Origin of the sequence: Nocardioides sp. Kera G14 (assembly GCF_020715565.1) — a bacterium.
Lineage (GTDB): Bacteria > Actinomycetota > Actinomycetes > Propionibacteriales > Nocardioidaceae > Nocardioides.
This window is the reverse complement of the sequence record NZ_CP085839.1, coordinates 2,548,079-2,604,187: the sequence shown is the minus strand read 5'-3', so window position 1 is coordinate 2,604,187 and position 56,109 is coordinate 2,548,079. Positions and strand designations below refer to the sequence as shown.

Sequence of the window (56,109 nt, the reverse complement as noted above, 5' to 3'; positions counted from 1 at the left end):
GAATCGCGGTCAGCTTCTGCGCGATGCCCTGCGGCACCTTCGCCTTGAACGCGGGGTCACCGATCTTGGCGGCAAGATCATCGCGGTACGGAGTCCGTAGCGACAGGACGTCGTAGAGGTAGCCGACCAGCTCCTCCACGACGCGACGGCTGTAGAAGCATGCGGAGCGCGGATCCGACGACAGATACGACTCAGCCCGGGCGCAGTCGTCATGGAGTGACGGCAGCGTCTGGCGGACGAAGTCGAAGTTCCCCATCGCAGTTGTCTACTCGCCCTCGTCGACGTTGAAATGGTCGGCCAGTCGGCCGAGGGTGAACTCCTGGCGCAGCTTGCAGGCGCTGTGCTGGCTCGCGAACATGCCCTTCTCCCAGAAGCCAGCGTCGAGAGGACGGGCGTCGATCCACTCGACGGGCACGACCCACTCGGCGTTGTCGTCTGGAGTCGCCGGATCGTCAGGGTAGGTGCCTTGCAACGCTTGGGCGCTTAGCGGCCCCCAGTTGCCGCCGATGCGGACCTGGGCGTCCTCGAAACGTGCCGCCGGCGCCAGGACTCGTCCGACCGCCACGTAACGCATCGGCGGCACGTTGACCCAGACGCGAGCGGCCTTCGGGAGGGCCCGCATGTCCTGCGACCACATCTTTCCGCCGCCACCAGAGATGAAGCCATGCTGGCGGGCGTCCTCCCACACGCGGTCGCCGCCACCGAAGGAGATGTACCAGTCCTTCCCGTTCCACGCTGCGCGCTTGCTCTTCTTGCTTCCCGTGGTTGCCTGCGGGGTCTCGTCGTCCGATGCCGTGAGCCAGGAGCGGGCAAGGTACCGACGCCCGTCGTCCTCGAGATAGGAGAAGAAGACCGCGTTGACCGGGACCCCGAAATCACGCAAGTAGTTGACGATGCGCTCCGAGCTGGCATCGAGCTCGGCAGCCACGATGGTGAGGCTGAGATGTCCGTTGAGCTCGTCGGGCGGAGCGCTGCCGAAGACATCCTCGAACGCGGCTTCGAACGGCTGGTCGAGGTGCTTCGTTGCGATGTCGATGATGTCGTCCCGGGACAAGGTCGAGGCCCACGAACCGTAGTCGAGCACTTGGGCAACGACCTCTCGCGGAGTCTTGTCGCGCTTGAGCTCCAGCAGATTGAGATTGCCCTCGGCATCGATCGCGAGCAGGTCGAGCCGTGGTCCGTACGGCGTGATCACCTCGCTGCCGATAACCAACAGGCGGTCGCCGAGCAGGGAGGGGTCGCGCTTGAGGAACTCGTGCAGGTCCTTCTCGGCAGGGAGCACTGACGTCGCCAGCGGCTTCGGCTCGTCGCCGTCGATCCGCCACATCCTCATCTCAACGGGCATCGGTCACAGCTCCCCTCGGAAGGCGTGGGACTCGAGAGAGGCAAAGAGTTCGTCGTCGGACTCGGCTGCGCGACGGACCGCGCGGACTTGTTCGCCAACACGAGCGACTCGCGTCGCGAAAGCATCTTGAAGATCCAGCGGCGGCACAGGGACCATTACGCCAGCGAGGGTCTTCTGGTTCACCTTGTAGGTGCCATTCGTGGTTCGAGCAACTGCCTCGATCTGCGCGCGAACCTCGCGGCGCTTCCATGCGGCTTCGAGAAACGGCAGTCTCACCATCGCCGTGTCGACGGTCCCCGCGATCACGGTGTCAGGAAAGACCAGGTCGGGACGGTTCTCCTTGGAGTAGGTGCCAACCCCAACAAGCGCCTTATTACCGTTGCCACGGCACATGAGGAAGTCGCGGTCAGTGATCCGCTTGTCGGCGGGCGGCTCAACGGCAAATACTCCAGCCTTCACGGACGACGGATCGAAGGGCCCCTGCGTGACGGCAGACAAGGTCAGAACCTGAGCCTGGTGTGTTCCAGCGGTCGCCGGTGATAAGCCGTTGCGCATGTCTGGCATGAGCGCTCCCGCGCGTTCCAACGGAAACGCACCTTCCGAGAACATCTCTGCGAAGACCGACTGCGTCAGCGAGTCGAGGTGGGCGAGGACTTGGCGGCGCTTGGCGCGGAGGGCGTCAGCGTGGTCGAGGATCGCGGCGATGCGGCGCTGCTCGGGGAGGGGTGGGAGCCTCAGGGTGAGGCTGCCGATCATCTCCCTCGTGATCACGCCCTGGGCTGCGCCTTGGCTGCCTCCTCGGAGGCGGGCCACCGTTGTCGATAGGAACCGGTAGAGGAACTCGGGGTCGATGCTGTCCTTGCGCGGGCGGACTGCTGCGACCGAGCGGCCGATCGCGCAGTCGGCGCCTTGGTTGACTTTGCCTGCGGTGGCGCCAACGACACACACGAGTGTGTCGTCGTGCTGCGCCATCCTGAGCGGCTTGGTCGTCCACTCGCGAATGACGGGACGTCGATCTTGAAACTCGCCGGCCTTCACGAACGGTGTGCCAACTCCATCCCTCTTGCACGCGTTCCCTGGCGGCGCCTGTCCCATGACGATTTCGACGACGTCGGCCAGGGCGGTGGCCGTCATCAGAGCATTGCCTTCAACTCGGCGAGATCCTTGGCGATCTCGTCCTCAAGCACCTCGATGTCGGCGATGATGTCGAGCGGCGCGCGGTGCTCGATCTCGTCGTGGACGATCTCCTTGTAGCGGTTCAGCGACAGGTCGTAGCCCTGGGCGACGATGTCGGCCTTGGGGACGAGGAAGGACTGCTCGGTGCGGGCACGGTCGTTCTCGGCTTCGAGTGACTTCCAGCGGGCAAGCACGTCCGGCAGGTCGTTGGTCTCGACCGGGTTTCGCTTGTCATCCAGGGAGAACCCATCGGCACGGACGTCGTAGAACCAGACGTTGTCGGTGCCGCCGGAGTTGGTCTTGGTGAAGAACAGGATCGCAGTGGAGACGCCGGCATACGGCCGGAAGACGCCGGACGGCAGCTTCACCACGGCGTCGAGCTTCTGGTGCTCGACGAAAGTCTTGCGCAGAGCCTTGTGCGCCGTGCTGGATCCGAACAGGACACCATCGGGGACGATGACGGCGGCGCGGCCACCGGGCTTGAGTAGCTTCAGGAAGAGCGCGAGGAAGAGCAGCTCGGTCTTCTTGGTCTTGACGGTCCGCTGCAGGTCTTTGGCGGTCGACTCGTAGTCGAGCGATCCGGCAAAGGGCGGGTTGGCGAGGATGAGCGTGTACTTGTCGGCGTCGCCGGCGGCTCCCTCCGAGAGGGAGTCGCGGTAGCGGATGTCGGGTGACTCGATGCCGTGCAGCAACATGTTCATGCTGCCGATGCGGAGCATCGTGGAGTCGAAGTCATAGCCGTGGAACATCGAGGCGTGGAAGTGCTTGCGCTGCGCCGAGTCGAGCAGCGCTTCGGCGTGGTTGTCGCGGACGTACTCGCTGGCGGCGACGAGGAAGCCGGCGGTGCCGCACGCCGGGTCGCAGATCTCATCGGAGGGCTGTGGCGCGGTCATCTTGACCATTAGCTCGATGATGTGGCGCGGAGTGCGGAACTGGCCGTTGACCCCAGCGGAGGCGATCTTGGAGAGCAGGTACTCGTACAGGTCACCGTTGGTGTCTCGGTCGGCCATCGGGATGTCGTCGAGCATGTCGACGACCTTCGACAGCAGCGCCGGGGTTGGGATCGTGAATCGAGCGTCCCTCATGTGCTCGCTATAGGTCGTGCCGTCACCCATGCTCCGCAGGAACGGGAAGACCTCGTCCGCGATGGTGTTGTGCATGACCTCCGGGGAGGCGTTCTTGAACTGGCTCCAGCGCAGATGTGCCTGGCCCGGCAGGAACACGGGGTTCTCGACGTCGGCCTTGGTGATGCGCGCCTTCTTCTCGGCCAGCGTCTGGATGTCGTCGAGGCGGCGGATGAAGAGCAGGTAGGTGATCTGCTCGATGACCTCGAGAGGGTTGCTGATGCCGCCCGACCAGAAGGCGTCCCAGACGCGGTCGATCTTGCTCTTCAGCTCACCCGTGATCACTGACGGAACTTTACTGACGGAGTCGGCCGCTGACCGGGACATTGCTGGACTTCCTTCCGCTGTCCCGGCGCCTCCGGAACAGCGGGGCAGATTCGCAGACGCCGCCGACACTTCACCGTTGGGCCAGCTTGTTCACCGAGTCCCGCAGGGGTCTTCGCCGGCGCGGACATAGTGGTTCAAGACAGTGGTGAGCTTGTCGCCGAGGTACTGGGCGACGACCTCCCAGGGCTCGCCGAGCTCCTCGTGGAACCACTTGGTCGCGGCGTGCTGGCGGAGGTTGCGGTAAACGATCGTCCTTGGCCAGGCGTTGTCGGGATCGTGCTCGTCTACCCAGCGGCGGACGCGGTGCCAGCGCTCGTTGTGCATCTCCGGCTTCACGGGCAGGCCGGTCACGGTGTCGACGAAGAGCCACTGCTCGTCCTCGGGCGCGCCGGCATAGATCCACCAGGTCAGGTTCGAATCGCCGGAGCGCTGGGCCAGCCGCGCCCGCCGCCGGCGTTCCTACTCCTGGGCGTTGAGCACCTGCTGCATCGACGCCGTCGGCGGCAGGGCGAGAGCTCCTTCACCCGCGGCAGCAGTTCGTCGTGCATCAGGGAGCGGGGGAGGGGAACTCGTGGATGACGTGGTTCTTCACGGGGCCGCGGAAACCGGGGGCATGCCTCGGCGTGGTCCACGAGCCGTTGACGTGCACGTACCCGCGGTCGAAGAAGACGTCGATCGCGCGGAGGCCGTTCTGTTCGCTGAGTCGGAGGCCACCGAAGCCGGCGACGCGGATCTTCGTGCCGAAGAGCGGGAGGCGGGTCATCAGCGGGTCGGTGCCGTCCGGCCCGCAGAGCGAATCGGCGCCGGCCGCCATCGCCCGGACCTGACGGGTCTCCGGGCGCAGGCGCGGGTCGACGTAGTGCGCTGTCGCGCCATGCAGCACGGTCGAGCGACCGATCTCCAGACCGTCGAGCGGATCGATCGACCGGTCGAGCCAGTCCAGGCGCCAGGCGAGCTTGCGCATTGCGGCCATCGCCCCGCGCTGGTCCTCCTTGCCACGAGCCGAATGGAGCGTCTTCGACGCCTTCTCCATCACCTTGCGGCTGTGCTCGATCCGCCACTTCGCGACCTGGACGTCGCCGATGGTCGGGATGATGTGGGCGTTGAGCCGCGACTCACGACCCTGGATGGTCCGGACCGCCTTGCCGCGCTTTCGGCCGTGCTCGAGGTAGGCACCGCCGGGTGCGCCCCCGGCCCCAGATGCGCAGGCCTCAGGTCTGAGGGGGTCTGGCCCGGCGTGCCATGGTGGGAGGGTGCCGCCCAACCGCTTAGCGTCAGCCACCTCGCCGTACCTCCTCCAGCACGCCGACAACCCGGTCGACTGGTGGGAGTGGTCACCCGAGGCGTTCGAGGAGGCACGCCGACGGGACGTGCCGGTCCTGCTGAGCGTCGGGTACGCCGCCTGTCACTGGTGCCAAGACGGCTCAAGCTCGACGGTTGTTAGCGGTCGTCGACGTTTCCACAGGTCAGCCCGCATTTTCTCGGCCGTTGCTTGTTAGCAAGGTTCGCCGTTTGACGCCGATTTCGGGGCAATATGCATCAGAGTTTGCATCGGTGGGCGCGCTCTGTGGCGGTCGATCCGGGATCGGATCCCGTGCGCCGGCGGTCGCGTGCAGCGCCGACCGGGAGGTCTTCAGCCTACCGCTTGGAACCTGATCTGGACCGACCGAGATCGAGGTCAGGGCCCCCGCTGGCCCTTGGTGCGCTGATAGGTGTTGAGCAGCCAGATGCGGACCGAATTGATCTACTCAACTCGTCCCTTCGGCGCGATGGCTTACATCGCTCCCAGGCGTGCAGAGTGCTCGCGCGTCCATCCCGTCGACCTTCAGCCCGGCCCCGCCTGGTCACCCCACCGCTGAGAGCAGGTCTTGTGCGAGGAAGCTGACCGACGCCGAAACGGTGGCAGGCTGGCCGACGCCTTCCTCGGCGCGCCCGGCCATCGTCGCGCCGAGCGCATTCGCGCTGGCGAAGAGTTCGGCCAGATAGATCAGCGCCTGGGCCGTGACATCGTGGGCGATCTCGTCTTCGCGCAGGCGCTGCAGGGCCTCTGCTAGGTCGCTGGTCTCGGTGGCAACCAGCAGCCGATAAATGTCGTGCGCGTCCTTGTCGTTGAGCCGATCGGGAGTGCCGACCCGTTCGCCAAGCTTGTGGAGCTTGGCCACCAGGAGCGCGGCGGGTCCCGCGACATTGATGACGGCACTTCGGCCGTCGCCGTCGAGCGACTCCACGGTCATCGAGGAGTGATCGATGACGGCCGCTTCGAGGCCCGCTGCGCGTCGGGCCGCGTGCTTGGAGTGGGGTGGAATGCGAACCCCGCGCCGGCTCCCGGCGCCCGCGAGATGTTCGGGCACCATCAGGTCCACGGGTATCCCGTTGGGCGACATCCAGGCACCTGGCTGCTTGCTGACGGGGTTCAGAATGAAGCCCGCTTCGGTCATGGCTTGCTCAAGGCGCGGATCCTCGCCGAGTGTCCGCGGGTCGATGGCGAGGTCAGAGTCCTTGGTGGCCTCGGCCAGCGCGAACGAACCCTTGCCCGTGCGAAGGTAGATGGCCTGAGCGCCGATGAGGATCACCGAGTCCAGGTGAGCGTCGAGCGCTGCGACCGCGTCGAGCAGGGCGGATCGCGCCTCAACGATCAGGTTGTCGCCGCCAGACATCCTCGTTCTCCTTCATCCAGTCCAACAGGTAGTCGCCCTCCGCCGGGTTCCGGCCCGGGCTCCCGAGGAGGTCGGCAGCGGCTTGGCTGGGGGCGACGATGTCGACGCCTCGCCAGGTCGAGGTGCGTTCGAAGACCACGGGGGATCGCGGCGTCGCGAGCAGGATATTGGCGCCGGTCTCCACTGGCCGCAGCCCCAGTTCCGACGCGAGTGTGACAGGGTCCTCCGTGTAGATGAGCGCCAAGCGAGCTTCGGCATACGGCGCATATGGCCGGGTGGCCAGCGAGCCGCTCACCGCGTAGCGCGTGGGGCCGCGGTTGCCGAGCTTCTCGACGAGGCTGTCCAGCCCGCGGGGCTCCAGAAATCCGCGCGTCATGCTGGTGTCGAGGTAGCGAGCTTCTTGGCTCCACCGACGAAGCAACTCGGCCCAGTCGACTTCCGTGATTGGCCCGCGCTCGGTGCGGGCGAGTAGCCCCTCGTCGGCGAGGTAGTCGACGAGCCGGTACGCCGCGCCGAGCGATGCTCCGGCCAGTTCAGCGAGCTCGGCGACGGAGTACGGCGGAGTGAAGTCGGCAAGTGCGCGTACAAGCTTGGCGGCGGGTAGGCCCTTGAGGCTCGTCGTTGGCCGTCCGGGTCCTCGCCACGGGTCGGCGGTGGCACCTCGATCCGACACCAAGATGAGCGGGTCCTCGGAGGTCAGGTACAGGTTGCCGGTTGCGTCGGCGTAGGTGATCCCGCGTTCTCGCAGCCTGCGCTGCTGCTGCGAGCTGACGTAGCGTGCGATCAGCATCGGACGCGGGGACGGCCTGCTGGGCGACTGCCTCCTCTGTAGGTCGAGGAGTTGATTCATGGCGCGCTGCAGGCTGCTCGACGCCAAGGCGCGCTTGACCTCGACGACGTAGGTCGCCACCGCCTTCCCTTCGCGCATGAGCATGAGACGTGAGTCGGGGCCGCGATAGCTGTTGGTCGAGTCGTCGAGCCCGCCGAGTTCAGTCTTCGTCCGAACGGTCCAACTCGCAGGGAGAGCTGCCTGGATCCGAGCGGAGGCCGTCAGGAGCACGTCCATCTCGCTCTTGGGCTCGTCGCCGTACCCTGTGGTGGGTAAGGCAAGAGTGCGTTGGGCGCCGGGCATTTCTCGATAATATCCGGGTTCCGCGTGTTGCGGAAGAACAGGATTATCGAGATGTGCGGCCCCCCGTAGATCGGTCCAGTTCTTGTGAGGCTTGCTCTACAAGTGAGAGGACCGGTGTCAGTACTCGATGGCTGCAGCGAAGAGGTTGAGTCCGGAGCAGATCGTCGCGCGGTTGCGTGATGCGGAGAAGCTCCAGGCCCAGGGCGCGACGATCCCGCAGGTGTGCAAGAAGCTCGGGGTCAGCGAGCAGACGTTCTACCGGTGGCGTCAGAAGTACGGCGCGATGAAGGAGGACGAGGCGATCCGGCTGAAGACGCTGGAGCAGGAGAATGCCCGTCTGAAGCGGATCGTGGCCGAGCAGGCGTTGGACATCTCGATGTTGAAGGATCTGTCGAAGGGAAACTTCTGAGCCCGGCCCGGCGGCGGGACGCGGTGGCGATGCTGATCAAGAAGTACAAGGTCAGCGAGCGCCGTGCCTGCCGGCTGGTCGGGCAGCACAGGTCGAGCAATCGCTACGAGCCGAGGCCCACCGATCTGGAGGCCAAGCTGGTGGAGCGGATGCACGCGTTGAGCCTGGAGCATCCGAAGTGGGGCTATCGGATGATCCACGGGCTGCTGGTCGCTGAGGGCTGGCCGGTGAACAAGAAGCGCATCGAGCGGTTGTGGCGCCGCGAGGGGCTGCAAGTGCCCCCGCGCAAGGTGAAAGCCTCAGGTCAGAAGGCGGTGGGTGAGGACGCGAACTCCACGCGTCGGCTGCCGGCGCGATACCGCAATCACGTCTGGTCCTATGACTTCATCAAGCGCAGGACCAGTGACGGGCGCCCGTTGCGGGTGCTCAACGTCATCGACGAGTTCACGCGGGTCGGGCTCGGGTCCCACGTCGCCCGAGGTATCGGCGCCAAGGGCGTGCGCGAGCATCTGGAGAAGCTGTTCGAGATTCACGGGAAGCCGACTCTGATCCGCGCCGACAACGGGCGGGAGTTCATCGCCGACAGCCTGCTGGACTGGCTCGGGGAGCAGCAGGTCCGCGGGGTGTTCATCGCCAAGGCCAGCCCGTGGCAGAACGGCATCAACGAGCGGTTCAACGGCACGATGGAGCGCGAACTCTTCGGCCACGAGGTCTACCACTCGATCCTCGAGGTCCAGTTCGTCGTCGACGCCTGGACCGAGAAGTACAACACGATGCGAGTTCATCGGAGTTTGAAGGGACAGACCCCGGCGGCGTACGCCAAGATGCTCCAAGAAGCGACTCCGTACAACCTAGGTGGTGGTAGCCGATGAGAGGCCCTACCGCCACTGCGCGTGGACCAGTCGCAACAACCCGACCCCGGTGTCCCAACCGGGTCGGACCAACCAGCAGCTCACACGGATGCTGGACCAGATCTTCGGGGCCGGACAGGGTCATCACGATGCGCGTCGAAGATCGCGTTCGCCAGATACGCCTCGGCCAGCTCGCTGTGGGTCACGGGCTGCTCGAGCCACCGGTAGTACGGCTGCCGTGCGATGTTCAGGACCCGGCACGTCACCGTGACGGGGACACCGTCGCCGGCCAACTCGCGGACGAGCGGGTAGATCATTTTCCCGGCAGATTCGCCTGCGCGAAGTACGCCGCTGCGCGGCGCAGGATCTCGTTCTCCTGCTCCAGGAGCCGGACCCGCTTCTTCAACTCACGCGTCTCAACCGACTCCCGCGGAGCCTGCCGACCCGCATCCGGACTGACTCCGCGGGCCTTGTCATCGATCTGGATCCACCGCTGCAGGCACGACTCGGAGATCCCGAAGTCCTTCGCGACCTGAGCCATCGACGCGTCCGACTCCCGGAACACCCGGATCACGTCCTCACGGAACTCCTTGGGGTACGCCTTGGGCATGGTGCACATCCTTCCAGCGCCGACCCTCGTCACCGCAGCTTCAGATGTCACCTATCCGTGCAGCAGTCCCAGCGCAGAGCGTGGTGGCTGGGAATGGTTGTTCCACAGTTGATCGCCACAGCCTCAATCGCTTGGTTGCCGACCGAAGCAATCAGGACCAATGACGGTTCTTTCTTCACGGGCTACGTGTTGGCCGACTCGCGCGACGAAGTCAGCGTCCTCCGTATTGGAGATGTCAGGCAGGTTCAGAGCTATCCGGCAAGCGCCGTCGTAGCAAGAGACCTATGCCGTTCTGGGAGCGACTTTTGGGGCGCTTCGGTGATAGGACTGCTTCATCGCCCGCGCTACAACAAGTGCCCGACCTAGTCCTTGACCGGCCGAGGGTTTGAAAGACTCGGCCCGCAGTCCGCGCGAGTCAAACCTGCGTCACTTCGCCGCGGGCGACCGGCTTCGACACCAGCCATGAGCACGGCGGCTCCTCGCTGCCCGCAACCCCTAGTGGTTACGACGTCGTTAGTCATGCTTCCCGGTGGTCTCGCGAGTCACTCGCAGCGCGGCGCGCGACCTTGCCTCATCCATACGAGCCTTGACGTATGCCTGCTCGTCGCTTTCGGCCCATGCCAGCTCTCGAAGGAAATGTGTCGCGCCTTCGGCGCGAATACGTTCCGCGTTCTGAAGGAGGAGATTGCGCCGCTGCTCGGTCCAGCCGAGCTCTTGCATCGCCCTCTGCTGCCACCAGAGGTCGTCCTCTGCAACTGACTCCGCAAGAGCGATCTTGAACAGCTCAGCAATCAGGCTCGACTCCGAGAGTTCCTTCAAGTAGTACGCGGCGGTAAACACGTTGCCATCGTTCAGGCGCCGTTGGATTCCAGAGATGTACTCACTAACGGCCTCTGCAGTTCTACCAAGATCACGCAGCCTCCTCGCGCGGCTGGTCCAATCGGACGTATCAGTGAGAGCCTCTTCGATCTCGGCCGTAGTGACCAAATTCGCGCACCCGGCAATCCGCGTGCACAACAACACCTTGGTCTGGACTGACACGCCCGCCTCGATCGCTTTCGACGTGTACCTTGCGGCAAGGTCGTCATTCCCTATCGACCAGTAGTGAAGCGCGAGCCCGACCCAGTCTTCCTGGTCTCGATAGATCTCGGCGAGCGAAGTCGCGAGCTCCACCTCTACACCGACGGTCCGATCCTCGTCTCGAAGTGATCCTGAGGTAGCTCGGGCGTCAGCGACGACACGTAGCCAATCATCGCGGTACAGGGTCACTTGGGCGGCATCCAACTTACGATCGAAGCCCCCAGATATTTGCGTCTCCCGGTGGCATTCGAGACACAACACAGACAGGTTCTGGACGAGGTTGTTGCCCGGATCGTCGTCGATGTGGTGAATCTGGACCGGCCTATTACGGTCACGACAGACGCAGCACGTCCTGTCGGCCAGGAACAACACCTCAGCAGCGACGTGTGCGGGGATCGGGACGCGGTTCTTCTTGGGACGAGGGGACACCAATCAATCGTGGCGCATCGCGCGCTCAGACCGGGCCGGAACCGTGGCCCAGGTCGAGGTGAGATCCCGTGCCTGGCTCCGGAGCGCGAGAGGCGGCCCCCACGGCGATGCGTCATTCCGCTGCGATCGACGCCCGAGCCCGTTCATGGCGTGATCAGTTCCAGGTCGTCAACTGGCCGGCCGCCGCCGCCCTAAGCGGATCGCCGTCGCCGCTTGGGCCGGGGGAGGAGGTCGGTCACGGTCAGCTCTTGCCGCTCGGGGGCGGCGATGGCGTCCAGCGCCGCCTCGGCGAGCTTGATCCGCCTCTCCTCCCAAGTCAGCAACTGATCGAGCCGCCAGCGGTCGGGGTGAGTCATCGCGGGCGGCGGCACGAGCGTGCGGTCCTTGAGGTTCTGGTAGCCCTTCGTCTTTCCCCAGCCGTAGCGCTGGATGACATCGGTAGCGTCGAGGAAGGTGTGCCGCGGGTCGAGCCTCGCCAAGTCGCGCGTCGGGTGCATCGTCACACCGCCTTCGGCCGATCGATGACGGGCTGAGCGGCAAGGCGCTGCTCGCGGATGAAGCGGCGCAGCTCGCCGATAGTCGTGTAGAGCCGCCGGCCGATCTTGAAGAACTCCGGGCCGGCGCCGGTCTGGCGCCACCACCTGACGGTGTTGACCGGGGTCATCAGGATCTCGGCGACGTCGTCGAGCGTCAGGAGCTCGTCGTCGTGGCGGGCGTGGAAGGGGATGTCGCTGTTGCTGTGCATGGTTCCTCCTGGTTGGTGCGAATCCGTGTGATCCGCTGCTGACAGGGAGGTGCGGGAGCCGCGCCACTCAGAGGGTCAAATACGTTCGATCGGAGTTATGGTCAACAGATGGATCGGAATCACCTGATCGAACAAGCGCGCCGCTCGTGCGGCTTGACGCAGGTCGAGCTGGCCGCACGAGCAGGGACGTCGCAGGCAACGCTGTCGGCGTACGAGCGTGGTCTGAAGTCGCCCTCGCTGAAGGTGGCGGGCCGAATCCTCGCCGCTACGGGTCACGAGCTCACGCTGCGCACGTTCGTCGACTGGACCGAGCACCGGGCTCCGGGGATCAATGACTTTTCCGTGCCCGACCGGCTGTGGCCGGTGGCCCCGCCGATGTGCTTCGCGACGATCACGATGATGCCTGACCTCATCGGCCACAGCGGCAAGAGCGAATGGAACCTGCTCGATCGCGGCGAGCGCATCGGAGCGTACGAGCAGCTGATCCGCTTCGGCCTGTCGCATCAGATGATCCGCTGGATCGACGGCGGCCTGTTGATCGACGTGTGGGGCGAGCTCGAGCTGCCCGATCCCGTGCGTGCAGCCTGGGAGCCCGCGATCCGTACCGCGACGGAGGCGCCGCGAGACGACGCGCTGCGGTTCATGAGTGGAACGGCTTGGGTCGCGGCCTCGGCGCGGATCGGCAGGACCAAGCGGTTGTCACCTCCGCCACCTCCAGCGCCTTCGCCGCCTCCGCCGCGGCCGCGGCGCTCTCGGTTCGATCCGCGTCCACCGCCCTGAAGTGCCGGTGTCCGTAGCGTCAGAGTTCCGTGAGGCGCGCCTGCTGCCGCGAGAGGACCCAGATGGCTGCTCCGCCTGTGCCTGCCTTCTCCCAGACCACGTCTCGGTGTCGGATGAAGACCCCTGCCATCTCAGCGGAGCGCAGGCTGCCGGACGCGAGACAGAATGCGGTCACGCCCGCTGCGATGAGGGCTTCACCCTCCGCCGCGCGGTAGCGAAGCTTCTCGTACTTCATGAGCACCGGCCAGCCGCGCTCGCCGCACAGAGCGAGCCAGTCCACGTCGGCGATCGACTCGTCGGCCGGCTTGCCGTAGTGCTCGACAAGCGTCGTTAGCGTCCAGCCCGCGCGCCGAAGTAGCTCTGGGACCTGCACCGCTCCGAGACTTCGGCCAACGAAGAAGAGGCGACTCCACGCATGGCTCCGGTCAGCTCTTCTTGGCGGTTGCGGATGGCATCCTCGACCTCGAGCACTGTGAGGCCGAACTCCATGGCGACCGTCGCGATTGCTTCTCCGGCATCGAACAGGCCGAGCACGTCCTCGAGGCGCGCGCCGCCGTGGGCGAACGTTGGTTGTCCGAAACCGCGCCGCACGTCGGCGATGAGATCGGCTTGCTCGAAGCCCGGGAGTGGAATGGCCAGGGCGTAGCCGTCGGCGCCGAAGGTGATCCTCTTGAGATTGCTCTCGACCACCTCGGCGAACACGCGCTGGTTCTGGCGGACGACCACCAGGTCGCTGACGGCCTCTGCTTGCTCGCCGTCATTGCGCTGCGCGTAGTCGTAGAGCACCTCGGCGCCGTCGGTGTAGAGACGCTGGGAAGCGAGCGCATGACCGATGCCCATCTCCCTGTTGAGCTGCTCCAGTGCAGGCCGGACCCGCTGAAGGGGAACACCCGCCCGTCGGATCGCGGCGAGGGCGTAGCCCTCGGCGAGTCCCACGAAGGGGATGGAGGCGGCACGTTGGCCCGGGGTGCCGAGGGAGGTGATGACTGGGTTGCCAACGACGCGGCGTCCATTGACGCGGACGTCGTATCGCCGTGCCCAGGAGCGGAACGTCGACTCCGACAAACCGAGGAAACGAGACGCTTCGGCGAGAGAGTAAAGCGGGTCGGCGAATCGATCGACGGCCGACTTCTCCGGTGCGAGAGCGGTCACGACAGTCTCTCTCGGCAGGGGAAGCGGACGCCTCAATCATGCCGCAGGGTTCCGACAGGTGCCGGATTCTGGCTCGGCGCGGCCGTCGCGGCTCAGAGCCCGATTCCAGGGGACGACGACGGTGGTCGGGGGTAGGTAGGGTCGGGTGGCGGGGCGGCCGGACGCGGCCACGCCCGGCGCGGTGCTGGTCGACGCGCGGGAATATAGGGGGTCCGCATCGGGCCGTAGCGGTCAACGGCCTCGGTGGCCATGCCAGCAGCGTAGGTGGGTCCGAGGTCGGCGCGTTCGCGGGCGAACACGGCGACCCACTGCCGGCGGGCGTCGTCGACGTCCGCGGCGACGAGGTGGGCGGTGTTGTGTTCGCGGCCGCGGGTCATCCCGACGTACGCCGACGCGGCGCCGGTGTGCTCCCCGACCACGACGTGGGAGGTGTCCACCGTCGAGCCTTGGGCGCCGTAGGCGGTGGTGGCGTAAGCGAGTTCGACATGCTCGCGGACGTAGTCGGGTGGGAGGAGGCGTTGCCCGTTCTCGCCCTTGACGTGCAGACCGGCGGAGGATGAGTCGACGATCGTCCACAGCTCGCGATTGGCGACTCCGAGCCCGGCGTCGTTGTGGCGGGTGGCGATGGTGTCTCCGATCCCGAGCTGCTCGCCGTTGGCAGTGACGAGTTCATCGCGCGCCTCTCCGGTGATCACGCGGACCCGGTGCGCGGTGTGGTTGAGACGGGCGACCTGCTCACGCGTGTCCGCCACGACGAGCTCGCCACGTGAGGCCTTGGCGGCGAGGGCATCGTCGCGCTCGACCTCGCTGGGATGGATGGCGATCTCGCCGCGGGCCAGGAGTTGGTCGAACAACTCCCCGGGTTGAGCACCGGTGCGCATCTTGAGGGAGAGACCGGCATAGGCGGGATCGGTGAAGCGGCGTACGCCGTCCATGTCGATGTGTCGGTCGGGGGCGAACCGGGCTGCGAGATCCAGTACGCCGCCGCGGCCGACGGCGGGGAGCTGGTGCCGGTCGCCGACCAGCGCGACCTGGGCTCCGCTCGCGTCCGCCAATGCGAGGAGGGCGCGGGCACTGTCCTGGTCGAGCATCCCGGCCTCGTCGACCACGAGGAGGGTGCGAGCATCGAGCGGCGGAGCGGTCGGCGACGGTGTGGTCTGGTCCCAGTGTCCTTCGTCGTCCCATCGGTAGCCGTGGTCGTGCAGCAGCTTCGCCACGGGGCTGGTCTTGGTGCCGATCTCGTCGGCAGCTACCTGGGCTGCTTTGCGGGTGGGGGTGACCACGATCATCCGGCCACCGCGGGCTTCGACCTGTTCCCGGGTGGCGGCCAGCCGGCGAGTCTTGCCGGCGCCGGCGGCGCCTTCGACGACGGTGATCCTCTCGCGCGCGTTGGCGCGGATGATCTGGTCGACCAGGTCGTATTCGACGGCGAGCACGTCCGGCGACGACAGCGCCCGTACGTGCTCGGGCATGTCCGGCTGGTTGACCAGTGGGACACAGGTCGCGATGGCGCGAGCGGTGAGGTCCTCGGCGAGCTCACGCCGCACCGACCCCTTGGTGACGACGTCGGAGACGGCGATGAGCTTCTCGACCTCGCCGCGGAGGTCGGCGGCGTTCCAGGCCGAGTGCTTCGCCCCGATCCGGTCCACAGCTCGCTGGGCGAGGGCGTCGCGGTCCAGGGCCCCGATGGGCGTGGACCGGACGGGGGAGGGGCGACGGGTGGGGTCGCGGTAGCGGAACCCGAGTTCGATCAGCTCCTCGATCCACCGGGCCCGCAGGTCCACCCCGGACACGGGCGCGACCTTGTCTGGGCGGGCTTCGGCCCAGGCGTGACGGTCCCACGAGCGCCGGATCGCAGGGCCTGGCTCCTGGTCGGGGTGGTCGCGTCGCCAGTCGGCTTCGTAACGGTCGATGTTGCCCTCGATCTGTCGCGACCGCGCGGAGAACACCGGGGCGTAGCCGGCGAGTTGGGTGACCTCGCCGGTCTCGGGGTCGAGTGTGTAGCCGTGCGCGGCGAGCGCGGCCCGGAAGTCGGGGTTGGTCATCACGGCTGCGTGCCCGATCCCGTTGATCGCCTCGAGGCTGTCGCGTACGCCGACGGTGTGAAGCCCACGCCACCCTCCGCCGTTGGTTGAGCCTGTCGAAGCCCAGACGCGGGCATTGATCTGAAGGTGCAGGTGCCGGTGCGGATCACCAGCCCGTGACGTGAAGTGGCGGACGACCGCGGCCTCGATCTCCTCGACCGGCACCTGCACCTGCCGACCACGTGGACCGATACGTGTAGTTGAGTGGGAGGCGACCCAGGCGATGATCTCCTCGGCCGCGGCCATCTGTGCGGTGTCGTACGCCGCGGCGATGTCGTCATGCAGAGCGGCCGCGAGGGACCAGGTCTTCGGCCCGTTGACGGTGACCTCGACGAACCGCACCGCCTGGTCGTCCTTGCGCAGCCGCCCCTTCGCCCGGCCGTTCTCCAGGTCGATGCCGGCGACCCAGGCCTCGTACGCCTCACCGTCCATGTCGGGCCGACGTTCGATGTCGACGCCCGCGGCCTCAGCGTCGCGGCGGGCGACGAACCGCATCGCGAGCCCACTGCCCTCGGCCAGGTAGTAGTCGTCAGCTCGGGAGCAGTCGGCCTCGACGTAGTGGCGCGCAGCCGCTGCGGCGCCGCGGTAGACCTTCATCCCGCCGTGCATCGAAACCGCCTCCGTCAACAACCGTCGACAACCACATGTCCGCAGGTCAGCGCCCACTTTCGAGGCGCTGGGTTACCTACTTTCGTAGCATGCGTGCCGCTGGTTGGGGAGTTGTGAGGAGCCGGATGCAGGAAGGGATCGGGGAGCCATGAATGGTTGGTGATGGCGAGCTAGGTGATGGGCGCGAGTGAGGGATGAGCAATGGATCGAGGGCGCTTCCGGTCCTCGAAGTCGGCGGTCCTTGGGTGACGCCGGCTCGAGTAACGGCGACCCAATGTGGCAACGCCTCCTCTAACCTGGCACCTGCAGCCGGATCAGGCCCTCTCGCCGCCTACTCGTTAGGAGCGTCCGATAGCCGCATCGTTTGATCGCTGACGTGCCCCGTGACTGCGGACCTGCGGAGCTCAGACCTTGCTGACAAACCGACCCCATGAGCGCGGCCGTGCCGCTAGCGTGCCGTCGTGACACGCGTCGAGAGTTGGGAGCGCCGCAGCGAGGTCCCGCTTCTGCTACTTGCCCTCGCCTTCCTGGTGGCTTACGCCTGGCCCGTCCTCAATCCGCACCTCGACCACGAGCTGGAGACCTCGCTCAGCATCGTGTCGTGGACCGTTTGGGTCGCCTTCTTGGCCGACTTCGTCATCCGCATCGGGCTCGCCGAAGAGCGTCTTCGGTACGTCCTCCGCCATTGGTACGACGTCGCCCTGATCGCGCTGCCCATGCTGCGTCCGCTCCGACTCCTGCGGGCCCTAGCGTTTGCACGTCTCCTGAGCCGAAGCGCCACCCGGACCTTCACCGGCCGGGCAACGCTCTACGTCATCGGCACGGCGATCTCCTCCGTCTTCCTCGGCGCGCTGACCATGCTCGACGCCGAGCGCGGCGTACCGAACGCGAATATCAACTCCTTCGGCGACGCCCTTTGGTGGGCGTGCGAGACGGTGACAACGGTCGGGTACGGCGACCGATTCCCGGTCACCACAACCGGCCGCTCCATCGCGGTCGCCCTGATGGTGATCGGCATCGCACTAGTGGGATCTGTGACCGCTGCTGTCGCCACCTGGTTCATCTCGCACGTGCAGGCCGAGCGTGAGGACGACCTCGATCGCGATAAGGGCGAGCGCCAGTGACAGAGGACTAGGCGTGAACTTGTAGGCGTGCCGCCGCCTGTCACTGCGAGCGTGCGTTTCAGCCGCCGAGGAACTGTGGCGCGTGACCACAGGCGGCGGTAAGACCTACCTAGCCAGCGCGCGGATCGCGGCATGAGCAGACTCTATTGCTCGAAGGGCCATCGACAACCGTCGGCGAAGTCCGGATGGTCTCCTAGACCCCGACGAGCGCATAGGTCTGGAACGTGAAGTCCATACGGCAACTCTGTGCACTTCGCAGGGCTAGTTCCGTTCGGACCGCCAAGGACGCCTACCAGCAACTCGTGAACTGTGTAGGGGAGCCGATCTCTGGCACGCCCATAGGCGGCACACTCCTGTCCGTCGCTGAGCCTAAATCGACGCCGATACGGTCTGCGGTAAGCCCCTTGACCAGTACCCGAAACTTGATGGCATGACCGCGGCGACACAACCTGGGGCACCCATGGGGCAGCACACGGTGTCGCGCTTCCTCATCAAGGGATTCGCCGACAAGCACGGACAGGTCGCCTTCTACGACCGCGCCGCATCTCGGCACCGGCGCGTGCCCTTCGGGTCTCGCATCTTCGAGACTGTCTTCGATGCGCATGCCCCGGACGAGACCGAGATGATGTGGGGTCGCGTCGAAACGCGCGCCGGACATGTCCTTGCTCGGCTCAAGGAGAAGCCGACGCTGCAGCCAGGCGACGAAGAACCCTTGCGGGATCTGATCGCCGTTCATTGGGCACGTAGCCGCGGCATGATGACCGCACGGATGAACCTCACAGGCCAGGTCGTCGAGCAGAGCATCACCAGTGTCCTCGGCCAGCACCTGCCGATGATCGCCACCGCCTACCGCAACACGTTTGGTGAAGAAGCCACCAGCGCCGAGGAGCTCGTCGACTTCACCATCCAGCTGCACGAACGCGCCATAAGCGAAGGCTCGGATGAGTGGCACTGCGACAGGAATCCGATCAACCTGGAGGGTGCTCGCGCCATCTTGGGGAAGTGGAAGGTGCAACTCGGGCTCGCCCCGGAAGGCTCCGAGTTCGTCATCGGCGACAGTCCCGTTATCGTTATGAAGCCCGGCCACGTCGGCGTTGGCCCACACCAAGGTGTTGCCCTCGGCGACGCCAACCAGATCGCCATGCCTATCAGCCCGCGCATCTTGCTCGGCCTCGGACCGACGAGCGAGACCACCACAGTCACGTCCGACGTCGCGCGTTGGTACAACGAACGCCAATGGCAAGGCGCTCAGCACTGGGTCATCGCGCGCCCCGGCGGCATCGAAGAAGACTTCATGCGGATCGGACAGGCCTACCAAGAACTGAATCGAGAAGGGCAGCTCCCTTAGAAGGAGTCACCGACGAGTCCGCCGTAACGTCGGCCCTCCGCGGTACGGCTCTTGTTACGGCCTAGCCTCACGCGTTCCCCGAGGGTCTCAACGCTCTGACTCTGGCCTGTCCAACGCTGAACGCGGATCGCACCTGTCCCTCAATTTCTGCCGGGAACGCCGGAAGTCGGCGTTCGTAGCTGGCGTGTGGCCTCGCGTTGCTCAAGCCGTATCGAGGGTCGCCTGGTCCACCCACCGCGCCAGAAGACTGAACGCGGCCAACTGCTCTAGTGCCAACTGCTCCTCGCCGCCGTCGCTCTGTTGCGGCTTGTGCATGCCGGGATTACGAATTGCGGTGTAGAGCCCGTCCGCGAACGCCCGGGCGCCACGGTGGAGATTCTGATAGGTCTTGCCGCCGTCATCCTTAGTAAGCCGAAGCCGAGGCGCTCCGTCCTTCGGAGCGTCGAGCGAGAAAGCTTCGTTGAACAGTGCGACCTCCGACACGTCCATCCGGCCCAACTTCGCCTGTGTCTCCGCGTTGATCCGGATAGCGGCCTGCATGACGGCCTGGTGGTAGTGCCCCGTGTTCCAGTAGGACTTCCCGTTTTCCCACGCCCACGGGTGGAGGTTCGAGGCATCCATGTCGGGCGCGTTGTCCCCCAACTTCTCAGCCAACTCGGCCTGTCGCTGCAACGCGGCCTTGGCCCGAGAAGCCTGGTCTCGGAGCCACGAGAACTCGCTGTCCTTCTTCGGGCGGTCCTTCTCCCAGCCGGGGAGCGCCCGATCGAGAATCTGCTCCACCACGTGGGCACGTTGCGAGGCTTCGGTCTCGGGGCCGCGCATGACCGTTCCGAAGTACGCGATACCAGGTCCCATGTCGGGCACTACCTGTGTCGTGACATTCAGGAACGCGTTGATCTCTTCGATCGCCCACTCAGGGTCCAACTTCGCCATGCCGACATCATGCCGGGGAGCACCGACAGTAATGATCGGAACACTCCACCGGGGTCGTGGCTCGATGTGTCCGACTGACGTCCTGCTGGGCTGTCTTGATTCTGTAATGCCCGGCTCTGGTGGAGGCCGTTGAACGGCGCCAGCCGGGCGGACATGACTTCATAAGAGCCTGGCAAGCGCCTCATTACTGTCCTGTCTGCCCACCCGGCTGGGGCCCACCCTCACGAGTGGAAGGCAGTTCCAGCATGACAGTCGAAGCACAGTCCGGGCAGGTCTACGGCGGCGTGGACACCCACGAGGAATCGATCCATGTCGCCGTCATCAGCGCCTTGGGCCACGACCTGGGCGACAAGGAGTTCCCCACCAGCCCCGAGGGCTACCAACGCACCTTGGCGTTCATCACCAGCCACGGCGATGTGGCCGCGGTCGGGATCGAGGGCACCTCCTCCTACGGAGTCGGCATCGCCACCGCGGCCCGCGCCGCCAACATCGAGGTCGTCGAGGTGATGCGGCCCGAACGCGCCGAACGTCGTCGCCTGGGCAAGTCTGACCCGATCGATGCCTACCAGGCGGCGCGCGCGGCGCTGGGCTCCCATCGCACGGCTCCCGCCAAGGACCCCGCGGTCATTGAAGGCATCCGGGCCCTGCACAACGCCCGCCGCTCGGCACGCAAGGCGAGGACTGCAGCGATGATCCAGATCCACCACCAGCTCATCACCGCGCCCACGGCGATCCGCGAGCGCTACCGCTCGATGGGACGCGAGGAGCGCATCAAGGTCCTCGCCCGCATCCAGATCCGACCAGACCGTGAGTCCCTCGAGCGGGCCATCATGCTGGCCCTGAAGACCCTGTCCCAGCGCTGCATCGAACTGCAGCGTGAGCACGACAAGCTCGGCATCGAGCTCGACCAGCTCGTCACCGCCGCCAACCCCGGGCTGCGGGCCGCCTACGGCGTCGGCCCCGACACCGGTGCCCAACTGCTGCTCACCGCCGGCGGCAACCCCGAGCGCCTACGGTCCGAGGCAGCCTTCGCAGCACTCTGCGGCACCAGCCCGATCCAGGCATCCTCGGGCAAGATCACCCGGCACCGGTTGTCCCGTGGCGGGGACCGTGCCGCTAACAGCGCACTGCACAGCATCGCACTGGTACGCATGGCCAAGGACCCCCGCACCAAGGACTACGTCACCAAGCAACGCCAGGCCGGCCTCAGCTCGATGGAGATCATCCGCAAACTCAAGCGCGCGATCGCCCGGGAGGTCTTCCGTTACCTGACGACCCCCGTCACCGTCCCGGCCGTCGACGACCTGCGTCCGCTGCGCCAGGCCAAGAACATCACCCTGACCACCGCAGCCAACGAGCTCGGCGTCTGGCCCATCACCATCAGCGAGCTCGAACGCGGAATCCGCCGCAACGACAACCTCGCCCAGACCTACCGAAACTGGCTCCACGTCGCTTGACGGACGATAGGAGCATCAGAAAGGACGACTCTCTCCGAACCACTACCGTCGCGAGCCGACTATAAGGACGCTACCTCCTCCCTAACAGGATTCTTGATCGAGGCGTCGTCGGTCTCGGTCTCGCGGGCTCGGACGGATGCGCAATGCGGAGGTGCGTCTATGTGGGCGCAGTGACGCGGCGTGCCGCGTTAGGCACCGCCGATCGACGGTTCGGCATAGGTCCGGGCAGAAGCCGTGCTATCGCCTGGCAAGTTTGGCGACGGAATCCCGGAGCGCGTCCTCGCCGGCGCGGACGTAGTGGTTGAGCACAGTGGTGAGCTTGTCGCCGAGGTACTGGGCGACGACCTCCCAGGGCTCGCCAAGCTCGTCGTGGAACCACTTGGTCGCGGCGTGGTGGCGGAGGTTGCGGTAGACGATCGTCTTCGGCCAGGCGTTGTCCGGGTCGTGCTCGTCGACCCAGAGACGGACGCGGTGCCAGCGCTCGTTGTGCATCTCCGGTTTCACCGGCAGGCCGGTGACCGTGTCGACGAAGAGCCACTGCTCGTCCTCGGGCGGGACGGGATAGTTCCACCAGGTCAGGTTCGAGTCGCCGGAACGCTGGGCCAGTCGGGCCCGGCGTTCGCGCTCCTCCTCCTGGGCGTTGAGCACCTGCTGGAGCGAGGCCCTCGCTGGCAGCCCAAGCAGATACTTCACGCGCGGCAGCAGTTCGTCGTGCATCAGCGAGCGGGGGAGGGGGACCTCGTGGATCACGTGGTTCTTCACCGGCCCGCGGAAGCCGGGAGAGTTCCGGGGCGTGGTCCATGAGCCGTTGACGTGCACGTAGCCGCGGTCGAAGAAAACGTCGATCGCGCGGAGCCCGTTCTGTTCGCTGAGCCGGAGGCCACCGAAGCCGGCGACGCGGATCTTGGTTCCGAAGAGCAAGAGCCGCGTCATCAGGGGATCGGTCCCGTCCGGCCCGCAGAGGGCGTCCGCACCCGCGGCCATCGCCCGCACCTGGCGAGTCTCCGGACGCAGTCGCGGGTCGACGTAGTGCGCTGTCGCGCCATGCAGCACCGTCGAGCGACCGATCTCCAGACCGTCCAGCGGATCGATCGACCGGTCGAGCCAGCCCAGTCGCCAGGCGAGCTTGCGCATCGCGGCCATCGCCCCGCGCAGGTCCTCCTTGCCACGAGCCGAATGGAGCGTCCTCGATGCCTTCTCCATCACCTTGCGGCTGTGCTCGATCCGCCACTTCGCGACCTGGACGTCACCGATCGTCGGGATGATGTGGGCGTTGAGCCGCGACTCACGACCCTGGATGGTCCGGACCGCCTTGCCGCGCTTTCGGCCGTCCTCGAGGTAGGCAGCGCCGAGTGCAGCGATCGTCTGTGTCGCCTTCACCCGCGCGCTGGTCGGCGTGGCCTGCTCGGTGTCGAGCGCGGCCTCGGCTTGGGCGAAGATCTTGCGAGCCTCGTCCTCCGTTGCGGCGCGTCTGAGGACTCGCTTCCACGGCTCGCCCTCGCCGGCCGGCGCCTTGAAAAGCACCTGGTAGCCGCTGTCGGTGGCGTACATCCGCACCCGCCAAGCCTTGCGCCCTTCGTCGAGCCGGCGCTCCTTGCCCTGCGCCAGCAGCAGCGACCGCTTGCGAGTCGTCAATTGCTGCTCCCTTCTACGCTGGGCTGAGCGAGCCCCGAGAGGGCTCATCCTACGCTCGTTTCGGATCGAATATGCATCACGAATATGCATCAGGAGGGCTGAGCGATGCATATTCGCACTGGCGGAAGGTGGCAGGCATGGCCGACAGATTGGCTAGCGCGACAAGCCCGTATTTGCTCCAACACGCGGAGAATCCAGTGGATTGGTGGGAGTGGGGGCCCGAAGCGTTCGCCGAGGCAAAGCGCCGTGATACACCAATTCTGTTGTCGGTCGGCTACGCCGCCTGTCACTGGTGCCACGTCATGGCTCATGAGTCGTTCGAGGACGAGTCGACGGCGGCGTACATGAACGAGCACTTCGTCTCGATCAAGGTCGACCGGGAGGAACGGCCCGACGTGGACGCGGTCTACATGGCCGCGACGACGGCGCTGACCGGGCAGGGCGGGTGGCCGATGACGGTCTTCCTCGATCACGAGGGCTCGCCGTTCTTCGCCGGCACGTACTTCCCGCCGCGACCGGCGCACGGTATCCCGGCCTTCACGCAGCTCCTGCAGGCGCTCTCCGACGGCTGGGTGAACCGGCGCGACCAGATCGACCAGGTGGCGGCGAACGTGCGGGAGCACCTCGCGCAGGGCAGTGGTCTCGATACGGCCGCTGGCGCGTCCTACTCGACGAGCGAAGCAGTCGAGGCGTTGGCGGAGCAGTTCGACCCAGCGGCCGGCGGATTTGGCGGAGCACCGAAGTTCCCGCCGTCGATGGTGCTCGAGTTCCTCCGCCGCAGCAGCGGCGACAAGGCCCGGATGATGCTGAACCGGACCGTGGCGGCGATGGCGGGCGGCGGGATATACGACCAGATCGGTGGCGGCTTCGCGCGCTACTCGGTCGATCGCGGCTGGGTGGTGCCGCACTTCGAGAAGATGCTCTACGACAACGGCCTGCTCCTCGGCCTCTACGCGCGCCTCGGCACCGATCTGGGCGACCGCATCGCCGGAGAGACGGCCGACTTCATGATCCGCGAGCTGCGCACACCCGAAGGCGGTTTCGCCAGCGCCCTGGACGCCGACTCCGAGGGGGAGGAGGGCCGCTTCTATGTCTGGACGCCGGCCCAGCTCACCGAGGCGCTCGGCGTCGAGCGCGGGCAATGGGCGGCCGAGGTCTTCGACGTCACCGAGGCCGGCACCTTCGAGCACGGTACGTCGACACTCCAGCTGAGACATGCGCCGACTGACCCGGACGAGCTGAGACGACTCAGCGAGGTGAAGGCTCGACTCCTCGACGTCCGTGCACAACGCGTCCGGCCGGCACGGGACGACAAGGTCGTCGCGGCTTGGAACGGGCTGGCGATCAGCGGGCTGGTCGACGCCGGACTCCGTCTTGGACGTGAGGACCTGATCGAGGTGGCGGTCAAGGCGGGCGAGGTTCTGGTGGCAATCCATTCGCAGGGTGAATGGAACTGGAACCCAGAGGAGCCGGAGTCATGCACCCTCCGGCTGCTTCGCGTCTCCCGCGACGGGGCGGCAGGCAAACACGCCGGCGTGCTGGAGGACTACGGCTGCGTGGCCCAAGCCTTCCTCGACCTCGCGCGAGCCACGGTCGACGCGGATTGGCTCGCGAGGGCCACAGCGCTCCTCGACTCGGCGCTCGCACGATTCGACGCAGGCGACGGCGGCTTCTTCGACACGGCCGCCGATGTGCCCGCCGCCGAGCGCCTGTTGATCCGGCCGCGGGACGCGTCCGACAACGCGAGCCCGTCGGGCACGAGCGCGATGATCCACGCACTGGTGACTGCGCATGCGCTGACGGGCGAGAGCCGGTTCAGGGAGGGGGCGGAGGCGGCCCTGACCACGACGAGCCAGCTCATGGAGAAGGCCCCACGATTCGCCGGTCACAGCCTCACCGCCGCCGCCCTCCTCGAGCATGGCCCCGAGGAGATCGCGGTCGTCGGCCCGCTCGGGCCGGCGCGTGACGAGCTCGTCCGTGCCGCCATGGCCCGACCCGGAGGGATCGTGGCCGTCGCTGGCGAAGCCACTCCGGAGATTCCGCTGCTCGCCGACCGCCATGCCAAGGACGGCAGCCCGACGGCGTACGTCTGCCGTGGTTTCGTCTGTCTCGCTCCGGTCACCACGGTGGAGGATCTGACGAAGATCGTGTGAGGGCCCTACGGTGGGTGCGGCGGCAGTACGACGAGGGGGTCTCGATGGAGGTGGCGGCAGCGATCGCCGTGGGCCTCGCGGCCGTCCTCGTCATCGTCTCCTTCGCGCGGACCCCGCAGGCCGCCGGCTGGCCCTGGATCGGCCTGATCAACGTCGCGGTCCTGGGGTGGTGCTGGTGCGCGTACCTCGACACCCGTGACGGGGGCACGTCGACGCAGGTCCACGGGGTCTGGTTCGCGTTCGTCTCCTTCACGACGATCGGCATGTACCTCTTCGCCCGCCGTGCCGTGGGCGTTCCCGGGCACCCGCGCGCGGCGCTGCTCGTCCTGCTGGCGCTCGAGCCGGTCCTCCTCGTGGCGCTGAGCTTCGCCGACGTCCCGTGGTGGGAGCGGCAGTTCACCCTCGACGCCGGCTTCGGCGGCGGCCGTGGCGTGGGCTATCTCGTCCACGGCGTCTTCAACATCGCGCTGATCGTCCTCGCCGCGGCCATGCTCGGCCGCCGTGCCGACTACAGCCGCGGCCTCCTGCGCTGGTCCCTGTACGGCATCATCGCGGCCGCCGTGCTCGGCGTCGCGCTGCAGGCCGTCGGCGCCGACCTGATGCAGTGGTCGGCGCTCGCCACCGGGCTGTCGGTGCACTTCGCCTATGCCGAGCTCTCCCGCGACCCCTACGCCGCCGTCGACCCGGTGGAGATCGACGCGCTCACCGGCGTGCTCAACCGCGCCGGCCTCGAACGGCTCCTCATCGGCGCGGTCGAGCGAGCGGAACGCTACGGCGAGGCGCTGGCGCTGATGCTCATCGACATCGACAAGTTCAAGTCCTTCAACGACACCCGCGGACACCTCGCCGGCGACACCGTGCTCACCACCACCGCCCGGCGGCTCGCGGGGCTGGTGGGCCGCGGTGGGAGTGTGGCGCGCTTCGGTGGCGACGAGTTCGTGATCTTCGTGACCGGGCTCGACGTCGCCCACGCCGTCTCCTTCGCCATGCAGACGGTCGCCGCCGCCTCGGAGCCCATCGACGCCCCCGGCGGTCCACTCCGGCCCACGGTCAGCGTCGGTGTGGCGACGTACCACGGGGGCACCGCTACCGACCTGATCGCCCGCGCCGACGAGGCGATGTACGACGCCAAGGCCCGCGGCGGCGACACCTTGGCCGTCCGCGCCTGACCCGTCGCGCTGACCCGTCGCGCTGATCCGTCGAGCGGACTCAGCGCACGGCGTACGTCGCCAGCGAGACTCCCGTGTAGTGGGCCGCGAACGCGAGGATCGTGAAGACGTGGAAGACCTCGTGGAAGCCGAACCACTGCGGCCACGGGTTGGGCCGCCGGAAGCCGTAGACGACGCCGCCCAGCGTGTAGAGCGCTCCGCCGACGCAGATCAGCGTGAAGACCGCGACGCCGATGCCGACCCCGAGCGCAGTGGCGCCGTGGAAGAAGGCCGGGATGAAGAAGATCGCCGCCCAGCCCATCGCGATGTAGATCGGCACGTAGAGCCAGCGCGGCGCATGTGTCCAGAAGATCCGGAAGAAGACCCCGGCCAGGGCGCCTCCCCACACGAGCGACAGCAGCGTCGTACGGGTGTGACCGTGGAGCAGCAGCAGGGTGAAGGGCGTGTAGGAGCCGGCGATCAGCACGAAGATGTTCGCGTGGTCCCAGCGCTTGAGGACAGCATGAGCGCGACCGCGCCAGGTGCCGCAGTTGTAGACCGCGGAGACGCTGAAGAGCAGGAGCGAGGAGACGCCGAAGACCGCCGCCCCGATGCGCGGCGCCCCTGAGGGTGCGAGCACGTAGAGCACGATGCTCGCGGCCAGGATGAGGGGCACGCTGCCGGCATGGGGCCAGCCGCGCAGCTTCGGCTTGATCTCCGCGAGACGCTGGCTCGCCGTCTCCACCGCGTCGTCGACGAAATCCGAGACGCGGTCGCGGAACTCCCCGGCTCGTGCGCTGTTCATGCGGAGACCGTACCCGCCACTCGATGACCCCATGCTTCGACGCGATTAGGCTGGCGGGGTGGCTGACTGGAAGGACGGCGTCCGCAGGACGCTCTACCCCGCCTACGAGGCGCGGATGCTCCGTCGGCTTCCTCCGGAGACGCTGCCCAAGCACGTCGGTGTGATGCTCGACGGCAACCGCCGCTGGGCCAAGGCCGTCGGCCGCGACACGGCCCACGGACACCGCGTCGGCGCCGCCAACATCGAGCCGCTCCTCACGTGGTGTGAGGAGGTCGGCATCGAGATCGTCACGCTCTGGCTGCTCTCGACCGACAACCTCAACCGCCCCGAGGCCGAGCTCGTCCCGCTGCTGGCGATCATCGAGGAGGCGGTCGACTCCCTGGCCGATCAGCGTCGCTGGCGGATCCATCCGGTCGGCGCGCTCGACCTGCTTCCCTCCCGCACGGCGGAGCGGCTCAAGGCCGCCGCCGAGGCGACCCGCGACGTCGACGGCCTGCTGGTCAACGTCGCCGTCGGGTACGGCGGTCGCCGTGAGATCGCCGACGCCGTCCGTTCCCTCCTCGCGGAGCACATCAGCCGCGGCACCTCGCTCGAGGAGCTCGCGCAGGACCTCACCCCCGAACACATCGCCGACTCCATCGAGGGCCACCTCTACACCGCAGGCCAGCCCGACCCTGACCTTGTCATCCGTACGTCGGGCGAGCAGCGTCTCGGTGGCTTCCTGCTCTGGCAGTCGGCCAAGTCGGAGTTCTACTTCTGCGAGGCGCTCTGGCCCGACTTCCGTCGTGTCGACTTCCTCCGCGCGCTCCGCGACTATGCCCGCCGCGAGCGCCGCCTCGGCCGCTGAGGCACTCGGCGCCGAAACAAACTGTTCACCGGTGAAATGCGGCGTGTTGCCGCGCAACGTTGGATGCCCGGCGTACGTTCGCTGCATCGGTGGGCGGGGAAGCCCATCGAAGCCAGGAGGCCCGTTCGTGAGCGTTCACGACCTGATCACACACCACGCCGAGGCGTGCTGTGGTGAGGGAGGCCGCCACCCCGGCCTTCGGGTTCCTTCCCGGTCCATCTGCATGAACTGAGGCCGGGCGAGGGGTGTGCGCGCGGTCGTGATGGGGTGAATCGCGTGGCCAAGTCGCCGCAGAAGCCGGCCGTCAAGACCTATGTCCTGGACACGAGCGTGCTGCTCGCGGATCCGGGCGCGCTCAAGCGTTTCGCTGAGCACGAGGTCGTCCTCCCAGTCGTCGTGGTGACGGAGTTGGAGGGCAAACGTCACCACCCCGAGCTGGGTTTCTTCGCGCGGACCGCGCTGCGCACCCTCGACGACCTCCGGATCTCGCACGGCCGTCTCGACGCCCCGGTCCCGATCGGCGACGAGGGCGGCACACTCCGGGTCGAGCTCAACCACACGTCGCCCGACGCCCTGCCGTCCGGCTTCCGCCTCGGCGACAACGACACCCGCATCCTCGCGGTGGCGAAGAACCTCGCCGACGAGGGTTGCGACGTCGTCCTGGTCTCCAAGGACCTGCCGCTGCGGATCAAGGCCTCCGCGGTCGGCCTCGAGGCCGAGGAGTACCGCGCCGAGACCATCTCCGACTCCGAGGTCGGCTGGTCCGGCATGGTCGAGCTCGAGCTCGCCTCCGCCGACCTCGACGAGTTGTACGACGACGGCGTGATCGACCTCGATGCGGGCCGTGAGCTCCCGGTCAACACCGGTCTCGTGCTGCTCTCCGACCGCGGCACGGCACTCGGTCGCGTCGGCGCCGACAAGATGGTCCACCTGGTGCGCGGCGACCGCGAGGCGTTCGGCGTCCACGGCCGTTCGGCCGAGCAGCGGATCGCGCTGGAGATGCTGCTCGACCCCGAGGTCGGGATCGTGTCTCTGGGTGGTCGTGCCGGCACCGGCAAGTCGGCCATGGCGATCGCGGCCGGTCTCGAGGCCGTCATGGAGCGTCGCCAGCACAAGAAGGTCGTCGTCTTCCGGCCGCTCTTCGCGGTGGGTGGTCAGGAGCTCGGTTACCTGCCGGGCTCCGAGGCCGAGAAGATGGGCCCCTGGGCGCAGGCGGTCTTCGACACGCTCGGTGCGATGACGTCGCAGGACGTGATCGACGAGATCGTCGACCGCGGGATGCTGGAGGTGCTGCCTCTCACACACATCCGTGGTCGCTCGCTGCACGACGCGTACGTGATCGTCGACGAGGCCCAGTCCCTCGAGCGCAACGTGCTCCTGACGGTGCTCTCCCGCATCGGTCAGGGCTCGAAGGTGGTCCTCACCCACGACGTCGCCCAGCGGGACAACCTGCGGGTCGGTCGCCACGACGGCGTGGTCGCCGTGGTCGACAAGCTCAAGGGGCACCCGCTGTTCGCCCACGTCACGCTGACCCGCTCGGAGCGCTCGCCGATCGCGGCCCTCGTGACCGAGATGCTGGAGAACTACGTGCTGTGACTCCTGTGCCTTCTGTGACTGCAGAGACCTAAGGGGCCCTGCGTGACAGAAATCTTCCACAGATAGTCGTGTTCGGTTTGCGGCCCCCACCGTGCTCAGGCATGGTGGGGGCCGACTTGCACGACGATGAAGGTTTGAGGGGACACAGAGTGGGGAAGCACGCCGCGCCGCGCCGCCGCGCCGAGCGCACCGTGTCGACCCCCTCTCGCACCGCAGTCCCCGCCTTCATCGAGATCTCCGAGGCGCCGGTCGTACCGGCTCCGCGCGTCACGCAGGGCGGCAAGCGCAAGGCGGTCAAGCCGCCCCGTCAGGCCTCGCACACCGTCGTACGCGCCACCGCGATCCTCGGCGGCGTGGCCGCTGCCGCGACCGGTGCCGTCGTGGTCGGCGGCGTAGCCGCTGGCGGGGAGGGCGTCGTCAACGCCGCCGCCACCATCAGCAGGCCGACGACCTCGGCGACCGTGACCCGCACGCCCGAGCTCTCCCGCTCGAGTGACCGCCGCGCGGCCGCCGACCCGGCCAAGGCGGCCTCGCTCGCGGCTGCTGCCGCCACCGACGTGCAGGCAGTGACCCAGACGGTCGACGCGGCCGACGGTGATCCGAAGGCGATCGCGTCGGCCCTCCTCGGCGACTTCGGCTGGAGCGGCGACCAGTTCGGCTGCCTCGACAGGCTCTGGACCCGAGAGTCCGGCTGGCGGGTCAACGCCGACAACCCGTCCTCCAGTGCGTACGGCATCCCGCAGGCCCTGCCCGGCTCCAAGATGGCCTCGGCCGGCCCCAACTGGCAGACGAACCCGATCACCCAGATCAAGTGGGGCCTCGGCTACATCCAGGGCCGCTACGGCTCGCCCTGCGGCGCATGGGGCCACAGCGAGAGCTACGGCTGGTACTAGGCCTCCCGCGGGCTCACTTCTTCTGGTCGTTGTCGCGCTCGTTCTCCTTGGGCGCGCCGCCCGGGTCGGAGCCTCCCTCCGGCACGGTGTCGCCGGCATCGGTCTCCTGGCCGTCGAAGCTCTGGACCTCGGAGACCTGGCCCTCGGACTGGTCCTGATCGGTGGCGGCGTTCTGGTCGGGCTGTTCAGTCATGCAGACGTCGTACCCACCCAGCGGCGGTTCTTGCGGCGCAGAGATGCGACACGCCGCACGGTACGGCGTGTCGCGCTCGTGGGCCGCACGAACGGACGCCTGTGGATGAGCGAGGACGACGCGGATGGAACTCGGGCACCATCCCGGCATGCACCCGGTCGAACTCGCGCAGGTCAATGGCGGACTGGTCGGTACAGCGGTCCTGATGCGCAACTGCGGCCGAAAGGCCGTCCGTCGGGCACTGCGCGAAGGCCTGCTGGTGCACGTGGGTCGAGATCGCTACGCCCTACCCACGACCGACGAGGCGCTGGAGATCGCACGGTCGAGCAACGGTTACCTGCTCTACGAGAGCGCGGCGCTCCACTGGGGCTGGGAGGTGCGGCTGCCACCGGTCCTGCCGAAGGTCGGCGTTCCTCGCGGCAGGCCGGCACCGGCGGGGACGGTGCGGGTCGACGTACGTCGGGAGGCGCTCGATGGATGGGCGACCGGCAGGCTCCAGACGGCCCTGATGTGTGCTGCGGACCTCCCCTTCGCCGACGGACTCGCGGTCGTCGACTCGGCTCTCCGCCATCAGGATCTGACCGAGCAGGACCTGCGGGACGGGGCCCTCGCCTTGCCCGGTGAGCGCGGGGTTCGGGCACGGCACGTCGTTCGATTGGCGAGCGGCCTGGCTGCGAATCCGTTCGAGTCGGCGCTGCGGGCCTGCGCGGTCGAGTCCGGGCTCGAGGTCGTACCTCAGTTCCGGATGCAGGTCGGTGACCTCGTCTTTCACCCCGACCTCGCCAATCCGCTCCTGGGCATCGCCATCGAAGCGGAGTCCTGGGAGTTCCACGGCAAGGTCCGGGCAGAGTTCAACCGGGACTGTGCGCGCTACTCCGCCATGACGTCGATCGGTTGGCGCGTCCTGCGGTTCACCTGGCGCGAAGTGATGCGTGAACCCGAGAAGGTGGTTTCCACGATCCGCGCCACGGCGGAACTCGCCAGGACGTGCACGTGCTGATGTCCGTTCTTGCAGCCGGATCTGACGACACGCCGGGAATGTCGGCGTGTCGCCACGGTGGGGCTCAGGAACCGTCAGGGGTGGGTCATGGACTCGACGTCGAGGAGCGTGTCGAGCTGGGCCTCGGTGACCTCGCCGCTGCTGACGTGCCCCTCGAGCACCACGGCCTCGCGGATCGTGATGCCCTCGGCCAGCGCGCGCTTGGCGATCTTCGCGGCGGCCTCGTAGCCGACGTACTTGTTGAGCGGCGTGACGATGGAGGGGGAGGACTCGGCGTAGGCGCGCATGCGCTCGACGTTGGGGACGATGCCGTCGATCGTGCGCTCGGCGAGGACGGTCATCGAGTTCGCGAGGAGGCGGATCGACTCGAGCACGCTGCGCGCCATGACCGGCATCGCGACGTTGAGCTCGAAGGAGCCGGACGCGCCGGCGGCGGTGACGGTCGCGTCGTTGCCGATCACCTGGAAGGCGACCATGAGCGTCGCCTCGGGCAGGACCGGGTTCACCTTGCCGGGCATGATCGAGGAGCCCGGCTGCAGGTCGGGCAGGTGGATCTCGGCGAGTCCGGTCGTCGGGCCGGACGACATCCAGCGCAGGTCGTTGTTGATCTTGATCAGCCCGACGGCGAGCGTCTTGAGCACGCCGGAGAGCTCGACGAGCGAGTCACGCGTGCCCTGGGCCTCGAAGTGGTTCCTTGCCTCCGTGAACGGCTCGTGCGTCGACTCGGAGAGCGACTCGATCACCCGCTGGGGGAAGCCGGCAGGGGTGTTGATGCCGGTGCCGACCGCGGTGCCACCGAGCGGCAGCTCCCGCACCCGGGGGAGTACGGCGTCGAGCCGCTCCTGCGCATAACGGATCGTCGCCGCATAGCCGCCGAACTCCTGCCCGAGCGTCACCGGCGTGGCGTCCATGAGGTGAGTGCGGCCGGACTTCACCGCACCGGAGAACTCGACCGCCTTGGCCTCCAGGCTCGCCGCGAGCCGGTCGATCGCGGGCCGCAGCTGTTCCCGGACGGCCAGGGCGGCCGCGACGTGGATGGCCGTGGGGAAGGTGTCGTTGGACGACTGCGACGCGTTGACGTGGTCGTTGGGATGGACCTCGATGCCCTCGCGAAGAGCGAGCGAGGCGATGACCTCGTTGGCGTTCATGTTCGACGAGGTGCCGGAGCCGGTCTGGAAGACGTCGATCGGGAACTGGTCGTCGTACTCGCCGGCGGCGATGATCGCGGCGGCGGCATCGATGGCGTCGGCCTGCTCGCGGGTGAGGACGCCGAGCTCGGCGTTGACCCGGGCGGCAGCTGCCTTGACGTGCGCGATCGCGTGGATCAGCTCGGGCTCCAGCGGCGTGCCGGAGATCGGGAAGTTCTCGACGGCGCGCTGGGTCTGTGCCCGCCACAGCGCGTCGACGGGGACCGTCACCTCTCCCATGGAGTCGTGTTCGATCCTGAATCCATCGTTTGAGGAAGTCACATCCCCATAGCACCACGAGGGTGGTTGTTATGCCCCGGACGGCTCGGGACGGAAGACGCTGACCCGGTTCCGGCCGGCCGCCTTCGCCTCGTAGAGCGCGGTGTCGGCGCGGCTCATCAGGGTGGTTGTCGTGACGTCCTCCACCCGCAGGTCGGCCATCATGACGACCCCGGCGGAGGCCGAGACGGCAGCGCTCGCCTCACCGAAGCGCAACGCCTCCTGCCGTACGGCGTCCACGATCCGTTCCGCCACCGCGACCGCCTCGACGGGCTCGGCGCGGTGGAGCAGCACGAGGAACTCGTCCCCGCCCTGTCGCGAGATGACGTCGGTGTCGCGGAGTGCCGCGCGCATCGCGTCGCTCACGGCGATCAGGAGCCGGTCACCGGCGTCGTGGCCGAGCGAGTCGTTGACCTCTTTGAAGTGGTCGAGGTCGACGTACAGCAGTGCACCCTCGGAGACGTTGCTGCGGCACAGCTCGAGGTGCTGGATGAAGGCCTTCTCGAAGCCTCGCCGATTGGCCAGGCCGGTGAGCGGGTCCTGCTCGGACATCAGCCGGTAGCGCTCCTGGGCTCGCGTCAGGGCCGCCTCGGTCTCCCGCTTCTGGGTCGCGTCACGGAGCGCCGCGACGGTGACCCGCCCGGCCGAGGTCTCGACCGGTCCGAGGCTGATCTCCACGGGGATGTCGTGGCCGTCCTTGTGGCGGGCGGCGAGGTGGAGGCCGCTGCCCATCGACCGGCGGGCCGGACGCGACTGGAATCCTTCGCGCAGCGCCGAGTGCCGTGGGCGCACCGAGTCGGGCACCAGCATGTCGACATGCCGGCCGACGAGCTCGTCGATCTGATAGCCGAGCAGCTCGACCATCCCGGCGTTGGCGTAGCGGATCAGCCCGTCCGCGCCGACGACGACCGTGGCGTCGGGCGCGGCGTCGAGGAACGCGCGGACATCCCGCGACGAGGGCGCGGTGGAGCGACCGAGCACACCGGACAACGCTCCGAGCAGCGTCGACAGGACAGGAATCCTGGCGACCCCCACCGCGACACACCTCCCGCGGATTACCGTAGACGCTCGCAAGCCGCCGTGTGGGGCATTCGAGACACCTGACCACTAGCCTCTGTCGACGTGGATGAGGTTGCCCGAAGCGTCTCTGATCGTGGCGAACTGGTGCTACGGATGCGGGAGGACGGATCCCTCGAACTGCGGGCCAACGGGGTCTTCGTGATGGACACCGTCGAGACGTCGACCGAGGTCGCGCTCGCGACCCGGGCGCTCGCGCTGCACCACGACCCGCGGGAGGTGCTGGTCGGCGGGCTGGGACTGGGCTTCACCCTCGAGGCGATCCTCGCCGACGAGCGGGTGTACCGCGTGACGGTGGTCGAACTCGAGGCCGCCCTCGTGACCTGGATGAGCGAGGGGACGATTCCGTTCGGTCCGTCGCTGCTCTCCGATCCACGCGTGGTGGTGGAGACCGCCGACGTCGCGCACTACCTCCGGGTCGCGCCGCCGTCCCACTACGACCTGGTGCTGCTCGACGTCGACAACGGCCCGGGCTACCTGGTGCATGAGGCCAACGGCGACCTCTACCGCGAGCCGCTGCTCGAGGAGTGCCGCCGCGTCACCCGCCCCGGAGGTTCGACGGTGATCTGGAGCGCCTCCGAGGCACCGGAGCTGCTGACGGCGATGGAGGCCGTCTTCGGGCGCTGGCGGGCCGAGGCCGTCGCCTTCCCGGTCGAGCTGCAGGGTCGCGAGGAGCAGTACTGGCTGTACGTCGGCCACGTCTGACCCGCGGCGACGGTGCTACTGCGCGGAGCGGACCCGGATCCCCGTCAGGGGGACGGTCACGGAGCCGGCGGGATCTGTGAAGAAGTCGTTGCCCTTGTCGTCGACGACGATGAAGGCCGGGAAGTCCTCAACCTCGATCTTCCAGATCGCCTCCATGCCGAGCTCCGCGTACTCCAGCACCTCGACGGACCGGATGCAGTCCTGCGCGAGCCGGGCGGCCGGGCCGCCGATGGAGCCGAGGTAGAACCCGCCGTGGGCATGGCAGGCCTCGGTCACCGCCTTGGAGCGGTTGCCCTTGGCCAGCATGACCATCGAGCCGCCGGCGGCCTGGAACTGGTCGACGTAGGAGTCCATCCGGCCGGCCGTGGTCGGGCCGAACGAGCCGCTCGCCATGCCCGAGGGCGTCTTGGCCGGGCCGGCGTAGTAGACCGGGTGGTCCTTCATGTACTGCGGCATCCCGTCGCCGGCATCGAGGCGCTCCTTGAGCTTCGCGTGGGCGATGTCGCGGGCCACGACCAGCGGGCCGGTGAGCGAGAGGCGCGTCTTCACCGGGTGCTTCGACAGCTCGGCCAGGATCTCCTCCATCGGCAGCGACAGGTCGATCGGGACGACCTCGCCGCCCTCGATGAGGTGCTGCTCGGTGGTGTCGGGGAGGTACTGCGCCGGGTCGGTCTCGAGCTGCTCGAGGAAGACGCCCTCGGCGGTGATCTTGCCCAGTGCCTGGCGGTCGGCCGAGCAGGAGACGGCGATCGCCACAGGCAGGGAGGCGCCGTGGCGGGGGAGGCGCACGACCCGCACGTCGTGGCAGAAGTACTTGCCGCCGAACTGCGCGCCGATCCCGAAGCCCTGGGTCAGCTTGAAGATCTCGTCCTCGAGCTTGGGGTCGCGGATGCCGTGGCCCGCCACCGTGCCGGTCGTCGGCAGGTGGTCGAGGTAGTGCGCCGAGGCGAGCTTGGCGGTCTTGAGCGCGTGCTCGGCGCTCGTGCCGCCGATCACCACGGCGAGGTGGTAGGGCGGGCACGCCGCCGTACCGAGGGACTTGAGCTTCTCGTCGAGGAACTGCAGGAGGCGCTCGGGGTTCAGGATCGCCTTCGTCTCCTGGTAGAGGAAGGACTTGTTGGCCGAGCCGCCACCCTTGGCCATGAAGAGGAAGTGGTACTCCGGCTTGTCCGTTCCCGGCGTGGAGTAGAGCTCGATCTGGGCCGGCAGGTTGTTGCCCGTCGGCTTCTCGTCGTACGTCGTGATCGGCGCCATCTGGGAGTACCGCAGGTTGAGCGAGGTGTAGGCGTCGAAGATGCCGCGCGCGACCGTCTCGGCGTCGTCGGTGCCGGTGAGGACGCCCTCGGACTTCTTGCCCATCACGATCGCGGTGCCGGTGTCCTGGCACATCGGCAGCACGCCGCCGGCGGAGATGTTGACGTTCTTCAGCAGGTCGAGTGCGACGAAGCGGTCGTTGCCCGACGCCTCCGGGTCGTCGATGATCTTGCGCAGCTGGGCGAGGTGCGCCGGGCGCAGATAGTGCTGGATGTCGTGGATCGCCTCGTAGGTGAGGCGGCGGATCGCCTCGGGATCGACCTTGAGGAAGGTACGGCCGTCGACCTCCATCGTGGAGACTCCCTCGGCGGTGACGAGCCGGTAGGGCGTGTCGTCGTGATGCGCGGGAAGCAGGTCGGAGTACTGGAACTCAGGTGCGGTCGCCACGGTCGGCAAGCCTAACCAAGCGCATACGTTCGCCGGGATTCGCCCCGTGTCCGTCGCCTCCCGGATGCGCTACGTTGCCGAGTGCTTCACCAGGTGCCGACAGTCTCCGCCCTCGGAATACCCGAGATCCCGAACCCCGATAGGGAGCAACAGTGAAGATCCGTACCTCGCTCGTCGCGATCGCAGCATTCGCGAGCGTCACCAGCCTTGCCGCGTGCGGCGCACCGGAGAAGAAGGCCGACGACTCGTCGGCCTCCGCGGCCACCGCCGCATCGGCCGACGACCTCGGCGGCCTCGGCAAGCTCCAGGCCGCAGCCGAGAAGGAGGGCGCGCTCACGACGATCGCGCTGCCCCACGACTGGGCGAACTACGGCAAGATCATCGACGGCTTCAAGGCGAAGTACCCCAAGATCAAGGTCACCGAGCTGAACCCCGGTGCGGGCTCGCAGGACGAGGTCGACGCGATCAAGGGCCTGCCGAACGACCCCGACGTGCTCGACGTCGGCCAGGCCGTGGCCTACGCCAACTTCGACAAGTTCGCGCCCTACAAGGTGGCCAACTTCGACACCATCCCGGACAACCTCAAGGACCCCGACGGCACAGTGGTCAACGACTACTCGGGTTACATGGCCATCGGCTACGACTCCTCGAAGGTCCCGGCAATCACCTCGCTGGACGACCTGCTGAAGCCGGCGTACAAGGGCAAGGTCGTCTTCTCGGGCGACCCGACCACCTCGGCCGAGGGCGCCAACTCGGTGCTCTACGCCGCGCTGATCAAGGGCGGCAGCACGGACGACATCCAGCCGGGTCTGGACTTCATGAAGCAGATGAAGAAGGCCGGCACGTTCAACCCGGTCGAGGTGAGCAAGGACACGCTGGCCAACGGCACCACGCCGGTCGTCTTCGGCTGGGGCTACAACCAGCTCTCCTACGCCTCCGCGATCCCCACGTGGAAGGTCTGGGCCTCTGACCAGGTCGGCCTCGCCGGTCCCTACTTCCAGGCGATCAACAAGGACGCTCCGCACCCGGCGGCTGCCCGCCTGTGGGAGGAGTACCTCTACTCCGACGACGTGCAGAACCTCTTCCTCGCCGGCGGTGCCGTCCCGGCCCGTATCGACGACATGACCAAGGCCGGATCGGTGGACTCCGCCGCGCAGGCTGCGCTGCCGAACACGCCGGCGAACGTCACCGTCCCGACCGTGGACCAGACCGAGAAGGTCGGCACCCAGCTGGCCGCCGGCTGGGCCAAGGCCATCGGCTGACGCTGTCGGTCTGACAGAACAAACAGGAGAGCAGGGCGGGCACAGGTGACACGTCTCCGGCGTTGGTTGCCCGCGCTCGCCCTGCTGCCGTTCCTGGCCTACGTCTTCGCGTTCCTCCTGGAGCCGACGATCGAGGTGCTCGTCGGCGCCTTCCAGGACAAGGACGGCGCCTGGACGTTCGACAGTCTCGGTGGTGTCTTCGACCCGGTGCTGCTCACCGCCCTGCGGCACTCGGTCATCCTCGCCGTGACCAGCGCCATCGGGGGCGCGGTGCTCGGGGCGATGCTCGCGGCCGTCGTCGTCTCGATGCCGGCACACAGCCTGCTGCGTCGCTGGATCATGGGCATGGCCGGCGTCTTCGCGCAGTTCGGGGGCGTCACGCTCGCCTTTCTCTTCATCTCGACCTTCGCGGCCAACGGCTTCCTCACCCGCTGGGCCGACGCGCAGTTCGGCATCGACCTGTACGGCGGCAACTGGATCGCCACGCTCAAGGGCCTGATCGTCATCTACCTGTACTTCCAGATCCCGCTGATGGTGATCGTCTTCATCCCGGCGCTGGAGGGCATGCGCCAGGAGTGGCGTGAGGCGGCGGTCAACCTCGGGGCGACCCGTTGGCAGTACTTCGTCCAGGTCGTCGTACCGGTCCTGCGGCCGGCCTTCCTCGGGGCCTTCCTGCTGCTCTTCGCCAACGGCTTCGCGGCCTACGCGACGGCGGCGGCGATGATCCAGCAGGGCACCCTGATCCTGCCGATGGCGATTCGGTCGTCGCTCTCCAGCGAGGTCTCCCTCGGACACGAGCACCTCGCCTATGCGGTGGCCTTGGAGATGGTGGTCATCGTGGCCCTCGTCATGTTCGCCTACTCCGTGCTGCTCAAGCGGACGTCGAGGTGGCTCTCATGACCCGCCTCCTGCGTGGCCTCGTCCTCGCCGCCTTCGGGCTCTTCTTCTTCGTGCCGCTGTGGTCGATGGTCGACTACTCCCTGCGGGACTTCTTCCACGGTGGCCGGCTGACGCTGGACCACTGGAAGGCGATCTTCACCCTCGACTCCCTGGTCCAGCCGCTGATCACCTCGCTCGAGATGTCCGCGCTGACCGTCGCGCTCATGCTGGTGCTGCTGCTCCCCACGATGATCTGGGTCCGGCTCCGCGTCCCGCAGGCGACGCGGCTCGTGGAGTTCCTCTGCCTGCTCCCGCTGACGATCCCGCCGATGGTGATCGTGGTCGGGATGACCAATGTCTACTCGTGGGTCTACTACCTGATCGGCTTCGGTCCACTGACGCTGACGTTCATCTACGTGATCCTCGTGCTGCCCTACTCCTACCGGGCGGTCGACTCGGCACTGTCCGGCATCGACGTCACGACGCTGGCGGAGGCCGCCCGCTCGCTGGGCGCCGGTTGGTTCACGGTCATCGCGCGGGTGATCAGTCCCAACATCCGCACCGGCGTCGTCTCGGCCGTGTTCCTGACGATCTCGCTCGTGATGGGGGAGTACACCGTCGCGATCCTGATGGGTTTCACCACGCTCCCCACCGCGCTCAACGAGGTGCGTGCCGACGACGGCGGTGCGGCGATGGCGATGTCGTTCGCCATCATGCTCGTACTGTCGCTGCTCATGGTGGTGATGATGGCCTTCAGCGGTCGTCGTGATCGGCCCGTGCTCGCGCTCACCCTGAAGGAAGACAAATGACCATGGCTGCTGGCTCCGCTGTCGGCTCGGGGACACCCGTCGACTTCAAGGACGTGAAGCGCTACTACGGTGACGTCCAAGCGCTGGACGGGCTCAACCTCACGATCGAGCCCGGCGAGTTCATCGCGCTGCTCGGTCCCTCGGGATGTGGCAAGACGACGGCGCTCAGGATCCTAGCGGGGCTCGACATCGCGACGTCCGGCCATGTCGTCGTCGGTGGTCGCGACGTCACCCGCGTGCCGGCCAACAAGCGCGACATGGGGATGGTCTTCCAGGCCTACTCGCTCTTCCCGCACCTGACGGTGGCGGAGAACGTCGCCTTCGGGCTCAAGCTGCGCGGTCGCTCCAGGTCCGAGCGGACCAAGCGGGCCGGCGACATGCTGGACCTGGTGGGCCTCGGCCAGCACGGCTCGCGCTATCCGCGGCAGCTCTCCGGTGGCCAGCAGCAGCGGGTCGCACTCGCGCGGGCGCTGGCGATCGAGCCCTCGGTCCTCCTGCTCGACGAGCCGCTCTCGGCGCTCGACGCCAAGGTCCGCGTCCAGCTCCGCGACGAGATCCGCCGCATCCAGCTCGAGGTCGGCACCACGACCCTCTTCGTGACCCACGACCAGGAGGAGGCGCTCGCCGTCGCCGACCGGGTGGGCGTCATGAACGCCGGTCGCCTCGAGCAGCTCGCCTCACCGTCGGTGCTCTACTCCTCGCCGGCGACGCCCTTCGTCGGCTCCTTCGTCGGGCTCTCCAACCGCATCCCCGCCACCGTCTCGGGCGGTACGGCGACAGTGCTGGGTCAGCAGTTGCCGACTCTCGCGGGCTCCGCGACGACCTCCGGCTTCGCCCTGGTCCGCCCCGAGTCGGTCTCGGTCACTGCCGGATCAGGCGCGAGCGTCGTGGCGGTGTCCTTCCGCGGCCCGATCTCGCAGGTCACGCTCGACATCGACGGCACGCTCGTCGACGCCCAGATCCCCTCGACGGCCGCCGCGCTCCTCGAGGTCGGCCAGCAGGTCGCCGTACAGCTGGACCAGGCGCCCGTGCTCGTCGTCGCCGATTGACGGGCGCCACCAAAGGGTCACCGTGACCTTTCGCGCGGTCGGTGACCTTTCGAAGGGTCACCGACACCTCAAGAGGTCACGGTGACCTTTTGCGGGGTCAGGCGCGGTCGGCGTTGCGGCGGATCGCGGTGATGAAGGTCGGCCAGAGCGGCTCGGGCAGGTCGTGGCCCATGCCCTTGATCAACAGCAGCTCGCTGCCGGGGATCGCCATGGCGGTTGCACGACCGCCGGAGACGTGGACCATCTTGTCGCTGAGGCCGTGGATGACGAGGGTGGGAGCGGTGACGTCGCCGAGGGCGCGCGTGCGGTTGGGCTGGGTGAGGATCGCGAGGGTCTGTCGTCCGGTGCCGGACTGGCTGACGCCGTACTCCCAGGTGTCCTCCGCACGCTTCCGGATCGACTCGGGGGCGTCGGCGTAGGCGGGGGAGCCGATCAGGCTCCACATCCGCGCCGCGTGCGTGTAGTAGGCCTCCTCACCGCTCTTGGCGGCGAGGATGGTGCGCAGGACAGCCGGGTGCTGCCAGCCGACCAGGCGTCCGCCGGTCGTCGACATGATCGACGTCAACGACAGCACGCGCGACGGATGCTCGATCGCCATGGTCTGCACGATCATCCCGCCCATCGACATGCCGACGATGTGGGCGCGGTCGATGCCGAGGGCCGTGAGCAGGCCGATGCCGTCGGCGGCCATGTCGGAGACGGTGTACGGCGGTTTCACCTTGAGGCCGAGGAAGGCCCGCACCACCTGAGACTGCTTGACCTTGGCGCGGATCTTGGTCGACCGGCCGGCGTCACGGTTGTCGTAGCGGATGACGTAGAAGCCGGCGTCGGCGAGCTGCGCACAGAACTCGGAGTCCCACCAGGTCATCGGTCCGCCGAGGCCCATGACGAGGAGCAGCGGCTCCGCCTCGGGGGAGCCGAAGGTCTCGTAGGCGATCTCCAGATCCCCTACGGCGGCGGTGCCCTTCGTCCCGGTGGTCGCGCCGCTCACTGGCCGAAGTCGATGGCCGAGTAGGCCTGGAGCTTGGAGAGCTGGTGCTCGGAGGTGATCTTGCGGATCGTGCCGGAGCGGCTGCGCATCACGAGCGAGTCCGTGAGGACCGAGCCGCCGGGGCCGAAGTGGACGCCCTTCATCAGGTCGCCGTCGGTGATGCCGGTGGCGACGAAGAAGCAGTCGTCGCCGGTGACGAGGTCGTTGGTGTGCAGGACGAAGTCGGGGTCGAGGTTGTGGCCGGCGTCGAGGGCCTTCTGCCGCTCGTCGTCGTCCTTCGGCCACAGGCGGCCCTGGATCGTGCCACCCATGGCCTTCATCGCGCAGGCCGCGACGATGCCCTCGGGTGTGCCGCCGATGCCGAGCAGCAGGTCGACGCCGGAGCCGATGCGCGCGGCCGAGATCGCGCCGGCGACGTCGCCGTCGACGATGAAGCGGATCCGGGCGCCGGTGGCCCGGATCTCCTCGGCGAGCTTCTCGTGCCGCGGACGGTCGAGCAGGATCACGGTGACGTCGGAGGGCTTGGAGCCCTTGGCCTTGGCGACCGCCTCGATGTTGGCGGCGACGGGCATGCGGATGTCGACGACATCGGCCGCCTCGGGCCCGGTGACGAGCTTCTCCATGTAGAAGACGGCGCTCGGGTCGTACATCGTGCCGCGCGGCGCGACCGCCATGACCGCGACCGCGTTGTTCATGCCCTTGGCCGTCAGGGTGGTGCCGTCGATCGGGTCGACGGCGACGTCGCACTCGGGGCCCGATCCGTCACCGACCCGCTCGCCGTTGTAGAGCATGGGGGCGTTGTCCTTCTCGCCCTCGCCGATGACGACGGTGCCGTTCATCGCGACGGTCGAGATCATCACGCGCATCGCGTTGACCGCGACGCCGTCAGCGCCGTTCTTGTCCCCGCGGCCGACCCAGCGGGCGGCCGCCATGGCCGCTGCCTCGGTCACGCGCACGAGCTCGAGGGCCAGGTTGCGGTCCGGGGTGTGGGCGGGCACGTCCAAGGGCTCGGGCAGGCTCATGTTGGTCACCCTATCGGTCCCTGTGACAATGGATCTGTGACCCAGACCGCCCCGTCTCCCTCTGCGGGACAGCCGACCGAGCCCACCCAGGGCGCCCGTCGCTATCCCCGTACCTTCGGCGGCCTGATCGGCTCGATGGTCGTCGCCGTGATCGCGATCGTCGCCTACTGGGGCATCCAGAACCTCACCCACGACCACCCCGAGGTCAAGCTCGACGCCGTCGCCTACACCGAGACGGTCGGCACGGTGCAGGAGGCCGGGTACACGGTCGCCTATCCCTCGAGCCTGCCGACGGGCTGGAAGGCGACGTCCGTCCACTTCACGCCCGGCGACCACCCCACCTGGGGTCTCGGCATCCTGACGAAGTCCGGCACGTACGCCGGCGTCGCGCAGGCCGACGTCGACCTGAGCAGCCTCCTGACGACGTACGTCGACAAGGCGGCCCGCCAGGGCGCCGACGCCACGATACGGAGCCAGATCGGATCGACGTGGTCGACCTGGTCGGACAGCGGCGGCGACCACGCGTTCGCCACCACGATCGACGTCAAGGGCGCCAAGCAGGCGGTGCTGGTCTACGGCTCGGCCCCGGTCGCCGACCTCCGCGACCTTGCGGCGTCGCTCACCACTGCGCCGACGAAGTAGGACTCAGTCGGAGTCATCTTCGAGGGCCGCGTCGAGCTTGGCGCGGGCGCCCTCGAGGAAGGCCTGGCACGTGGTGGCCAGTGCCTCCGCGCGCTGCCAGAAGGCGAGTGAGTCCTCGAGTGTCAGGCCTCCGGCCTCGAGCGCCTGGACGGTCTCGACGAGCTCGGCGCGGGCCTCCTCGTAGGACTGTTTCGGCTCACTCATCGGACTCCTCCTGGGACTGGTCGGGCAGGTCGTCGGCCTCGCTGCGGGTGGTCGTGGACCAGATCCGACCGTCGGCGACGCGCACCATGATCTCCTGCCCGGGCTCGGTCGTCGCGGCCGAGACGAGGTGACCGTCGGCGTCGACGGCGACCGCGTAGCCCCGGCGCAGGGTCTCGAGCGGCGACAGGGCACGCGCCTGGAGCCGCAGCGCGTGGATCTGGTCGCTCGCGCGGTCGAGGCGGTGGCCGACCACGCGCCGCGAGCGGCGGCGCAGCTCGGCCACCTCCTCGAGCCGCAGGTCGATCTGGGTGCGCGGGTCGGCCATCGCCGGCCGCGACCGGATCTGGTCGAGGTGTGCCTGCTCGCGGTCCACGAGCCGGTGAACGGCGGCTCGGGCGCGTGATCGGCCGGCATCGATCAGGGCGAGCTCCTCGGCGACGTCCGGCACCACCCGCTTGGCGGCGTCCGTCGGAGTCGAGGCACGGAGGTCGGCGACGAGGTCGAGCAGCGGTGAATCCGGCTCGTGGCCGATGGCACTCACCACGGCCGTCGTGGCGCGGTGGACGGCACGGATCAGGGCCTCGTCACTGAAGGGCAGCAGGTCCTCCACCGAACCGCCGCCTCGGGCGATGACGATGACGTCGACCTCCGTGTCGGTATCGAGCCGCTCCAAGGCGCCGACGATGTCCGGCACGCAGCGGGTGCCCTGCATGGGGGCGTGGATCACACGGAAGGCGGCGCCGGGCCAGCGTCGGCGTACGTTCTCGAGGACATCCCGCTCGGCGGCCGAGTTCGCGGCGGTCACGAGGCCGATGGTGTGGGGAAGGAAGGGCAGCGGGCGCTTGAGCTCGGCTGCGAAGAGACCCTCGGCCGCGAGGAGCTGGCGGCGCTGCTCGAGCCGGGCCAGGAGGGCGCCGAGGCCGACGGGCCGGATCTCGCGGGCGTAGAGCGACAGCGTGCCGCGGTTGGCGTAGTACGACGGCTTCGCATTGATCACGACGCTCGCGCCCTCGGTGAGGGGAGTGGCGAGCGAGTCGACGACGTGCCGGGGCGCGGTCACCTGGAGGGAGATGTCGGCGACGGAGTCGCGCAGCGTCATGAAGACAGTCGCCATCCCCGGCCTGCGTGAGATCTGCGCGATCTGGCCCTCGACCCACACGCCGCCGAGCCGGTCGATCCACCCGGCGATCGCGTTGGCGATCTGCCGGACGGGTGCCGGCTGCTCGGGGGAGGTCTCAAGCGCCATGCGCGCGACCCTATCGGCCGCCACCGACAACCGGAGTGACATATCCCACGAAGCGGAGAGATTGTCCATTTCTGTGGTTCTTCGGCAGACTATGGATCCTCATGACTGATCTCGCCACACCGGTCCACGACGCCGACATCGCGTCCCACACCTCGCCTGCCCGAGCCCGCCTGGAGCTCCTCCTGGTCGGTACGGCGGCCTTCGCCGTCTCGCTGAGCATGTCGCTCCTCGTGCCGGTGATGCCGCTGCTCTCCGGGCCGAACGGCCTGATCCCGTCGCACCCGAGCCAGGACGCGGCGCAGTGGTTGCTCACCTCGATGCTCATGGCGGGCGCAGTCTCCGTGCCGCTCTTCGGCCGTCTCGGCGACATGTTCGGCAAGCGCCGGATGCTCATCATTGCGACCTCGCTGCTCGTCGTCGGCTCGGTCATCTCGGGGATGACGTCCAATCTGCCGCTGATGATCGCCGGCCGTGCCCTGCAGGGCATGTCGATGCCCGCGATCCCGCTCGGGATCAGCCTCCTCGCCTCACTGCTCCCGCGCGAGCGCGTCGGCAGCGCCGTCGCCCTCATCTCGGCGATGCTCGGTGTCGGCTCCGCACTGGCACTGCCGATCGGCGGTCTCGTCGGCGAGCACACCGACTACCACTGGCTCTTCTGGATCACGGCGGTCGGCGGTGCGGTGGGCGTCATCGGCATCTGGCTGGTCCTGCCGGAGGCGCCCGACCGGTCTCCGGGTCGGATCGACCTGCTCGGCTCCGTGCTCCTCACGGCAGCCCTCGTGACCCTCCTCCTCCCGCTCGCCGAGTCCGCTTCGTGGGGCTGGGGTTCGGCCCGCACGATCGTCCTGCTGGTCGTCTCGGCGCTGCTCTTCGCGGTGCTGGGTCTGGTCGAGTCGCGCACCGCCGTGCCGCTGATCGACCTTGCGGCCCTGTCGCGCAAGCCGATCGTGCTGACGAACATCGCGGCGGTCCTGCTCGGGTTCGCGATGTTCGCGATGATGATCGGGACGGCGTCGTACGTCCAGGCGCCGAAGGCGCTCACCGGCTACGGCTTCGACGCGAGTCTCGTCGTCAGCGGGTTCTGCCTGCTTCCGGCCGGCGGGATGATGCTCCTCCTCTCCTCCTCCGCCGCCCGCCTGATCCACCGGATCGGCGCGCCGAAGACGCTCGCCTTCGGCGCCGTCGTCCTCGCGGTCGGCTGGCTCGTCCGGCTCACGCTGCATGGTCACCTCTGGGAGATCATCGTCGGCACCGCGATCATCGGCGTCGGCATCGCTTTCGGCTTCGCGGCTCTGCCGACCCTGATCAACACGCACACGCCCGTCGCCGAGCTTGCTGCGGCCAACGGCCTCAATGCGCTGGCGCGCTACATCGGCACCTCGCTCGCCTCGGCAGTCGGCGGCTCGATCCTTGCCGGCCACCTGATCGACGGCACAGCGCTGCCGACCTTCGGCGCCTTCCGCGTCATCTTCATCGCCTGCTGTGTCGCCGCCGTCGCGGCCGCGGTCGTGGCGCTGCAGGTCCCGCGTCACCCCGACGTGGATGCGATGCCGGAGCTCTGAGCCTCAGGGGCTCTGGCCGAGGTAGGCCAGCACGGCCAGCACCCGGCGGTTGGCGGCTGAGTCCGCATGCAGGTCCAGTTTGGTGAAGATCGAACTCACGACCGGTTCGACGGTCTTGATGCTCAGGTGCAGCCGCTCGCAGATCGCCTGGTTCGAGAGGCCCTGCGCGATCAGGTCGAGTACCTCGTTCTCCCGTGCGGAGAGGCTGTCCAGGCCGCCTGCCGCCCGACTCTCCTCGACAGGTCCACCGAGCCCGATCCGCTCCATCACCCAGCCCGCCGCGAGCGGCACCAGTGGTGTGGCGAGCAGGCCGGCGCGCGGCGAGTGCCAGATCGCCAGGCCGACGATCAGCGCCGCCACCGCCACCCCGACGGCCACCGCCATCACGGCGAGCTGGCGTCGCAGGATCCCGTTGGCGCTGCGCCACCGCGCGAGCACCACCGCCAGCCACGAGAGCTGGAAGAGGGCGTACGCCGGGTGGGCGATCGCCGACCAGACGCGATCGGCCACGTCGGCGCCGCCGAGGGTCAGCGGATGGCGGCTGAGTCCGGCGGCGTCGTACTCCACCGGCCAGAGGGCGGAGACGAGCGAGCACGCGGCTGCGATGACAGCGACCGCGAGGCCGAACCATCGCCAGCGCCGCGACAGGAACCGTCCTTCCGGGAAGCAGAGGACGGTCCATGTCGTCAGCGCGAGGATCAGGGCCAGCGGCCAGACGCCGAGCCAGCCCCACCATCGGTCGGCGGTCGAGGTGCCCGTGTGGCCGACCTGGCGGCCGAGGAAGAGGACGCCCTCGCTCACGCCCGTGACGGCGAAGAGGAGGCCCTCACCATGCCACGGCCGGCGCAGCAGCAGCCACGCACCGATGCCGCCGAACGCCAGGGCAAGGAGTCCGTTGTGCGCGTTGGCCACCCAGAACCCGCGGGAGAAGCCGGCCACGGCAAGCGCGATGACGGCGCCGAGGGTCAGCAGCGGGACGAGGATGCCGGTAGGCTCCTCCGTGCGGGACATGGAAGACATCGTGGCGGAGATGGGCGCCTCGTGCGGTACAGGGTTTCCCCTGGAGCTCGTTGCCGACGCAGGTTCAGGGAGAACCCCGTCGTCGCCGGTGACCCATCGCGCCGAGGGTCGAGCCATGACCATGACACTCTCGACGCCCGCCGGGCGCCTGCTCACCACGACCCTCGTCCTCGGACCGCTCGCCTTCCTCGCCCTCGACTGCACCTACGCCGCCCGGGGCTGGTGGGACGCCTCCACCGGGATGGCCCACATCCTTGCCGCCGCGCTCTACGGCCTCACCGCGCTCGCGATCATCGTGCGCACCCGCGGCCGGATCCAGGCCGTCCTGCTCGTCATCGCCGTGCTCGGCCTCGTCGGCAACGCGGGGGTCGGCGACGACACGCTGCACGTCGGCCTCGGCGGCAACGACCTCTTCGACGAGGAGGGGCCGGCCGGCCAACCTCTGGAAGATGCTCGGCTTCTTCTTCCCACTGACGTTCCTCGTCGGCGCGGTGGCGCTGCGTCGGCGTACGCCGGTCTGGTGGGCGCCACTGCTCGTCCTCGGCGCCGTGATCTTCCCCGTCGCACACGTCGCCAACATCTCCTGGCTGGCCATCGTCGACGGCGTGATCATGCTCGCAGTCCTCGGCAGCCTGCCGCGGGTGCTCGCCGAGGAGCAGCCGGAGCCCGACCCGACCTAGACTGGCGGGCATGGTCGACCTCGCAGCGCCGCGCGTCCTCACCGACACCGAGAAGCAGGTCCTGCTCGCCTCCCCGCGGGGCTACTGCGCCGGTGTCGACCGCGCGGTGATCACGGTGGAAAAGGCGCTCGACCTGTACGGCGCCCCCGTCTACGTGCGCAAGGAGATCGTGCACAACAAGCACGTCGTGGACGACCTGCGGTCGCGTGGAGCGATCTTCGTCGACGAGCTCGACCAGGTGCCGGCGGGGGAGACGGTGGTCTTCTCCGCGCACGGCGTCTCGCCGGCCGTCCACGCCGACGCCGCGACGCGCGGGCTCAAGACGATCGACGCGACCTGCCCGCTTGTCACCAAGGTCCACCACGAGGCCGTCCGCTTCGCCAAGGAGGACTACGACATCGTCCTCATCGGCCACGCCGGCCACGAGGAGGTCGAGGGCACGATGGGCGAGGCTCCCGGCCACATCCAGCTCGTCGAGCACCCGGCCGACGTCGACAACCTCGTGATCCGCGACCCCGCCCGCGTCGTCTGGCTCTCCCAGACCACGTTGAGCGTCGACGAGACGATGACGACCGTCGCTGCGCTCAAGGCGCGGTTCCCCGAGCTGATCGATCCGCCGAGTGACGACATCTGCTACGCCACGCAGAACCGCCAGGTCGCGATCAAGGAGATCGCCACTGGCGCAGATCTGGTGATCGTGGTCGGCTCCCGAAACTCCTCCAACACCATGCGCCTGGTCGACGTCGCCCTCGAGGCCGGCGCCCGCGCGGCCCACCGCGTCGACGACGCCACGGAGATCGAGGAGGCTTGGCTCGACGGCGTCGAGACGGTCTCGGTCACGTCCGGCGCGTCCGTGCCGGAGTCCCTCGTCGAGGGCGTGCTCGCATGGCTCGCCGAGTGCGGCTACCCCGACGCCCGTGCCGTGACCAGCGCCGAGGAGTCGCTCGTCTTCGCGCTCCCGCCGGAGCTGCGTCGCGACATCAAGAAGGCTTCTGTGAGGAGCAACTGATGGCCCGGTACGTCGACATCCACCCCGACAACCCCCAGCCGAGGCTCATCGCCCAGGTCGTCGAGGCCCTGCGCAACGACGAGGTCATCGCCTACCCGACCGACTCCGGCTACGCGCTCGGTGCCCGCATCGGTTCCAAGGACGGACGCGATCGGATCCTGTCGATCCGCGACCTCGACGACAAGCACCATTTCACCCTCGTGTGTCGCGACTTCAGCCAGCTCGGCCAGATGGTGCACGTCGACAACTCGGCGTTCCGCGCGATCAAGTCCGCGACGCCGGGGCCCTACACATTCATCCTGCCGGGCACGCCCGAGGTGCCGCGTCGGCTGCTCCACCCGAAGAAGAAGACCGTCGGCGTGCGGATCCCCGACCACGTCGTCGTGCAGGCGATCCTCGAGGAGCTCGGCGAGCCGCTGCTCTCCTCGACGCTGATCATGCCCGGCGAGACTGAGCCGCGCACCAGCGGATGGGACGTCAAGGAGACGCTTGACCACGTCGTCGACATCGTCATCGAGACCGGTGAGGACACTCCCGCCGAGCCGACCACCGTCGTCGACTGGAGTGACGGCACTCCCGAGGTGGTCCGCGTCGGAGCCGGCGACCCCGACCGCTTCGCCTGACGGCGCGTTGGCGAAGCAGAACCGCTTCGCCTGATCAGCCCAGGCCGGCCTCGCGCGCCTTGATGATCGCGGCGGCGCGGTCGGAGACCTGCAGCTTCGTGTAGATGTTGGAGACGTGGTTGCGCACGGTCTTCAGGCTGATGGTGAGCTCGTGGGCGATGGTCGCGTTGCCCTTGCCCGAAGCGACCATGTCGAGCACCTCGCGCTCCCGCTCGGTCAGCTGGGGGAAGGCCGCTGTCGTCCACCCCGAGCTCGTCGCGAAGTGCGCGATCACGCGACTCGCGATCTCGGGGCCGAAGATCGCCTCGCCGGCGGCCACCGCGCGGATGGCGCGGACGATCTCCTCCTGTTCGGCGCCTTTGAGCAGATAGCCCCGAGCCCCGGCACGCATCGCGGCGAAGACGGAGTCGTCATCCTCGAACATGGTCAGCACGATCACCGCCGGAGCGTCCGGTTCCCGTTGCAGACGGCGCGTCGCCTCGATCCCGTCGAGGTCGGGCATCCGCAGGTCCATCACGACCACGTCCGGCGCCAGCTCGGCGACGACCTCGACAGCACGCAGGCCTGTGTCGGCCTCGCCGACGATCTCGATGTCCTCGACCTCCTCAAGCATCTGTGCGAGCCCGCGGCGGTACGCCGGGTGGTCGTCCACCACCACGATCCGGGTCGTCATGCCGTGACCTCCTCGACCTGCTCGTCCAGCGGGAGGACGGCCCGCACGACCATGCCGCCCTCAGCCCGGGAGCTGATCGTGCACGACCCGCCGAGCTCGGCGGCCCGCTCCCGCATCGAGGTCCAGCCCACGCCGGAGCCGGTCTTCGACGCAGCACCGGTGCCGTTGTCCGCGATCGAGAGCTCGAAGGCGCCGTTCACCGCGATCTCCACCACGCAGCGCGAGGCGCCGGAGTGGCGGGCGACGTTGGTGACCGCCTCCGACGCGATCCGGAACGCTGCCACCTCCACGGCCGCCGGCAGGGCCGGCAGAGCCTCCGGCCCCCGTACGTCGACCCGGAGCCGATCACCGGTCACGGCCGCGGCACGCTGGCGAATGGCTGCGAGGAGACCGACCTCGTCGATGGCCGGCGGCCGTAGATCGTCGACGAGCCGACGTACCTCCGCGATGGCCGCCTTCGTCTCCTCACGCGTCTCGGCCAGCACGGCGTTGCGGGCGGCCTCGTCGGTGCGGGACTGGGCGGCGTTGAGCTTGAGCACGATGGCCGCCAGCGAGGGGCCGACGCCGTCATGCAGGTCGCGCCGCAGGCGGCGCCTCTCCTCCTCGCGCGCGGAGACCAGTGCTGACCGTGAGTGTTGGAGGTCGCGGGTGAGCTGCCCGGCTCGGACCAGGACCGCCGCCTGGCGGGCGAGGTCGTGCAGGAGCGCCGTGTCGGCCGCCGAGAACTGGCGTCCGGCCGGCTGCTCGACGGCCAGCGATCCCAGCGCGGTGCCGCGGTGGGTGAGCGGGATGCGCAGGATCCGCTCGCCCGGCTCGGGCTCGCCCTCCTCGACCCAGACCCGGGCGACCTTGAGCGCCTCGGCGATCGTGGTCGTGATCTCGTCGACCAGGTGCAGGGGATCGGCCTCGTCGGCGCGCCGGGAGAGGAGTCGCAGCGCCTCGTGCGGCTCTCTCCGGTAGCCGTAGACCCAGCGGGTGATCCGGCGCTGCAGGAAGGCCTGGGTCGGGGCGACGGCGACGGCCAGGACGACGACGGCGACCACGTCCCCGGCCGTGCGGCTGCCGCCGACCTGTTGGGCGAGGGCCAGGAGGCCGGCGTAGACACCGGCCACCAGGAGGATCAACACGGCGTACACCAGGGTCCGGGAGAGCACGACCTGGATGTCGTAGAGGCGCCAGCGCAGGATCGCGATCCCGATCGTCACCGGCAGCGCCGAGCCGAGCAGGGCCTCCGTCACGAACGGTGTCACGCCGTAGGTGTGGTCGTCGAGGACGAAGTAGCCCACCCAGTTGAGCAAGAGCGCGAGCGGGATGCTCAGCGCTCCCCAGACGAACCACAGCAGCGCGAGCCGGTTATCGTCGTGCGCCCGGCGCAGCCGCAGGGCCACGGCCGGGACGGCGCCGAAGAGGAAGGACACGAGCACGAGCAGGCCCGCCACGCCGAGGAGTCCGGCGAAGGTGGGCGGGAGCCACGGGACCGGGGCGGCGTGCCCGGGGTGCGTCTTCGCGAAGTCGCCGTCACCGGCGGCGCCGATCGCAAAGAGCACGAAGCCGCCGAGGCCGACCCGGATCCACCAGCGCCAGCGGCGGTTCATCGGGTGGCCGTCGGGCAGCAGGTAGGCGCTGACGACGAGGAAGAGGAAGAGCAGCGGCCAGAGCCCGGCCGTGAGCTGGTCGACGGCGAGGTCGAAGCTGCTCACGCCGTTGCCGGCCGGGCCCAGCAGCATCACCGGTGCGCAGACGGCGTGCGCGAGCAGGAGCCAGCCGATCCGGTGCCGAGGGTGGTGCCGCAGGATGACGTACGCCACCACGGCAGGGACGAGCCCGACCAGTGCGGCGGCGACCAACCTCATGGCGCCCAGTGTGGAGTCGTACGTCGTCGCCTGTCAGCGATCCCGGGAACTCTTCCCCAGCCGCACGGGACAGCTGGCCCGTGCGGTCGGGTCGATGCGCCGTCGAGCGTGGGGGCACCCGAGAGAAAGGAGCGGAACGATGCCGCCCAGCACGTTCGAGAAGATCCTCCCCTGGACCGGAGCCGTGGCCGGTGTCTGCTGGGTCGCCCAGGACGCCCTGCAGAAGGTCTACACCGTCGACAAGCCGGGCGCCGCCTCGGCCGCCCTGATCAACGACAACATGGCCCTCAACATCGGCAGCCTGGCCGGCCGGGTTCTGATGGGGATCGCCCTGCTCTGCTTCGCCGCGGCCATCCGGAACCTGTTGCGCTCCGGTGAGGCGCGTGAGGCGACGTACTCCAGCGTCGCCTATGGCGCCTTCGTCACGGTGGCGGCGGCCGTCGGCCAGATGGCGATGTGGCAATGGATCATGTTCGGTGCCGCAGAGGACAAGAACGCCGAGGCGGTGAAGGTGCTCGGTTATGCGCAGTACGCCGGCTGGATGGGGATGGGCATCGGTGTGGCCGCCGGCTTCCTCGCCGTCGGCCTCGGAGGCCTGAGCACCGCCACGCTGCCGCGGTGGTTCGCGATCGCATCCGTGGTCCTCGGTGTCCTCGAAACCCTGGGTGCCTGCCACATCCCGCCCGGCGGCCTGGTCGCCTACGTGTTGCTTCCGCTGTGGCTGGTCGGAGCGGCGATCATCGTCGCCCGCCGGCAGAAGGCAGCGGCGGTCGCGGGCATGCCCGACCACCTCATCGCGGCGTGAACTGCTCCGCCTTATGCCGTCAGGCGGAGCGGCCGCCTGCCATCGCGGTCAGGCGGGCGATCCGGTCCTCCATCGGCGGGTGCGTGCTGAAGAGGCGGGACGCGCCCTCGAAGTTGAACGGGTTCGCGATCATCATCGAGCTGACGGTCTGCAGCTGCGGCTCGGGCGCAAGAGGGGCGGCCGCCGTACCGTATTCGAGCTTGCGCAACGCGGACGCCAGCGCCAGCGGATCACCGGTGAGCTTCGAGCCGTCCTCGTCGGCGTCGTACTCACGGGTCCGCGAGATCGCCATCTGGATGACCGCGGCGCCGAGGGGCGCGAGGAGCGCCAACGCCAACGCAGCAAGAGGATTGACGCCCTCGCCGTCCTCGTCGCGACCTCCGCCGAAGAACATCATGAACTGCGCGAGGCTGGTGATCAGCCCGGCCATGGCCGAGGCGATGGACGAGGTGAGTATGTCGCGGTTGTAGACGTGCATGAGCTCATGGCCCAGCACCCCGCGCAGCTCCCGCTCGTCCAGCAGGCGGAGGATCCCCTCCGTGCAGCACACGGCGGCGTGCGACGGGTTGCGCCCGGTGGCGAACGCGTTGGGTGCCTGCGTGGGGGAGACGTAGAGCTCCGGCATCGGCTGGCCCGCCTTGGCGGAGAGCTCGCGCACGATCCGGTACATCGCCGGCTGCTGCTGCTCCGTCACCGGATAGGCCCGCATCGCCCGGATCGCCATCTTGGCGGAGTTCCAGTAGCCGTAGAACGTGGTGCCCAGACCGATGAGCACGAAGATCCAGAGCATGCTCGACCGGGCGCCCATCACGGCCCAGATGCCGAGGATGACCGCCCACATCACGCCGAAGAGCAGCGTGGTCTTCAGTCCGTTGAAGTGGTGATGCACAACCGGTACAACGCTACGGTGCCCGAAAAAGTTCTCATCTCCCGTCTCCGGGCCGCTGGCTGCGTCTTCGCCGAGGAGGAGGCCGGCCTGCTGCTGGAGGCGGCCTCCGGTCCCGAGTTGGAGGAGCTCGTCGTACGCCGTGAGGCCGGTGAGCCGCTCGAGGCGATCCTCGGCTGGGCCGAGTTCGACGGGCTCCGCATCCAGGTGCTGCCGGGGGTCTTCGTGCCGCGGCAGCGGTCGCTGCTGCTGGTGGAGACGGCCGCCTCGCTCGCGCCCCGAACGCTGCTCGACCTGGGCTGTGGCTCCGGAGCCCTCGCTGCCGCCGTACGCCGACGTCTGCCCGACCTCGAGGTGTGGGCGACCGACCTCGACCCGGTGGCCATCGCCTGCGCGCGACTCAACCTGCCGCCGGAACACGTCGTGCACGGTGATCTCTTCGAGCCCCTGCCCGCGCGACTGCGCTTCGACGTGATCCTCGCTCACCTTCCCTACGTGCCCTCACGGGAAGTGGAGCTGATGCCGCGTGAGGCCAAGGATCACGAGCCGCTGACCGCCCTCGACGGAGGCGACGACGGGCTCGACCTCCAACGTCGGGCGATCGCGGAGGCCCCACGCCGGCTCGCGCCCGGCGGGGCGATCATCGTCGCCAGCTCGGACGCCCAGGCGCCGACCTCCGTCGGCTTCATGGAGTCGGCCGGCCTCGAGGCCGAGGTCGTTCGCGACGAGGAACGCGACGCCACCGTGGTCGTCGGCAAGAATGCCGCGCATGGCGATCGTTCCTGACGACAAGGACTGGACGTGGGTGCTCGAGCGCCCGTGCGGGGAGTGCGGTTTCGACCCGGCCGCGTGGCCCTTCCCCTCGATCCCGGCGACGGCCCGGGAGCTCGCAGAGCAGTGGGCCGAGATGCTGGGGGAGCGCTCCGCAGAGGAAGTGACGACACGGCCCGACGACGCGACGTGGTCGCCGCTGGAGTACGCGGCGCACATCCGTGACGTCAACCGGATCATGCTCTCCCGCCTGAACCTGATACTGGTGCTGGACGACCCGGAGTTCGTGAACTGGGACCAGGACGGCTCAGCCGAGGCACTCGCCTACAACAGCCAGGACGCCGACGAGGTCGCGGACGAACTGCTCGCCGCCGGCGAGGCGATGGCGAGCGCGCTCTTCCTGGTCAAGGACGAGCAGCTCCAGCGCACCGGCAAGCGCTCCAACGGCTCACGCTTCACCGTCGAGACGCTGGCCCGCTACTTCCTGCACGACATCGTCCACCACACCCACGACGTCGGCCTCGCCTGACTCAGGCCGACGCGCGGCGGGCGAAGGCGAGTACGCCGGCAAGCGCGATCATCAGCCCGCCGCCCGTGGCGGCGAGGCGCTCGGCGCGGTGGGGTGAGTGGGCGAACCAGTCTCGGGCCGAGCCGGCCGCGAGCGCCCAGATGCCGTCGGAGCAGAACGCGATGATCGCGAAGACGACTCCGAACACGAGGATCTGGGTCGTCGCCGAGCCGTGCGACTGGTCGACGAACTGCGGCAGGACGGCGACGAAGAAGGCGAGTGACTTCGGGTTGGTGGCGCCGACGAGCATCGCCTGACGGAAGACCGTCGGTAACGACGTACGTCGGCCGTCGGCCGCCACGGAGACATGCCCGTGCTTCCGGTCACGGATCGCCGTGACGCCGAGGTAGAGCAGGTAGGCGACGCCGACCACCTTGATGACTGTGAAGGCGACCGTCGACGCGGCGATCAGCGAGCCGATGCCGAACGCGACGGCACAGATAAGCCCGAACGTTCCGAGGGTGTTGCCCGCAACGCTGACGAGTCCGGCCGTGCGGCCGTACGCGATCGCCCGCCCGATCGAGAACAGCACGCTCGGCCCGGGAATGACGATGAGGACGAAAGCGGCCGCGGAGAATGCCGCGAGGTGGCCGGCGGTGGGCATGACCCTGTCTCAGTCCGCGAGGTCGACGAGCACGGGGGCGTGGTCGGACGGGGCGCCGGTGCCCTGCGCGGGGTCGCGGGCGTCGGTGTCGATCCAGGCGTTCGTGACTCGCGAGGCGAACGACGGCGAGCCGAGGACGAAGTCGATCCGCAGTCCGCGGTTCCGCTCGAAACGCTGACGGTAGTAGTCCCAGTACGTGTAGACGTCGGGCCCGGGGGCGTGGGGCCGTACGACGTCGGCGTACGTCGACTCGATGGCGAAGAAGGCGTCGCGCTCGGCAGGAGTGAGGTGCGTGGAGTTCTTGAACTGCTTGGGGTCGAAGCAGTCCTCGTCGTACGGGCAGACGTTCCAGTCGCCGAC

General features: G+C 68.3%; 58 protein-coding genes and 1 pseudogene (2 of these 59 only partly in view). 26 read left to right on the top strand and 33 right to left on the bottom strand.

Annotation, left to right across the window (positions count from 1 at the left end):
- The 6 genes from LH076_RS12810 to LH076_RS12785 form a co-directional block, all read right to left on the bottom strand.
- A protein-coding gene (locus tag LH076_RS12810) for a DEAD/DEAH box helicase family protein (RefSeq protein WP_227781124.1) crosses the window boundary here: on the bottom strand, positions 1–256 show its 5' end (the start). Its footprint begins 3,095 nt before the window's first position; the window shows 256 of its 3,351 coding nt (coding positions 1–256); it begins with the start codon at positions 254–256; its stop codon lies beyond the left edge, outside the window.
- A gap of 9 nt (positions 257–265) precedes the next feature.
- Positions 266–1,345: a hypothetical protein gene (locus LH076_RS12805; RefSeq protein WP_227781123.1), complete on the bottom strand. Its 1,080-nt coding sequence runs from the start codon at positions 1,343–1,345 to the stop codon at positions 266–268.
- 3 nt (positions 1,346–1,348) lie between these two features.
- Positions 1,349–2,479 (bottom strand): restriction endonuclease subunit S, encoded by a 1,131-nt coding sequence (locus LH076_RS12800; RefSeq protein WP_227781122.1) that lies wholly within the window; start codon positions 2,477–2,479, stop codon positions 1,349–1,351.
- Positions 2,479–3,930, bottom strand: a complete 1,452-nt coding sequence (locus LH076_RS12795; protein ID WP_227781121.1) for a type I restriction-modification system subunit M — start codon at positions 3,928–3,930, stop codon at positions 2,479–2,481. The genes LH076_RS12800 and LH076_RS12795 overlap by 1 nt, the downstream gene beginning before the upstream one ends.
- 132 nt (positions 3,931–4,062) lie before the next feature.
- Positions 4,063–4,323, bottom strand: coding sequence for a hypothetical protein (locus tag LH076_RS12790; RefSeq protein ID WP_227781120.1), 261 nt, complete (start codon positions 4,321–4,323; stop codon positions 4,063–4,065).
- 196 nt (positions 4,324–4,519) lie between these two features.
- Positions 4,520–5,254 (bottom strand): hypothetical protein, encoded by a 735-nt coding sequence (locus LH076_RS12785; protein ID WP_227783662.1) that lies wholly within the window; start codon positions 5,252–5,254, stop codon positions 4,520–4,522.
- On the opposite strand from LH076_RS12785, the gene LH076_RS12780 reads away from it, so the two are divergent.
- Positions 5,226–5,471, top strand: coding sequence for a DUF255 domain-containing protein (locus LH076_RS12780; protein ID WP_415753131.1), 246 nt, complete (start codon positions 5,226–5,228; stop codon positions 5,469–5,471). The two genes, LH076_RS12785 and LH076_RS12780, sit on opposite strands and share 29 nt — an antisense overlap.
- Before the next feature lie 345 nt (positions 5,472–5,816).
- Here LH076_RS12780 and LH076_RS12775 read toward each other — a convergent pair whose 3' ends face one another.
- Together LH076_RS12775 and LH076_RS12770 are read right to left on the bottom strand one after the other, a co-directional pair.
- Positions 5,817–6,629: a GSU2403 family nucleotidyltransferase fold protein gene (locus LH076_RS12775; RefSeq protein WP_227781119.1), complete on the bottom strand. Its 813-nt coding sequence runs from the start codon at positions 6,627–6,629 to the stop codon at positions 5,817–5,819.
- Entirely contained in the window at positions 6,601–7,563 is a 963-nt protein-coding gene (locus tag LH076_RS12770; protein ID WP_227781117.1) for a helix-turn-helix domain-containing protein, read from the bottom strand. Before LH076_RS12770 ends, LH076_RS12775 begins: the two co-directional genes overlap by 29 nt.
- Positions 7,564–7,888: 325 nt before the next feature.
- On the opposite strand from LH076_RS12770, the gene LH076_RS12765 reads away from it, so the two are divergent.
- Together LH076_RS12765 and LH076_RS12760 are read left to right on the top strand one after the other, a co-directional pair.
- Positions 7,889–8,170: a transposase gene (locus LH076_RS12765; RefSeq protein ID WP_227781116.1), complete on the top strand. Its 282-nt coding sequence runs from the start codon at positions 7,889–7,891 to the stop codon at positions 8,168–8,170.
- A 29-nt stretch (positions 8,171–8,199) separates the two neighbouring features.
- On the top strand, positions 8,200–9,042 hold the full coding sequence (locus tag LH076_RS12760) for an IS3 family transposase (RefSeq protein ID WP_265333819.1): 843 nt from the start codon (positions 8,200–8,202) through the stop codon (positions 9,040–9,042).
- 116 nt (positions 9,043–9,158) lie between these two features.
- Here the strand turns inward: LH076_RS12760 and LH076_RS12755 are convergent.
- From LH076_RS12755 to LH076_RS12740, 4 genes and pseudogenes are all read right to left on the bottom strand, one after another.
- Positions 9,159–9,631, bottom strand: a pseudogene (locus tag LH076_RS12755) (transposase); the annotation flags it as partial.
- 513 nt (positions 9,632–10,144) lie between these two features.
- Positions 10,145–11,140, bottom strand: coding sequence for an HNH endonuclease signature motif containing protein (locus LH076_RS12750; RefSeq protein ID WP_227781115.1), 996 nt, complete (start codon positions 11,138–11,140; stop codon positions 10,145–10,147).
- A 191-nt stretch (positions 11,141–11,331) separates the two neighbouring features.
- Positions 11,332–11,637: a hypothetical protein gene (locus tag LH076_RS12745; RefSeq protein ID WP_227781114.1), complete on the bottom strand. Its 306-nt coding sequence runs from the start codon at positions 11,635–11,637 to the stop codon at positions 11,332–11,334.
- Between the two features lie 2 nt (positions 11,638–11,639).
- Entirely contained in the window at positions 11,640–11,885 is a 246-nt protein-coding gene (locus LH076_RS12740; RefSeq protein WP_227781113.1) for a helix-turn-helix domain-containing protein, read from the bottom strand.
- Positions 11,886–11,993: 108 nt separating this feature from the next.
- Here LH076_RS12740 and LH076_RS12735 point away from each other — a divergent pair, with 108 nt between their 5' ends.
- Positions 11,994–12,665, top strand: a complete 672-nt coding sequence (locus LH076_RS12735) for a helix-turn-helix domain-containing protein (protein WP_227781112.1) — start codon at positions 11,994–11,996, stop codon at positions 12,663–12,665.
- A gap of 19 nt (positions 12,666–12,684) precedes the next feature.
- On the opposite strand, the gene LH076_RS12730 is transcribed toward LH076_RS12735, so the two are convergent.
- The 3 genes from LH076_RS12730 to mobF all read right to left on the bottom strand — a co-directional run bounded on the left by LH076_RS12730 (position 12,685) and on the right by mobF (position 16,498).
- Positions 12,685–13,038, bottom strand: coding sequence for a hypothetical protein (locus tag LH076_RS12730; RefSeq protein WP_227781111.1), 354 nt, complete (start codon positions 13,036–13,038; stop codon positions 12,685–12,687).
- Positions 12,996–13,817, bottom strand: a complete 822-nt coding sequence (locus LH076_RS12725; RefSeq protein ID WP_227781110.1) for a hypothetical protein — start codon at positions 13,815–13,817, stop codon at positions 12,996–12,998. The genes LH076_RS12730 and LH076_RS12725 overlap by 43 nt, the downstream gene beginning before the upstream one ends.
- Positions 13,818–13,909: 92 nt before the next feature.
- Complete coding sequence (mobF, locus tag LH076_RS12720; RefSeq protein WP_227781109.1) at positions 13,910–16,498, bottom strand: MobF family relaxase; 2,589 nt, start codon at positions 16,496–16,498, stop codon at positions 13,910–13,912.
- Positions 16,499–16,971: 473 nt separating this feature from the next.
- Between mobF and LH076_RS12715 the strand changes: the two genes are divergently transcribed.
- Both LH076_RS12715 and LH076_RS12710 read left to right on the top strand, forming a co-directional pair.
- The gene (locus LH076_RS12715) at positions 16,972–17,634 is read left to right on the top strand and encodes a potassium channel family protein (RefSeq protein WP_227781108.1); all 663 of its coding nucleotides are present in this window, start codon (positions 16,972–16,974) and stop codon (positions 17,632–17,634) included.
- 460 nt (positions 17,635–18,094) lie between these two features.
- Positions 18,095–18,982, top strand: a complete 888-nt coding sequence (locus LH076_RS12710) for a DUF4238 domain-containing protein (RefSeq protein ID WP_227781107.1) — start codon at positions 18,095–18,097, stop codon at positions 18,980–18,982.
- A 201-nt stretch (positions 18,983–19,183) separates the two neighbouring features.
- Here LH076_RS12710 and LH076_RS12705 read toward each other — a convergent pair whose 3' ends face one another.
- Positions 19,184–19,915 carry a TIGR02391 family protein gene (locus LH076_RS12705; protein WP_227781106.1) on the bottom strand — a complete coding sequence of 244 codons (732 nt, stop codon included), beginning with the start codon at positions 19,913–19,915 and terminating at the stop codon, positions 19,184–19,186.
- A gap of 245 nt (positions 19,916–20,160) precedes the next feature.
- Between LH076_RS12705 and LH076_RS12700 the strand changes: the two genes are divergently transcribed.
- Positions 20,161–21,372, top strand: a complete 1,212-nt coding sequence (locus LH076_RS12700; protein WP_227781105.1) for an IS110 family transposase — start codon at positions 20,161–20,163, stop codon at positions 21,370–21,372.
- A 237-nt stretch (positions 21,373–21,609) separates the two neighbouring features.
- Here the strand turns inward: LH076_RS12700 and LH076_RS12695 are convergent, their stop codons facing one another.
- Complete coding sequence (locus LH076_RS12695; protein WP_227781104.1) at positions 21,610–23,007, bottom strand: hypothetical protein; 1,398 nt, start codon at positions 23,005–23,007, stop codon at positions 21,610–21,612.
- 137 nt (positions 23,008–23,144) lie between these two features.
- Between LH076_RS12695 and LH076_RS12690 the strand changes: the two genes are divergently transcribed.
- Positions 23,145–25,160 (top strand): thioredoxin domain-containing protein, encoded by a 2,016-nt coding sequence (locus LH076_RS12690; protein ID WP_227781103.1) that lies wholly within the window; start codon positions 23,145–23,147, stop codon positions 25,158–25,160.
- A complete protein-coding gene (locus LH076_RS12685; protein ID WP_227781101.1) occupies positions 25,157–26,329 on the top strand; it encodes a sensor domain-containing diguanylate cyclase in 1,173 nt (390 codons plus the stop codon). Before LH076_RS12690 ends, LH076_RS12685 begins: the two co-directional genes overlap by 4 nt.
- Before the next feature lie 40 nt (positions 26,330–26,369).
- Here LH076_RS12685 and trhA read toward each other — a convergent pair whose 3' ends face one another.
- A complete protein-coding gene (gene trhA / locus LH076_RS12680; RefSeq protein ID WP_227781100.1) occupies positions 26,370–27,113 on the bottom strand; it encodes a PAQR family membrane homeostasis protein TrhA in 744 nt (247 codons plus the stop codon).
- A gap of 115 nt (positions 27,114–27,228) precedes the next feature.
- On the opposite strand from trhA, the gene LH076_RS12675 reads away from it, so the two are divergent.
- From LH076_RS12675 to LH076_RS12665, 3 genes are all read left to right on the top strand, one after another.
- A complete protein-coding gene (locus LH076_RS12675; RefSeq protein ID WP_265333846.1) occupies positions 27,229–27,960 on the top strand; it encodes an isoprenyl transferase in 732 nt (243 codons plus the stop codon).
- A 276-nt stretch (positions 27,961–28,236) separates the two neighbouring features.
- Positions 28,237–29,556: a PhoH family protein gene (locus LH076_RS12670; RefSeq protein ID WP_227781098.1), complete on the top strand. Its 1,320-nt coding sequence runs from the start codon at positions 28,237–28,239 to the stop codon at positions 29,554–29,556.
- 149 nt (positions 29,557–29,705) lie between these two features.
- Positions 29,706–30,449, top strand: a complete 744-nt coding sequence (locus LH076_RS12665) for a lytic transglycosylase domain-containing protein (RefSeq protein WP_227781096.1) — start codon at positions 29,706–29,708, stop codon at positions 30,447–30,449.
- Positions 30,450–30,462: 13 nt separating this feature from the next.
- On the opposite strand, the gene LH076_RS12660 is transcribed toward LH076_RS12665, so the two are convergent.
- Positions 30,463–30,642 (bottom strand): hypothetical protein, encoded by a 180-nt coding sequence (locus LH076_RS12660; protein WP_227781095.1) that lies wholly within the window; start codon positions 30,640–30,642, stop codon positions 30,463–30,465.
- Between the two features lie 148 nt (positions 30,643–30,790).
- Here LH076_RS12660 and LH076_RS12655 point away from each other — a divergent pair, with 148 nt between their 5' ends.
- Positions 30,791–31,642, top strand: coding sequence for a DUF559 domain-containing protein (locus LH076_RS12655; protein ID WP_227781094.1), 852 nt, complete (start codon positions 30,791–30,793; stop codon positions 31,640–31,642).
- Positions 31,643–31,716: 74 nt separating this feature from the next.
- Here LH076_RS12655 and LH076_RS12650 read toward each other — a convergent pair whose 3' ends face one another.
- Together LH076_RS12650 and LH076_RS12645 are read right to left on the bottom strand one after the other, a co-directional pair.
- Positions 31,717–33,111 carry a class II fumarate hydratase gene (locus LH076_RS12650; protein ID WP_227781093.1) on the bottom strand — a complete coding sequence of 465 codons (1,395 nt, stop codon included), beginning with the start codon at positions 33,109–33,111 and terminating at the stop codon, positions 31,717–31,719.
- A gap of 27 nt (positions 33,112–33,138) precedes the next feature.
- Complete coding sequence (locus LH076_RS12645; RefSeq protein WP_227781092.1) at positions 33,139–34,143, bottom strand: GGDEF domain-containing protein; 1,005 nt, start codon at positions 34,141–34,143, stop codon at positions 33,139–33,141.
- Between the two features lie 87 nt (positions 34,144–34,230).
- Here LH076_RS12645 and LH076_RS12640 point away from each other — a divergent pair, with 87 nt between their 5' ends.
- A complete protein-coding gene (locus LH076_RS12640; RefSeq protein WP_227781091.1) occupies positions 34,231–34,890 on the top strand; it encodes a spermidine synthase in 660 nt (219 codons plus the stop codon).
- A 15-nt stretch (positions 34,891–34,905) separates the two neighbouring features.
- On the opposite strand, the gene LH076_RS12635 is transcribed toward LH076_RS12640, so the two are convergent.
- Positions 34,906–36,591 (bottom strand): fumarate hydratase, encoded by a 1,686-nt coding sequence (locus LH076_RS12635; RefSeq protein WP_227781090.1) that lies wholly within the window; start codon positions 36,589–36,591, stop codon positions 34,906–34,908.
- 152 nt (positions 36,592–36,743) lie between these two features.
- On the opposite strand from LH076_RS12635, the gene LH076_RS12630 reads away from it, so the two are divergent.
- The 4 genes from LH076_RS12630 to LH076_RS12615 are packed head-to-tail and all read left to right on the top strand — an operon-like array spanning position 36,744 to position 40,590.
- On the top strand, positions 36,744–37,853 hold the full coding sequence (locus tag LH076_RS12630) for an ABC transporter substrate-binding protein (RefSeq protein WP_227781089.1): 1,110 nt from the start codon (positions 36,744–36,746) through the stop codon (positions 37,851–37,853).
- Positions 37,854–37,898: 45 nt separating this feature from the next.
- Entirely contained in the window at positions 37,899–38,753 is an 855-nt protein-coding gene (locus LH076_RS12625) for an ABC transporter permease (RefSeq protein ID WP_227781088.1), read from the top strand.
- Entirely contained in the window at positions 38,750–39,541 is a 792-nt protein-coding gene (locus tag LH076_RS12620) for an ABC transporter permease (RefSeq protein ID WP_227781086.1), read from the top strand. Before LH076_RS12625 ends, LH076_RS12620 begins: the two co-directional genes overlap by 4 nt.
- The gene (locus tag LH076_RS12615) at positions 39,538–40,590 is read left to right on the top strand and encodes an ABC transporter ATP-binding protein (protein ID WP_227781085.1); all 1,053 of its coding nucleotides are present in this window, start codon (positions 39,538–39,540) and stop codon (positions 40,588–40,590) included. The genes LH076_RS12620 and LH076_RS12615 overlap by 4 nt, the downstream gene beginning before the upstream one ends.
- Positions 40,591–40,687: 97 nt before the next feature.
- On the opposite strand, the gene LH076_RS12610 is transcribed toward LH076_RS12615, so the two are convergent.
- Together LH076_RS12610 and glpX are read right to left on the bottom strand one after the other, a co-directional pair.
- Entirely contained in the window at positions 40,688–41,581 is an 894-nt protein-coding gene (locus LH076_RS12610) for an alpha/beta fold hydrolase (protein WP_227781084.1), read from the bottom strand.
- Complete coding sequence (glpX, locus tag LH076_RS12605) at positions 41,578–42,603, bottom strand: class II fructose-bisphosphatase (protein WP_227781083.1); 1,026 nt, start codon at positions 42,601–42,603, stop codon at positions 41,578–41,580. Before glpX ends, LH076_RS12610 begins: the two co-directional genes overlap by 4 nt.
- Positions 42,604–42,639: 36 nt before the next feature.
- Between glpX and LH076_RS12600 the strand changes: the two genes are divergently transcribed.
- Entirely contained in the window at positions 42,640–43,245 is a 606-nt protein-coding gene (locus LH076_RS12600; protein WP_227781082.1) for a DUF4245 domain-containing protein, read from the top strand.
- 3 nt (positions 43,246–43,248) lie between these two features.
- Here LH076_RS12600 and LH076_RS12595 read toward each other — a convergent pair whose 3' ends face one another.
- Complete coding sequence (locus LH076_RS12595) at positions 43,249–43,449, bottom strand: exodeoxyribonuclease VII small subunit (protein ID WP_227781081.1); 201 nt, start codon at positions 43,447–43,449, stop codon at positions 43,249–43,251.
- The gene (gene xseA, locus LH076_RS12590) at positions 43,442–44,695 is read right to left on the bottom strand and encodes an exodeoxyribonuclease VII large subunit (RefSeq protein WP_227781080.1); all 1,254 of its coding nucleotides are present in this window, start codon (positions 44,693–44,695) and stop codon (positions 43,442–43,444) included. The genes LH076_RS12595 and xseA overlap by 8 nt, the downstream gene beginning before the upstream one ends.
- A 101-nt stretch (positions 44,696–44,796) precedes the next feature.
- Between xseA and LH076_RS12585 the strand changes: the two genes are divergently transcribed.
- Positions 44,797–46,257, top strand: a complete 1,461-nt coding sequence (locus LH076_RS12585; RefSeq protein ID WP_227781079.1) for an MFS transporter — start codon at positions 44,797–44,799, stop codon at positions 46,255–46,257.
- A gap of 3 nt (positions 46,258–46,260) precedes the next feature.
- Here the strand turns inward: LH076_RS12585 and LH076_RS12580 are convergent, their stop codons facing one another.
- Entirely contained in the window at positions 46,261–47,268 is a 1,008-nt protein-coding gene (locus LH076_RS12580; RefSeq protein ID WP_227781077.1) for a helix-turn-helix transcriptional regulator, read from the bottom strand.
- A 73-nt stretch (positions 47,269–47,341) separates the two neighbouring features.
- The gene (locus LH076_RS12575) at positions 47,342–47,716 is read right to left on the bottom strand and encodes a hypothetical protein (RefSeq protein WP_227781076.1); all 375 of its coding nucleotides are present in this window, start codon (positions 47,714–47,716) and stop codon (positions 47,342–47,344) included.
- A gap of 10 nt (positions 47,717–47,726) precedes the next feature.
- Here LH076_RS12575 and LH076_RS12570 point away from each other — a divergent pair, with 10 nt between their 5' ends.
- From LH076_RS12570 to LH076_RS12560, 3 genes are read left to right on the top strand one after another with little or no spacing between them, the layout of a single operon-like run.
- Positions 47,727–47,957, top strand: coding sequence for a hypothetical protein (locus LH076_RS12570; RefSeq protein ID WP_227781075.1), 231 nt, complete (start codon positions 47,727–47,729; stop codon positions 47,955–47,957).
- 10 nt (positions 47,958–47,967) lie between these two features.
- A complete protein-coding gene (locus LH076_RS12565) occupies positions 47,968–48,966 on the top strand; it encodes a 4-hydroxy-3-methylbut-2-enyl diphosphate reductase (RefSeq protein WP_227781074.1) in 999 nt (332 codons plus the stop codon).
- Positions 48,966–49,589: an L-threonylcarbamoyladenylate synthase gene (locus tag LH076_RS12560; protein ID WP_227781073.1), complete on the top strand. Its 624-nt coding sequence runs from the start codon at positions 48,966–48,968 to the stop codon at positions 49,587–49,589. The genes LH076_RS12565 and LH076_RS12560 overlap by 1 nt, the downstream gene beginning before the upstream one ends.
- A 34-nt stretch (positions 49,590–49,623) precedes the next feature.
- Here the strand turns inward: LH076_RS12560 and LH076_RS12555 are convergent, their stop codons facing one another.
- Positions 49,624–50,262 (bottom strand): response regulator, encoded by a 639-nt coding sequence (locus LH076_RS12555; protein WP_227781072.1) that lies wholly within the window; start codon positions 50,260–50,262, stop codon positions 49,624–49,626.
- Entirely contained in the window at positions 50,259–52,115 is a 1,857-nt protein-coding gene (locus LH076_RS12550; RefSeq protein ID WP_227781071.1) for a GAF domain-containing sensor histidine kinase, read from the bottom strand. The genes LH076_RS12555 and LH076_RS12550 overlap by 4 nt, the downstream gene beginning before the upstream one ends.
- Positions 52,116–52,254: 139 nt before the next feature.
- Here LH076_RS12550 and LH076_RS12545 point away from each other — a divergent pair, with 139 nt between their 5' ends.
- Positions 52,255–52,920, top strand: a complete 666-nt coding sequence (locus tag LH076_RS12545) for a hypothetical protein (RefSeq protein ID WP_227781070.1) — start codon at positions 52,255–52,257, stop codon at positions 52,918–52,920.
- A 19-nt stretch (positions 52,921–52,939) separates the two neighbouring features.
- Here the strand turns inward: LH076_RS12545 and htpX are convergent, their stop codons facing one another.
- A complete protein-coding gene (gene htpX / locus LH076_RS12540) occupies positions 52,940–53,809 on the bottom strand; it encodes a zinc metalloprotease HtpX (protein WP_227781068.1) in 870 nt (289 codons plus the stop codon).
- Positions 53,810–53,827: 18 nt separating this feature from the next.
- Here htpX and LH076_RS12535 point away from each other — a divergent pair, with 18 nt between their 5' ends.
- Positions 53,828–54,592 (top strand): putative protein N(5)-glutamine methyltransferase, encoded by a 765-nt coding sequence (locus LH076_RS12535; RefSeq protein ID WP_227781067.1) that lies wholly within the window; start codon positions 53,828–53,830, stop codon positions 54,590–54,592.
- Positions 54,576–55,106 carry a DinB family protein gene (locus tag LH076_RS12530; protein ID WP_227781066.1) on the top strand — a complete coding sequence of 177 codons (531 nt, stop codon included), beginning with the start codon at positions 54,576–54,578 and terminating at the stop codon, positions 55,104–55,106. Before LH076_RS12535 ends, LH076_RS12530 begins: the two co-directional genes overlap by 17 nt.
- Before the next feature lies 1 nt (position 55,107).
- Here LH076_RS12530 and LH076_RS12525 read toward each other — a convergent pair whose 3' ends face one another.
- Positions 55,108–55,749 carry a LysE family translocator gene (locus LH076_RS12525; protein ID WP_227781065.1) on the bottom strand — a complete coding sequence of 214 codons (642 nt, stop codon included), beginning with the start codon at positions 55,747–55,749 and terminating at the stop codon, positions 55,108–55,110.
- A 9-nt stretch (positions 55,750–55,758) separates the two neighbouring features.
- Positions 55,759–56,109: the 3' end of an exodeoxyribonuclease III gene (locus LH076_RS12520; RefSeq protein WP_227781064.1), read on the bottom strand. 432 nt of this gene lie beyond the right edge of the window; only the last 351 of its 783 coding nucleotides appear in the window; the start codon falls outside the window, past its right edge — the gene reads right to left on this strand; the stop codon is at positions 55,759–55,761.

Bases quoted from the DNA above. Each gene is read 5' to 3' on its own strand.
- LH076_RS12805 (WP_227781123.1), bottom strand. From the start codon at position 1,345: ATGCCCGTTGAGATGAGGATGTGGCGGATCGACGGCGACGAGCCGAAG.
- LH076_RS12800 (WP_227781122.1), bottom strand. From the start codon at position 2,479: ATGACGGCCACCGCCCTGGCCGACGTCGTCGAAATCGTCATGGGACAG.
- LH076_RS12775 (WP_227781119.1), bottom strand. From the start codon at position 6,629: ATGTCTGGCGGCGACAACCTGATCGTTGAGGCGCGATCCGCCCTGCTC.
- LH076_RS12770 (WP_227781117.1), bottom strand. From the start codon at position 7,563: ATGCTCATGCGCGAAGGGAAGGCGGTGGCGACCTACGTCGTCGAGGTC.
- LH076_RS12765 (WP_227781116.1), top strand. From the start codon at position 7,889: ATGGCTGCAGCGAAGAGGTTGAGTCCGGAGCAGATCGTCGCGCGGTTG.
- LH076_RS12760 (WP_265333819.1), top strand. From the start codon at position 8,200: ATGCTGATCAAGAAGTACAAGGTCAGCGAGCGCCGTGCCTGCCGGCTG.
- LH076_RS12745 (WP_227781114.1), bottom strand. From the start codon at position 11,637: ATGCACCCGACGCGCGACTTGGCGAGGCTCGACCCGCGGCACACCTTC.
- LH076_RS12740 (WP_227781113.1), bottom strand. From the start codon at position 11,885: ATGCACAGCAACAGCGACATCCCCTTCCACGCCCGCCACGACGACGAG.
- LH076_RS12735 (WP_227781112.1), top strand. From the start codon at position 11,994: ATGGATCGGAATCACCTGATCGAACAAGCGCGCCGCTCGTGCGGCTTG.
- mobF (WP_227781109.1), bottom strand. From the start codon at position 16,498: ATGAAGGTCTACCGCGGCGCCGCAGCGGCTGCGCGCCACTACGTCGAG.
- LH076_RS12710 (WP_227781107.1), top strand. From the start codon at position 18,095: ATGGGGCAGCACACGGTGTCGCGCTTCCTCATCAAGGGATTCGCCGAC.
- LH076_RS12705 (WP_227781106.1), bottom strand. From the start codon at position 19,915: ATGGCGAAGTTGGACCCTGAGTGGGCGATCGAAGAGATCAACGCGTTC.
- LH076_RS12700 (WP_227781105.1), top strand. From the start codon at position 20,161: ATGACAGTCGAAGCACAGTCCGGGCAGGTCTACGGCGGCGTGGACACC.
- LH076_RS12690 (WP_227781103.1), top strand. From the start codon at position 23,145: ATGGCCGACAGATTGGCTAGCGCGACAAGCCCGTATTTGCTCCAACAC.
- trhA (WP_227781100.1), bottom strand. From the start codon at position 27,113: ATGAACAGCGCACGAGCCGGGGAGTTCCGCGACCGCGTCTCGGATTTC.
- LH076_RS12675 (WP_265333846.1), top strand. From the start codon at position 27,229: ATGCTCCGTCGGCTTCCTCCGGAGACGCTGCCCAAGCACGTCGGTGTG.
- LH076_RS12660 (WP_227781095.1), bottom strand. From the start codon at position 30,642: ATGACTGAACAGCCCGACCAGAACGCCGCCACCGATCAGGACCAGTCC.
- LH076_RS12655 (WP_227781094.1), top strand. From the start codon at position 30,791: ATGCACCCGGTCGAACTCGCGCAGGTCAATGGCGGACTGGTCGGTACA.
- LH076_RS12620 (WP_227781086.1), top strand. From the start codon at position 38,750: ATGACCCGCCTCCTGCGTGGCCTCGTCCTCGCCGCCTTCGGGCTCTTC.
- LH076_RS12615 (WP_227781085.1), top strand. From the start codon at position 39,538: ATGACCATGGCTGCTGGCTCCGCTGTCGGCTCGGGGACACCCGTCGAC.
- glpX (WP_227781083.1), bottom strand. From the start codon at position 42,603: ATGAGCCTGCCCGAGCCCTTGGACGTGCCCGCCCACACCCCGGACCGC.
- LH076_RS12595 (WP_227781081.1), bottom strand. From the start codon at position 43,449: ATGAGTGAGCCGAAACAGTCCTACGAGGAGGCCCGCGCCGAGCTCGTC.
- xseA (WP_227781080.1), bottom strand. From the start codon at position 44,695: ATGGCGCTTGAGACCTCCCCCGAGCAGCCGGCACCCGTCCGGCAGATC.
- LH076_RS12585 (WP_227781079.1), top strand. From the start codon at position 44,797: ATGACTGATCTCGCCACACCGGTCCACGACGCCGACATCGCGTCCCAC.
- LH076_RS12580 (WP_227781077.1), bottom strand. From the start codon at position 47,268: ATGTCCCGCACGGAGGAGCCTACCGGCATCCTCGTCCCGCTGCTGACC.
- LH076_RS12570 (WP_227781075.1), top strand. From the start codon at position 47,727: ATGCTCGGCTTCTTCTTCCCACTGACGTTCCTCGTCGGCGCGGTGGCG.
- LH076_RS12565 (WP_227781074.1), top strand. From the start codon at position 47,968: ATGGTCGACCTCGCAGCGCCGCGCGTCCTCACCGACACCGAGAAGCAG.
- LH076_RS12560 (WP_227781073.1), top strand. From the start codon at position 48,966: ATGGCCCGGTACGTCGACATCCACCCCGACAACCCCCAGCCGAGGCTC.
- LH076_RS12555 (WP_227781072.1), bottom strand. From the start codon at position 50,262: ATGACGACCCGGATCGTGGTGGTGGACGACCACCCGGCGTACCGCCGC.
- LH076_RS12550 (WP_227781071.1), bottom strand. From the start codon at position 52,115: ATGAGGTTGGTCGCCGCCGCACTGGTCGGGCTCGTCCCTGCCGTGGTG.
- LH076_RS12545 (WP_227781070.1), top strand. From the start codon at position 52,255: ATGCCGCCCAGCACGTTCGAGAAGATCCTCCCCTGGACCGGAGCCGTG.
- LH076_RS12530 (WP_227781066.1), top strand. From the start codon at position 54,576: ATGGCGATCGTTCCTGACGACAAGGACTGGACGTGGGTGCTCGAGCGC.
- LH076_RS12525 (WP_227781065.1), bottom strand. From the start codon at position 55,749: ATGCCCACCGCCGGCCACCTCGCGGCATTCTCCGCGGCCGCTTTCGTC.